This window comes from Paenarthrobacter sp. TE3676 (genome assembly GCF_056279165.1).
In genome coordinates this window covers 461,373-502,850 of sequence record NZ_JBWBQU010000004.1, presented here as the reverse complement: position 1 = coordinate 502,850, position 41,478 = coordinate 461,373, and the positions used below count along the sequence as shown (strand labels likewise).

General features: G+C 61.0%; 40 protein-coding genes, 7 tRNA genes and 1 riboswitch (1 of these 48 cut by a window edge). Of the genes, 36 read left to right on the top strand and 11 right to left on the bottom strand.

What is annotated here, in order from left to right:
- Positions 1–20: 20 nt before the first annotated feature.
- From ACZ881_RS12850 to ACZ881_RS12830, 5 genes are all read right to left on the bottom strand, one after another.
- Positions 21–95: transfer RNA gene (locus ACZ881_RS12850), tRNA-Val, on the bottom strand.
- Between the two features lie 23 nt (positions 96–118).
- Positions 119–191 (bottom strand) — tRNA-Gly (locus tag ACZ881_RS12845).
- A 57-nt stretch (positions 192–248) separates the two neighbouring features.
- Positions 249–323: transfer RNA gene (locus ACZ881_RS12840), tRNA-Val, on the bottom strand.
- A gap of 39 nt (positions 324–362) precedes the next feature.
- A tRNA-Cys gene (locus ACZ881_RS12835) sits at positions 363–433 on the bottom strand.
- A gap of 46 nt (positions 434–479) precedes the next feature.
- Positions 480–552 (bottom strand) — tRNA-Gly (locus ACZ881_RS12830).
- A gap of 248 nt (positions 553–800) precedes the next feature.
- Here ACZ881_RS12830 and ACZ881_RS12825 point away from each other — a divergent pair.
- The 16 genes from ACZ881_RS12825 to hisF all read left to right on the top strand — a co-directional run bounded on the left by ACZ881_RS12825 (position 801) and on the right by hisF (position 12,759).
- A tRNA-Val gene (locus ACZ881_RS12825) sits at positions 801–875 on the top strand.
- A 132-nt stretch (positions 876–1,007) separates the two neighbouring features.
- A complete protein-coding gene (locus tag ACZ881_RS12820; protein WP_476115973.1) occupies positions 1,008–1,193 on the top strand; it encodes a hypothetical protein in 186 nt (61 codons plus the stop codon).
- Positions 1,194–1,205: 12 nt separating this feature from the next.
- A complete protein-coding gene (locus tag ACZ881_RS12815; RefSeq protein WP_476115971.1) occupies positions 1,206–2,099 on the top strand; it encodes a cytochrome in 894 nt (297 codons plus the stop codon).
- Between the two features lie 50 nt (positions 2,100–2,149).
- Entirely contained in the window at positions 2,150–2,722 is a 573-nt protein-coding gene (gene def, locus ACZ881_RS12810) for a peptide deformylase (protein WP_178995478.1), read from the top strand.
- Complete coding sequence (gene fmt, locus ACZ881_RS12805; RefSeq protein WP_476115968.1) at positions 2,719–3,639, top strand: methionyl-tRNA formyltransferase; 921 nt, start codon at positions 2,719–2,721, stop codon at positions 3,637–3,639. The genes def and fmt overlap by 4 nt, the downstream gene beginning before the upstream one ends.
- The gene (locus ACZ881_RS12800; protein ID WP_476115966.1) at positions 3,636–5,204 is read left to right on the top strand and encodes an RsmB/NOP family class I SAM-dependent RNA methyltransferase; all 1,569 of its coding nucleotides are present in this window, start codon (positions 3,636–3,638) and stop codon (positions 5,202–5,204) included. The genes fmt and ACZ881_RS12800 overlap by 4 nt, the downstream gene beginning before the upstream one ends.
- Positions 5,205–5,263: 59 nt before the next feature.
- Positions 5,264–5,938, top strand: a complete 675-nt coding sequence (gene rpe / locus ACZ881_RS12795) for a ribulose-phosphate 3-epimerase (RefSeq protein ID WP_476115964.1) — start codon at positions 5,264–5,266, stop codon at positions 5,936–5,938.
- Between the two features lie 78 nt (positions 5,939–6,016).
- A riboswitch (FMN riboswitch) is annotated at positions 6,017–6,172 on the top strand.
- Between the two features lie 90 nt (positions 6,173–6,262).
- Positions 6,263–6,964 carry a nicotinamide riboside transporter PnuC gene (gene pnuC / locus ACZ881_RS12790; protein WP_474660363.1) on the top strand — a complete coding sequence of 234 codons (702 nt, stop codon included), beginning with the start codon at positions 6,263–6,265 and terminating at the stop codon, positions 6,962–6,964.
- Complete coding sequence (gene ribD, locus ACZ881_RS12785; RefSeq protein WP_476115961.1) at positions 6,961–8,100, top strand: bifunctional diaminohydroxyphosphoribosylaminopyrimidine deaminase/5-amino-6-(5-phosphoribosylamino)uracil reductase RibD; 1,140 nt, start codon at positions 6,961–6,963, stop codon at positions 8,098–8,100. Before pnuC ends, ribD begins: the two co-directional genes overlap by 4 nt.
- A complete protein-coding gene (locus tag ACZ881_RS12780) occupies positions 8,100–8,729 on the top strand; it encodes a riboflavin synthase (RefSeq protein ID WP_476115959.1) in 630 nt (209 codons plus the stop codon). The genes ribD and ACZ881_RS12780 overlap by 1 nt, the downstream gene beginning before the upstream one ends.
- Positions 8,726–9,421, top strand: a complete 696-nt coding sequence (gene ribB, locus ACZ881_RS12775; RefSeq protein ID WP_454810347.1) for a 3,4-dihydroxy-2-butanone-4-phosphate synthase — start codon at positions 8,726–8,728, stop codon at positions 9,419–9,421. Before ACZ881_RS12780 ends, ribB begins: the two co-directional genes overlap by 4 nt.
- Positions 9,418–10,122, top strand: a complete 705-nt coding sequence (gene ribA / locus ACZ881_RS12770) for a GTP cyclohydrolase II (protein ID WP_178995464.1) — start codon at positions 9,418–9,420, stop codon at positions 10,120–10,122. Before ribB ends, ribA begins: the two co-directional genes overlap by 4 nt.
- A 17-nt stretch (positions 10,123–10,139) precedes the next feature.
- Positions 10,140–10,625 carry a 6,7-dimethyl-8-ribityllumazine synthase gene (ribH, locus tag ACZ881_RS12765; protein WP_014921429.1) on the top strand — a complete coding sequence of 162 codons (486 nt, stop codon included), beginning with the start codon at positions 10,140–10,142 and terminating at the stop codon, positions 10,623–10,625.
- 105 nt (positions 10,626–10,730) lie between these two features.
- The gene (locus ACZ881_RS12760) at positions 10,731–10,994 is read left to right on the top strand and encodes a phosphoribosyl-ATP diphosphatase (protein ID WP_018778638.1); all 264 of its coding nucleotides are present in this window, start codon (positions 10,731–10,733) and stop codon (positions 10,992–10,994) included.
- Positions 10,995–11,078: 84 nt separating this feature from the next.
- Positions 11,079–11,939, top strand: a complete 861-nt coding sequence (gene hisG, locus ACZ881_RS12755) for an ATP phosphoribosyltransferase (protein ID WP_476115955.1) — start codon at positions 11,079–11,081, stop codon at positions 11,937–11,939.
- Between the two features lie 43 nt (positions 11,940–11,982).
- Positions 11,983–12,759, top strand: coding sequence for an imidazole glycerol phosphate synthase subunit HisF (gene hisF, locus ACZ881_RS12750; RefSeq protein WP_091466787.1), 777 nt, complete (start codon positions 11,983–11,985; stop codon positions 12,757–12,759).
- A gap of 71 nt (positions 12,760–12,830) precedes the next feature.
- On the opposite strand, the gene ACZ881_RS12745 is transcribed toward hisF, so the two are convergent.
- Positions 12,831–13,475, bottom strand: a complete 645-nt coding sequence (locus ACZ881_RS12745; protein ID WP_402937575.1) for a TIGR03085 family metal-binding protein — start codon at positions 13,473–13,475, stop codon at positions 12,831–12,833.
- 89 nt (positions 13,476–13,564) lie between these two features.
- Here ACZ881_RS12745 and hisI point away from each other — a divergent pair, with 89 nt between their 5' ends.
- The 11 genes from hisI (at position 13,565) to pyk (ending at position 28,801) form a co-directional block, all read left to right on the top strand.
- Entirely contained in the window at positions 13,565–13,981 is a 417-nt protein-coding gene (gene hisI / locus ACZ881_RS12740; RefSeq protein ID WP_017197407.1) for a phosphoribosyl-AMP cyclohydrolase, read from the top strand.
- Between the two features lie 58 nt (positions 13,982–14,039).
- Positions 14,040–15,623 carry an anthranilate synthase component I gene (locus ACZ881_RS12735; protein ID WP_476115953.1) on the top strand — a complete coding sequence of 528 codons (1,584 nt, stop codon included), beginning with the start codon at positions 14,040–14,042 and terminating at the stop codon, positions 15,621–15,623.
- Positions 15,620–16,225 carry a Trp biosynthesis-associated membrane protein gene (locus tag ACZ881_RS12730; protein WP_091466790.1) on the top strand — a complete coding sequence of 202 codons (606 nt, stop codon included), beginning with the start codon at positions 15,620–15,622 and terminating at the stop codon, positions 16,223–16,225. Before ACZ881_RS12735 ends, ACZ881_RS12730 begins: the two co-directional genes overlap by 4 nt.
- A 132-nt stretch (positions 16,226–16,357) precedes the next feature.
- Positions 16,358–16,630, top strand: a complete 273-nt coding sequence (locus ACZ881_RS12725; RefSeq protein ID WP_011774532.1) for an HGxxPAAW family protein — start codon at positions 16,358–16,360, stop codon at positions 16,628–16,630.
- Positions 16,631–16,632: 2 nt separating this feature from the next.
- The gene (trpC, locus tag ACZ881_RS12720) at positions 16,633–17,451 is read left to right on the top strand and encodes an indole-3-glycerol phosphate synthase TrpC (RefSeq protein WP_476115951.1); all 819 of its coding nucleotides are present in this window, start codon (positions 16,633–16,635) and stop codon (positions 17,449–17,451) included.
- Positions 17,452–17,565: 114 nt separating this feature from the next.
- Positions 17,566–18,942: a tryptophan synthase subunit beta gene (trpB, locus tag ACZ881_RS12715; protein ID WP_091466794.1), complete on the top strand. Its 1,377-nt coding sequence runs from the start codon at positions 17,566–17,568 to the stop codon at positions 18,940–18,942.
- Positions 18,942–19,754 (top strand): tryptophan synthase subunit alpha, encoded by an 813-nt coding sequence (gene trpA, locus ACZ881_RS12710; RefSeq protein ID WP_402937249.1) that lies wholly within the window; start codon positions 18,942–18,944, stop codon positions 19,752–19,754. The genes trpB and trpA overlap by 1 nt, the downstream gene beginning before the upstream one ends.
- 21 nt (positions 19,755–19,775) lie before the next feature.
- Complete coding sequence (gene lgt, locus ACZ881_RS12705; protein ID WP_476115947.1) at positions 19,776–20,930, top strand: prolipoprotein diacylglyceryl transferase; 1,155 nt, start codon at positions 19,776–19,778, stop codon at positions 20,928–20,930.
- A gap of 259 nt (positions 20,931–21,189) precedes the next feature.
- A complete protein-coding gene (gene gltB, locus ACZ881_RS12700) occupies positions 21,190–25,803 on the top strand; it encodes a glutamate synthase large subunit (RefSeq protein ID WP_476115945.1) in 4,614 nt (1,537 codons plus the stop codon).
- Positions 25,796–27,253: a glutamate synthase subunit beta gene (locus tag ACZ881_RS12695; protein ID WP_476115943.1), complete on the top strand. Its 1,458-nt coding sequence runs from the start codon at positions 25,796–25,798 to the stop codon at positions 27,251–27,253. Before gltB ends, ACZ881_RS12695 begins: the two co-directional genes overlap by 8 nt.
- A gap of 54 nt (positions 27,254–27,307) precedes the next feature.
- On the top strand, positions 27,308–28,801 hold the full coding sequence (gene pyk / locus ACZ881_RS12690; RefSeq protein ID WP_091466802.1) for a pyruvate kinase: 1,494 nt from the start codon (positions 27,308–27,310) through the stop codon (positions 28,799–28,801).
- A 133-nt stretch (positions 28,802–28,934) separates the two neighbouring features.
- Here the strand turns inward: pyk and ACZ881_RS12685 are convergent, their stop codons facing one another.
- The gene (locus ACZ881_RS12685) at positions 28,935–29,540 is read right to left on the bottom strand and encodes an ANTAR domain-containing response regulator (protein WP_011774540.1); all 606 of its coding nucleotides are present in this window, start codon (positions 29,538–29,540) and stop codon (positions 28,935–28,937) included.
- A gap of 196 nt (positions 29,541–29,736) precedes the next feature.
- Here ACZ881_RS12685 and ACZ881_RS12680 point away from each other — a divergent pair.
- Together ACZ881_RS12680 and ACZ881_RS12675 are read left to right on the top strand one after the other, a co-directional pair.
- Positions 29,737–29,818, top strand: a tRNA-Leu gene (locus tag ACZ881_RS12680).
- A gap of 134 nt (positions 29,819–29,952) precedes the next feature.
- Complete coding sequence (locus tag ACZ881_RS12675) at positions 29,953–31,035, top strand: tyrosine-type recombinase/integrase (protein WP_476115941.1); 1,083 nt, start codon at positions 29,953–29,955, stop codon at positions 31,033–31,035.
- 15 nt (positions 31,036–31,050) lie between these two features.
- On the opposite strand, the gene ACZ881_RS12670 is transcribed toward ACZ881_RS12675, so the two are convergent.
- Both ACZ881_RS12670 and ACZ881_RS12665 read right to left on the bottom strand, forming a co-directional pair.
- Complete coding sequence (locus tag ACZ881_RS12670; protein ID WP_476115939.1) at positions 31,051–31,317, bottom strand: hypothetical protein; 267 nt, start codon at positions 31,315–31,317, stop codon at positions 31,051–31,053.
- A gap of 606 nt (positions 31,318–31,923) precedes the next feature.
- The gene (locus ACZ881_RS12665) at positions 31,924–34,632 is read right to left on the bottom strand and encodes an ATP-binding protein (protein WP_476115936.1); all 2,709 of its coding nucleotides are present in this window, start codon (positions 34,630–34,632) and stop codon (positions 31,924–31,926) included.
- 439 nt (positions 34,633–35,071) lie between these two features.
- On the opposite strand from ACZ881_RS12665, the gene ACZ881_RS12660 reads away from it, so the two are divergent.
- The 4 genes from ACZ881_RS12660 to ACZ881_RS12645 all read left to right on the top strand — a co-directional run bounded on the left by ACZ881_RS12660 (position 35,072) and on the right by ACZ881_RS12645 (position 38,229).
- Positions 35,072–35,563, top strand: coding sequence for a hypothetical protein (locus ACZ881_RS12660; RefSeq protein WP_476115934.1), 492 nt, complete (start codon positions 35,072–35,074; stop codon positions 35,561–35,563).
- 80 nt (positions 35,564–35,643) lie between these two features.
- Positions 35,644–36,576, top strand: a complete 933-nt coding sequence (locus ACZ881_RS12655) for a hypothetical protein (RefSeq protein WP_476115932.1) — start codon at positions 35,644–35,646, stop codon at positions 36,574–36,576.
- Positions 36,573–37,028: a hypothetical protein gene (locus tag ACZ881_RS12650; RefSeq protein WP_476115930.1), complete on the top strand. Its 456-nt coding sequence runs from the start codon at positions 36,573–36,575 to the stop codon at positions 37,026–37,028. The genes ACZ881_RS12655 and ACZ881_RS12650 overlap by 4 nt, the downstream gene beginning before the upstream one ends.
- Before the next feature lie 10 nt (positions 37,029–37,038).
- Positions 37,039–38,229 carry an alpha/beta hydrolase family protein gene (locus ACZ881_RS12645; RefSeq protein WP_476115928.1) on the top strand — a complete coding sequence of 397 codons (1,191 nt, stop codon included), beginning with the start codon at positions 37,039–37,041 and terminating at the stop codon, positions 38,227–38,229.
- On the opposite strand, the gene ACZ881_RS12640 is transcribed toward ACZ881_RS12645, so the two are convergent.
- The gene (locus ACZ881_RS12640; RefSeq protein ID WP_476115926.1) at positions 38,198–38,464 is read right to left on the bottom strand and encodes a helix-turn-helix domain-containing protein; all 267 of its coding nucleotides are present in this window, start codon (positions 38,462–38,464) and stop codon (positions 38,198–38,200) included. The two genes, ACZ881_RS12645 and ACZ881_RS12640, sit on opposite strands and share 32 nt — an antisense overlap.
- 201 nt (positions 38,465–38,665) lie before the next feature.
- On the opposite strand from ACZ881_RS12640, the gene ACZ881_RS12635 reads away from it, so the two are divergent.
- Positions 38,666–39,169 carry a hypothetical protein gene (locus ACZ881_RS12635; RefSeq protein WP_476115924.1) on the top strand — a complete coding sequence of 168 codons (504 nt, stop codon included), beginning with the start codon at positions 38,666–38,668 and terminating at the stop codon, positions 39,167–39,169.
- Here the strand turns inward: ACZ881_RS12635 and ACZ881_RS12630 are convergent.
- On the bottom strand, positions 39,123–39,446 hold the full coding sequence (locus ACZ881_RS12630) for an ArsR/SmtB family transcription factor (RefSeq protein WP_274258199.1): 324 nt from the start codon (positions 39,444–39,446) through the stop codon (positions 39,123–39,125). The genes ACZ881_RS12635 and ACZ881_RS12630 overlap by 47 nt on opposite strands.
- 180 nt (positions 39,447–39,626) lie before the next feature.
- Here ACZ881_RS12630 and ACZ881_RS12625 point away from each other — a divergent pair, with 180 nt between their 5' ends.
- A complete protein-coding gene (locus ACZ881_RS12625) occupies positions 39,627–40,520 on the top strand; it encodes a hypothetical protein (RefSeq protein WP_476115921.1) in 894 nt (297 codons plus the stop codon).
- Positions 40,521–41,289: 769 nt separating this feature from the next.
- Positions 41,290–41,478, top strand: partial view of a C40 family peptidase gene (locus ACZ881_RS12620; protein ID WP_476115919.1) — the 5' end (the start) only. The gene runs 918 nt beyond the window's last position; only the first 189 of its 1,107 coding nucleotides appear in the window; the start codon lies at positions 41,290–41,292; its stop codon lies beyond the right edge, outside the window.

Here is a 41,478-nt window from a genome sequence, read left to right as displayed (position 1 = left end):
ACAAACAAGTTGCCTTGTTCTGGTGGGCGATACTGGGATCGAACCAGTGACCTCTTCCGTGTCAGGGAAGCGCGCTACCGCTGCGCCAATCGCCCGTTACCGGGTCCTTCAAAAGGAGAGCGGACGACGAGATTCGAACTCGCGACATCCACCTTGGCAAGGTGGTGCTCTACCAGCTGAGCTACGTCCGCACATGTTGCCTGCCGGGCTGATGCCTGGCGTTCAACAACAAACAAGTTGCCTTGTTCTGGTGGGCGATACTGGGATCGAACCAGTGACCTCTTCCGTGTCAGGGAAGCGCGCTACCGCTGCGCCAATCGCCCATGCATCCAGCCAACAGCTGGAAGACATGGTTTTCACCGAGGTGGGTACGGGATTCGAACCCGTGTATACGGCTTTGCAGGCCGCTGCCTCGCCTCTCGGCCAACCCACCGTGTAAGCAGGATTCCGAGGAATTCTTGCCTTGACAGTGCCTTGCGAGCGGACGACGAGATTCGAACTCGCGACATCCACCTTGGCAAGGTGGTGCTCTACCAGCTGAGCTACGTCCGCAGTGTCGTTTCGGCGGGCAGCCCTGCAGGCATTCCGTCGCTTTCCGACGAGTAAAAACTCTATAGGAGGTTCCTGCAAACTCCAAATCGGTAGCCTGCTTTTGATCGAGGAGCCCGCTGGATCCTTGTATTTACGGGGATTTCCGTAAGTTTCATGGCTGTAATTCCACTCTTGTAGTTCTAAGTGAGGCCGGGGGTCATGATCCGTTTTGCATTCCGGCACTGGTCCGTTAGTGTTTTCTATGCACCGGGCGATTGGCGCAGTGGTAGCGCGCTTCGTTCACACCGAAGAGGTCACTGGTTCGAACCCAGTATCGCCCACCACCTGTATGCAAATGGTTAAACCCCGTTTGGACTGATTGAGTCAGTCCGGACGGGGTTTTTCTCTGCAGCAGGCTTGTTTGGCGGATTGCAGGTTTCTGCGTCACGAACTGTGTGGACGCGACACACATCAGCATGCGCGAACAAGAAGACTCGGAATCACCTTCGGCCAAGGCCACTGCTACTGCCACCACGCAACCTGCCACGCCCTTCGCGGATCTTGCGCTGACAGCCCCGATCCTCGCCGGCAAGCTCGCCAGGCTGCCCCCTCAGCAGCTGGCGCTGATCTTCCCGCGGATGAATTCTGTCGGCCCTCTATGACACAGTCTTTGTATGACTGCTCCACTGCTTGCCCACGCTACTGACTACGGCCGGATGTACGCCCGATCCACAACTGAGCAATTTTCCGTACCGTCCATTACTACGGTGATCGGACAACAGGCGCACGCCTTGGACGGATGGTTCAGTTACATGGGGGCGAGCAGCCTGGCCGCGGATCCTGAGCTTCCTTCGATTCTCGGAAGCCCCGCGAAAATCCGTCAGGCTATCAACAAAGCTTCCAAAGCCGCGGAGGTTTACCGGGATGCGGCGGCCGCACGCGGTGACCGCGTCCACACTTACTGCGAACAGGTGGCGTTGCGGGCGATGGGCCGTCCGCACCGGATGCAGGAATGCAGGGACGACCTCGCGGCACATGGTGAACAGGCCTTTGCCGCCCGCTTTGACGAATGGTGGGAGCTCTACCGGGTGGAGCCATTGGCACCGGAGATCACTGTGTGGAACAAGACGGTGGGTTATGCCGGGACGTTGGACCTCGTTGCCCGGATCAACGGCCGAATCTGCCTGATTGACTACAAAACCAAGGGCACCACCAGGGACGGGACAGTCAAGGCCCTGGATGACAAAGTGGTCATGCAACTCGCGGCCGGTATGAAGGCCGAGGAAAGCCTGGTGGATCCTGTTGCAGGCGAATGGGAGCCGTGGAAATTCGGAGACAGCCCCATGCTGCTGGCGGTGGCCATCGGAGAGACCGAAGTCCGGCCGCAGCGGGCCAACCCTGACATCCTCAAGCACCATTGGTGGAAGTTCTGTGCCCTGCGGCGCGTTTGGGAGATGTCAGCGGACGTTGTCGCTGCAGGGCAGCCTTTGCTGCCTGTTGCTCCGCCGGTCTTTGCGTCAGCCGGGGCGGCACCGACACCGGCCTTGTCCTCAACTAAACTGGCTTAGGCTCCGCAACAACCGGAACCTGGTTTGACGATCGTGAGGACTGACAGCAGATGGCAATTTTGAGTATCCGAATCATCGGGGACCCGGTGCTGCGCACCGTAGCTGACCCCGTTACCGATTTCGGTCCGGAGCTCGCCAAGCTGGTAGCTGACATGACGGAAACCATGGAGGACGTTGAGGGCGCAGGTCTCGCCGCGCCGCAGGTGGGCGTCAGCCAGCGCGTGTTTACCTATCGCATCGGGGGAGTGGAAGGCCACATCATCAACCCGGTCCTGGAAAACAGTGAGGACTTCCAGCCGGACGAGGTGGAGGGTTGCCTTTCCATTCCCGGTCTGGGCTTCCCTGTGCGTCGCTTTCGGGCCACCCGGGCAACCGGAGTGGACCTGAACGGCAATCCGGTCTCGGTAGAGGCTGAGGGCATGCTGGCACGCTGTTTCCAACATGAGACAGATCACCTCGATGGGGTCCTGTACACAGACAGGCTGGAAGGCGATGACCGCAAGGCTGCCCTCCGGGCCATCCGGAACGCCAATTACCACGCGATTACCGAGCAAACCACGTCCAAGCGCGCCAACTCCGTAGGGTCCAGTTTTGGCGGCGGCAGCTTCGGGGCGCCCGAGTGAGGGTACTCTTCGCCGGAACGCCGGCTGTGGCTGTGCCGTCGTTGGACGCGCTGATTAAGGCCGGCTTCAATATCGTGGCGGTTCTTACCCGGCCGGATGCGCCCGTGGGCCGCAAACGTGTCCTGACTCCTTCGCCTGTGGCTGCACGGGCGATGGAACTCGGTATCGAGGTCATTCGCGCGGCAAAGGTGGACGCCGACACGACCGCCAGAATCGCGGAGTTCGCTCCCGACGTCGCCGCCATCGTTGCCTACGGCGGCATCGTTCCCAAAGCTGCCTTGGGTGTCCCGAGGCACGGCTGGGTCAATCTTCACTTCTCCCTACTTCCGGCATGGCGCGGTGCAGCCCCCGTGCAGCGTTCCATCATCGCGGGCGACGACGTCACCGGGGCCGTTACATTCCAGCTTGAAGAAGGCCTCGACACCGGGCCTGTATTCGGGACGCTGACCGAAACAGTTCGTCCTGCAGATACTGCGGGCGATCTCCTCGAGCGCCTGTCCATCAGCGGCGCGGTTCTGCTGAGCCAGACCCTTTCCGCTATTGACGCGGGTCAGGCCGCTCCGCAGCCTCAAAACGGGGAGATCTCCCTTGCGCCCAAACTGACACTCGACGATGGACGCTTGGACTGGCAGCAGCCGGCCCTTGCTTTGAACCGCCGTGCGCGCGGAGTTACTCCTGAACCCGGCGCATGGACAACCTTGGAAGGCCAGAGGGTCAAACTTGAACCAGTAGCTCTGCGTCCCGAGATCAAGGACCTTCCTCCGGGAAGCATCCGGGTGGAGGGCAAGTCGGTTCTGGTGGGTACAGGTTCCCACGCAGTGGAGCTTGGTCGGATCCAGCCGGCAGGTAAGAAAATGATGTCGTCGGCCGACTGGGCCCGCGGCTTGGCAACACCCGAGAGAGTGGTATTCGAATGAGCGAGTCCGGCCGCCGAGGCCCCAACAACAGCGGGAGCCGGGACGGCGGCGGGGCGGGAAACCGAGACTCGCAGGGCAACCGTGGAGCCCGTGGGGAGAGCAAGCGCAACGCCCAGGGCCGCGAGCGAAACAGGGGACCGCAGAGGGGCTTCACCAATAACGCTCCGTCGCAGCGCACCCGCCGCGCAGATCCAGCCCGATTGGTGGCTTTTGAAGTGCTCCGCGCGGTTGCTTCCGAAGATGCCTACGCAAACCTTATGCTGCCGGCGCGCATCCGGGAACACCGCCTCGACCGTCGGGATGCCGGCTTTGCCACTGAATTGAGCTACGGGGCCTTGCGCGGGCAGGGTACTTACGATGCCATTCTTGCCCGTTGCGTGGACCGCCCCTTGGAGCAACTGGATCCTGCAATTCTGGATGCCCTGCGAATCGGTGCGCACCAGCTGCTCTCCATGCGCGTTCCCGCCCATGCCGCGCTGGACCAGACCGTCGGCCTGGCACGCGCGGTTATCGGCGCCGGCCCGTCGGCCCTTATCAATGCGGTACTTCGCAAGGTCACTGCCCACAGCATGGCCGAGTGGCTTGAGACCCTGCTGGATGACGAATCCGACGAAACCAAAATCGCTGCCTTGCGCCATGCGCACCCTGAATGGATTGTCCGGGCATTACGCCAATCGTTGGTAAACCATGGTCGCCCCAAAACCGAAATCGACGCCCTCCTGGAGGCAGATAACGCCGCGCCGGTGGTCAACTTGGTGGCCTTGCCAGGACTGGGAAACCTCGACGAAGCTTTCGAGAATGGAGCCACCGCCGGTGAGCTGGTAGAAGATTCAGCTCTATCCGCTGGCGGAGACCTCGGCCGTTTCGAATCGGTCCGGCGCGGAACAACGCGTGTCCAGGACGTCGGATCACAACTTGTGGCTCGGGCTTTGGCCGGCGTCGAGCTGGGGGAGTCGCCTGCACAAGGTGAACGATGGTTGGACTTGTGCGCCGGCCCCGGAGGGAAGGCAGCGCTCTTAGCTGCCCTGGCCTACCGCGACGGCGCAACTCTCCTGGCCAACGAGCCTGCACCGCACCGGGCCAAACTTGTTCAGCAAGCGCTGTCGGCTGTTCCCGCTGAGGCCTGGACAGTGCGGACCGGTGATGGTCGTGAAGTGGGTGCAGAGCAGCCCGGAACTTTTGACCGTGTGCTCGTGGACGTACCTTGCAGTGGTCTTGGGGCCCTTCGACGTCGGCCCGAATCGCGGTGGCGCCGCTCGCCCAAGGACATTGGCGACCTGGGACCGCTGCAGCGGGACTTGTTGAAGTCCGCTCTTGATGCCGTCAAGCCCGGCGGCGTGGTGGCCTACGTGACGTGTTCGCCACATCCGGCCGAAACCACAGCTGTTGTTACTGACGTGCTGGCCAAGCGCGGGGACCTTGAACTCCTCGACGCCGGACAAGCGTTGGACGATGTCAGCCTTACCGGTAGCCTCGGCGCTGGTCACGAGCTCACAGCCCAGTTGTGGCCGCACGTTCACCAGACGGATGCCATGTTCATGGCGATCATCCGTAAGAAGCCGTAGCCACCAACCTTCAGACCATCACCGAGCTTTCGACTATCACTCCATTAGAGGGGGCTGCCTTGTCTCAGTGCTGTATCAACCCGAGCATCCTTTCAGCGGATTTCGTCAACCTTGAGGCGGAACTCCAACGGATCAGCAATGCGGATGCCGTCCACGTGGACGTCATGGACAATCACTTCGTGCCCAACCTGACGCTTGGACTGCCTGTGGTGCAGAGAATTCAAGCGGTCAGCCCGGTTCCGCTGGACGCGCATTTGATGATTTCCGACGCCGACCGCTGGGCACCTGCCTACGCGGATGCAGGTGTTGCTTCAGTGACGTTCCACGCCGAAGCTGCCATGGCGCCGGTCAAGCTGGCCCGCGAGCTACGGGCCCGCGGGTCCAAGGCAGGTATGGCCCTGCGCCCGGCAACGCCCGTGGAGCCCTACCTGGACATGCTTAGCGAGCTGGACATGTTGCTGATCATGACGGTGGAGCCCGGATTCGGCGGACAGTCATTCCTGGACATCACCTTGCCCAAGATCCGTCGTGCCCGGGCGGCAATCGACGGTTCGGGCATCGGCGTTGCCATCCAGGTGGATGGCGGCATCACTGAGGAGACCATTGTTCGGGCCGCTGAGGCAGGGGCCAACGTGTTCGTTGCGGGCTCGGCAGTTTATGGGCATCAGGACCCTGCGGAAGCGATCGACCGGCTCCGCGCTGCGGGCCAGGCTGCTTCAGCGACGAAAGCCTGACGACCGTCACCATATGTTACGAAGATGGCCCGGGAATAGCCCGGACATCTTGGTAGTTGTGGCAGAATAACAACACACATACGTGCTCCGGGGTCGGTGTAAGTCCGAACCGGCGGTTATAGTCCGCGACCCGCGAGCCATTGGATTCCAAGAAATTGGGCATCCGGTGGCGGACGGTTGAACTGGTGAAATTCCGGTACCGACAGTTAAAGTCTGGATGGGAGAAGCACGTACAGTCATGCCTTGGGCGTTCCTTTTGCGAACGCCCGGCATTGCGCTGTCGTACACCCCCGGAGTCATCGCGGCTTACTGGGAAGGAACGGCATGGACTTTCTGCGATGGCTCTTCGAAGCACAGATCCCCGTTGGAGGATCTGCTCTTGTCTTACGCGAAGTGCTTGGAAACATCTTTGGGCTCCTCAGCGCCCTCGGCGGTATGCGCCGCAAAGTCTGGGCTTGGCCAATCGGCATCGTCGGTAACATCCTCCTGCTCACGGTCTTCCTGGGCAACGTCTTCGGCGCAGCAGCGCCAGCCACCTTATGGGGACAGGCTGCACGCCAAATCATGTTCATCGCCGTCGCGATCTATGGCTGGTACCGGTGGCAGCAGGGCCGGCAATCCAGCACCCAAGGGCGCGCCATCGTCCCCGGTTGGGCCAGCAACAAGGTCCGCATCGCCCTGATTGGTGCGATGGTGGCCGGCACGGCAGCATTGACGCCCTTGTTCGACGCCCTTGGCTCCTACCCGCCCGTTTGGGCCGATGCTTGGACCTTCATGGGCTCCTTGCTGGCAACCTACGGTATGGCCCGCGGATGGACCGAGTTTTGGCTGATCTGGGTGGCCGTTGACATTGTGGGTGTGCCGCTGCTGTTCAGTGCTGGCTACTACGCCAGCGCGGTCATGTACCTGTTTTACGGCTTCTTCACCCTCGCAGGGTTCTTTGTATGGTGGCGGGCAGAAAAGCGTGAACGTGCCGTCCGCGCTGCCAGCCCGGCAGCTGCCGTTTCTGCGGGAGCGATCCTGTGAGCTTCGCCAACACGCCTTACACCGCTGCAGAAAGTGCCGCCATGGAGGCCGCATTGACCGCGGCCCTGGCGGGTCCCCGCGGAGCCAACCCGTTGGTCGGGGCGGTAATCCTCAGTCCTGAGGGCGAGCAACTGGCAACTGGTTATCACCGGGGAGCCGGAACGGCCCATGCTGAAGCGGACGCGATTTCCGAAGCCCGCAAGAAGGGTATGGACACCGTCGGAACCACCATGGTTGTCACACTGGAGCCCTGCAACCATGTGGGTCGCACCGGACCCTGCGCCCAAGCAATTATTGCCGCGGGAATCGCTAAGGTGATTTACGCCGTCGACGATCCCCATGACCCCGCCGCAGGCGGTGCGCGTACGCTCACGGCCGCCGGTGTTGAGGTCAGTTCGGGACTGGAAGGCGGAAAGGCGCTGGACCTGAACCGTGACTGGTTCGACGCCGTCGCGGCCAAGCGTCCGTTCGTCACCTTGCATATCGCCCAGACCCTGGACAGCCGCATCGCAGCGGTGGATGGCACCAGCCAGTGGATCTCCTGTCCGGAGTCGCTTGCCGACAACCATGGACTGCGCGGACTCATTGACGCGATCCTGGTGGGCACCGGGACCGTGCTGGTCGACGACCCGCGGCTCACGGCCCGAACCCCGGACGGCGAACTTTCACCTCATCAGCCAATACGAGCCGTCATGGGCCTGCGGGACGTCCCCGAAGACGCTGCGGTCCGCGGAACTGATGGGCGTTTCGTCCACCTGCCCACGCGGGATCCGGCGGAAGCCTTGGGCATGCTGTTCGAGCAGGGGGTCCGCCATCTCATGGTGGAAGGCGGCTCGTCGATTCTGAGCACGTTCCTCGCCGCAGACCTTGTGGACGAACTGATCGTCTATCTGGCTCCGACGCTGCTGGGATCCGGAACTCCGGCACTGAACGACCTCGGTATTACAACGCTGGCAGACGCCCAGCACTGGTCTTGGGACGAGGCCGGCGGTGGCTCTGTGCGCATCCTCGGCAATGACCTTCGGCTCCATCTGCGGTCCCCACGAGGGGCCGCCAGCACTATCAAGAATTCGGTTCCGCAGAAGACTTTGGCTTCACACAGTGAAGCTGCGGAATATGTCACGGGAGGACACTGATGTTTACGGGAATCGTTGCTGAGCAAGGCACTGTGCTGAGCATTGAGCACGACGGCGATACCAGCGCAACATTGAGGCTGAAAGCGCCCACCACCGCGGAGGGATTGCCCTTGGGCGGTTCCATCGCCGTCAACGGAGTTTGCCTGACAGCCACCCGGATCGACGGACAGGACTTCAGCGTGGATGTCATGGGGGAGACCCTGGTCCGGACGACCATCGGCGAGCTGGCGCAGGGAGATGCCGTGAACCTGGAACGCTGCGTTCCGGCCGGCGGGCGGCTGGACGGCCATGTTGTCCAGGGCCATGTGGACGGTGTGGGTGAATTGCTGGAACGCGAGCCGCTGGGAAACTGGGATCGGCTGCGGTTTGGAGTGCCGGCCCAGCTGGCACGCTACATCGCCGAAAAAGGTTCGATCGCCGTCGACGGTGTTTCGCTCACCGTGACCGCCGTCAGTCCTGCTGCCGAAACGGCACCGTGGTTTGAAGTGGGACTGATCCCCACCACGCTGGAAGAAACAGGCTTGGGGGCCAAAGCGGTGGGCGGCCGTGTGAACCTTGAAGTTGATGTTCTGGCCAAGTACACCGAACGGCTGCTGTCCTTCGCGCCCCGGCAGGGAGAAGTACGATGAGCGCTCCTGCGAAGACAACTCCGGCCGGCGAGCGGCGCACCGGTCTCGATCCTGTTGAATCCGCTATCGCGGCGATGGCCGCTGGGCAAGCCGTGATCGTGGTGGACAACGAAGATCGCGAGAACGAAGGAGACATTATCTTCGCAGCGGAACACGCCACTCCCGCCCTCATGGGCTGGACCATCCGGTATTCATCCGGCGTCATCTGTGTTCCGTTGGACGGAGAACGTGCGGACGCCCTGATCCTGCCGCCGATGGTGGAGATCAACGAGGACGCCAAGGGAACTGCCTACACGGTTTCCTGCGACGCCGCGATCGGAGTCAGCACCGGAATTTCAGCCACTGACCGCGCCTTGACGGCCCGGATTCTGGCAGATCCAAGCAGCACTCCGGCATCGATCACCCGCCCCGGGCATATTTTCCCGTTGCGGGCAGTTAACGGGGGAGTGCGTGAACGTCCAGGTCACACGGAAGCTGCCGTGGACCTGTGTCGTCTTGCCGGGCTGGCTCCGGTGGGTGTGATCGCAGAGTTGGTACATGACGACGGTGAAATGATGCGGCTGGACAGCCTGCGAGACTTTGCCGCTGAACATGGATGCCCCCTCATCTCGATCGAGGATCTGGTGTCGTATGTTGAGGCGGTAGAGTCCCAGTCGGCACATGTTTCACAGGAGGACGAGGAGAAGCGATGACCGCATCGACCACACGCAACAGCGACCACACCGGCCCCGCGCCGCACCCCGTCAGCGGTGGGCCGATTGTGCAGTTGCCTACGGCCTTTGGTGACTTCGTGGCACAGGCGTGGACGGACCTTGAGACCGGGCACGAGCACCTTGCCGTGAGTTCCCCGAACCCGCCCGCGGGGGGCCGCGCACCCTTGGTACGGCTGCATTCCGAGTGCCTTACCGGTGATGTGTTCGGTTCCTACCGCTGCGACTGCGGAGAACAGCTGGCTTTCGCCCTGGAACTCATCCACGCAGAGGGCGGAACCCTGCTCTACCTGCGCGGCCAGGAGGGCCGTGGCATCGGGCTGGCCAACAAGATCAAGGCCTACGCGCTGCAGGAAGCCGGCTTCGATACTGTTGAAGCCAATGAGCAGCTGGGTTTGCCGGTTGACGCGCGCTCCTACGCTGCGGCAGGTCAGATCCTGGCCGAGATGGGCCTCCACGAAGTCCGGTTGCTGAGCAACAACCCGGACAAGCAGCACCGCTTGGACAAGGCCGGGGTAACTGTTGTGGAGATGGTACCCACCGAAGTGCCGTCCCGTGAACAGAACCTGCGTTACCTACAGACCAAGAAGGACCGGATGGACCACCGGCTGACGCTCGATGTCGAGCCGGTCAGCAACGGCAAGACACCGGCACCCAACCCCTTTGACAACAACCAAGACTGATCGGATTCACAGCAAACATGAGCGGCCACGGCGCACCCACTATTGACCTCACCACCCTCAACCCCGAGGAAACCTCGCAGCTGAAGCTCGCCATTGTGGCGGCAAGCTGGCACACGCAGATCATGGACGGATTGGTTGACGGCGCCCTGCGCGCAGCCAAGGAAGCCGGCATCGCGGAACCCACGCTGCTGCGGGTTCCGGGCAGCTTTGAGCTTCCAGTTGCTGCGGCCAGGCTCGCGCCGCACTTTGACGCCGTCGTAGCACTTGGCGTGGTTATCCGCGGCGGAACGCCGCACTTCGACTACGTCTGCCAGGCCGCGACGTCGGGACTCACCGACGTCAGTGTCCGCACCGGCGTACCGGTCGGGTTCGGCGTCCTCACCTGTGACACCGAGCAGCAGGGCATCGACCGTGCAGGCCTTCCCGGTTCCAAGGAGGACAAGGGCCACGAAGCAGTGACCGCTGCCTTGGCCACGGCTGTGACACTCAAGCAGTTCAGCTAGAAGCATTGGCTCGAAGGGGATGTGGGTGTGTCTTCACTCACATCCCCTTCGTCATGCAACGCCCCAACAAGCGGTGGTCGCCCCCGAGCAAGTAGTCTGGAGGGCGTGAAGAATTTCGAGACGCTGTTCGCAGAACTGAGTGAGAAAGCAGCGACCCGCCCGGCAGGCTCGCGCACGGTTGCCGAACTGGACTCCGGAATCCACGGCATCGGCAAAAAGGTGGTCGAAGAGGCCGCCGAAGTCTGGATGGCCGCGGAGTACGAATCGGACGAAGCCGCTGCTGAGGAAATCTCCCAGTTGCTCTACCACCTGCAGGTCCTCATGCTCGCCAAGGGCCTCAGCCTGGAGGACGTTTACAAGCATCTCTAGCCACGCCACTCCGCCTGCCTTTTGCGGAGCCCCCTGCGTGGCCAAGGTGCCTGAAAACCTCCATTCCAAAAAGAAAGTCTCCCAATGCTCCGTGTAGCAGTCCCCAACAAGGGATCCCTGTCCGAAGCCGCCTCGGCAATGTTGTCCGAGGCTGGATACCGCCAGCGCCGCGACACCCGCGAACTGGTCATGGTTGATCCCGACAACGACATTGAGTTCTTCTTCCTGCGTCCCCGCGACATCGCTGTCTACGTAGGCCAGGGAACTCTGGACGTCGGCATCACTGGCCGCGACCTCTTGCTTGACGCCAAGGTGGAAGCCGAAGAGCTGCTTCCCCTGGGCTTCGCCCCGTCCACGTTCCGGTTTGCTGGTCCCGTAGGTGACTTCACCGGCGTCGAGCAGCTTGAAGGCAAGCGCCTGGCCACCAGCTATGACGGACTTCTGCGCGACTACCTCGCCGAGCGAGGCGTCAACGCCAAGGTGGTCCGCCTGGACGGAGCCGTGGAGTCTTCCGTGCGCCTCGGCGTGGCGGATGCCATTGCCGACGTCGTTGAAACAGGTAACACCCTCAAGGCTGCCGGTATGGAAATCTTTGGCGATCCCATCCTGAAGTCCGAGGCCGTGCTGATCCGCCGCTCCGGCTCCGGTGGCACCGCCAACGGAACGGCCAAGGAAATCGAGATCCTCATTCGTCGCCTCCAGGGCGTTCTTGTGGCACGACAGTACGTGCTGATGGACTACGACATCCGCAAGGACCTTGTGGAAGACGCAGCAGCCCTGACCCCTGGCTTGGAGTCACCCACGGTCTCGCCGCTTCGCGATTCCGAGTGGGTTGCCGTGCGGTCCATGGTTCCCAAGAAGGAAACCAACCGCATCATGGACGAGCTGTACGACCTTGGCGCGCGCGCCATCCTGGTCAGCAGCATCCACGCCTGCCGTATTTGAGCCGCGTAACAACAGCTGAGCACAAAGAACTGAGGAGCAGCACATGGCTGTAGCCGTACGCGTCATACCCTGCCTGGATGTCGACGCCGGCCGCGTCGTCAAGGGCGTCAACTTTGAAGGACTCCGCGACGCCGGTGACCCGGTGGAACTCGCCCACAGGTACGACAATGGCGGGGCCGACGAACTCACGTTCCTTGACGTCACAGCATCGTCCGGAAACCGTGAAACCACGTTCGACGTCGTCCGCCGTACAGCGGAGGAAGTCTTCATTCCCCTGACCGTGGGTGGAGGCGTCCGTGGTGTTGCCGAGGTGGACAAGCTCCTGCGCTTTGGGGCGGACAAGGCGTCCATCAATACCGCTGCCGTTGCCCGGCCCGACGTCATTGACGAAATCACCCGCCACTTCGGCTCGCAGGTGCTGGTGCTCTCCGTGGATGCGCGCCGTACACGCGAAGGCGACCAGCCGACGTCGTCCGGTTTCGAAGTGACCACCCACGGTGGCCGCACCGGGACCGGAATCGACGCCATTGCCTGGGCCAAGGAAGCAGCCGATCGGGGGGTGGGAGAAATCCTGCTCAACTCGATCGACGCTGACGGCACCAAGGACGGATTCGATCTCGAATTGATTCGCCTGGTTCGTGCCGCGGTGAACATTCCGATCATCGCTTCGGGTGGGGCAGGAGTGCCTGCGCACTTCCCGCCCGCCGTGGAGGCAGGCGCCGACGCAGTACTGGCGGCATCCGTGTTCCACTTCGGCCCGGACGACATGATTGCCCAGGTCAAGACGGCGATTCGAGACGCCGGCTTCGAAGTCCGTTAGCTTTCAGGCTTAACAGCAAGGGAGGGTCACCGTGCAGGTGACCCTCCCTTGCTGTTAAGCCCTATGGGTGGTTAGAGGCCAATGTCCGCGGACTGCAAAAGCGCGACGGCGTCCGGCTGGCCCTCGAAGGTGACGAGGGCCTGGCTGGTGCGGCCGTGGGCGTGCATGAGCAGTTCGCCAGGTTCGCCAACGATGGCAACGGAGACGGGGGCACGCTTGGCTACGTGGCGGGGGCCGGTGGGGCGCACAAGCACGATGCCGAGGTCCACGCCGCGGTACAGGAACGCGGCACGCTTGATCAGTTCGTCCCAAAGGGCGTCCGAATAGGCTTCGTCCAAGGCCCGGGGCGCCCAGCGGTCACCGGCGCGACGAATGTCCTCGGTGTGCACGAAATACTCAATGAGGTTTGATGTCTCATCCAGCGCCTTGATCTTCAAGGGGGAAAGGGCCGGCGGACCTGCACGGAACGTCTTGATGAGGTCCGCGTAGGCGTCCGAACTCTTCAGCTTGGCAGCGAGTTTGGACGTGGCTTTTTCGGATGCCTTGCCCAGGCTGGGGATCAGGAGCCCCAGGCCCACGGCGATCTTCCGTTCGCGCAGGTACAAGTGCGCGGCAAGATCCCGGGTCAACCACCCTTCGCAGAGCGTGGGGGAGTCAGGCCCGGCCGCCAGCAGGGTTTCGGCCAGTACTTCTCGGGAAGGATCGACGAAATGCATCACTTGTGAAACTAGCACGATCGGAGCACTCTTGCGCAGTGGAACCGCCGCAGAATCCTGCTCCCTCCGAAGGCACTAGACTTGATCTGATGTCAGAGCAGTCCGCCCCCAGCCCAACTCCTGCCGCGGAGCTTTCCAGCGACCCCGCGAGCCCCTTGCCGCAGGAGATCGCCAGCGCCCTCAAACGGGATTCTTCCGGCCTTGTCGCAGCGATCGTTCAGCAGCACGATACTAACGAGGTCCTCATGCTCGGCTGGATGGATGACGAGGCACTCAACCGCACCATGACGTCCGGCAGGGTCACGTTCTACTCCCGATCACGCCAGGAGTACTGGCGCAAGGGCGACACCTCCGGACACGTACAGTTCGTGAAGTCTGTCGCCCTTGATTGCGACGGCGATGCCCTCCTGATCCGCGTGGACCAGATCGGCGCAGCCTGCCACACCGGAACCCGGACCTGCTTCGATGGTCGCGACTTCACCGTCGTTACGGGCCACCGCGAATAAGGCACCCACCACTTTCCACTGACGCACCACCTCAGACAATAAGGCGGAGAACATAGCCATGCAGGACCTTGGAATCATCAGCCCGGGCCTGGAAGAGTTCCGCGAACTCGCCGTCCACAGCCGTGTCATCCCTGTCCGACTCAAGGTTTTGGCCGACGCCGAGACCCCCATCGGCCTGTACCGGAAGCTGGCCAAGGGGCAGCCGGGTACCTTCCTCCTGGAGTCCGCAGCGGTTGGCGGCGCCTGGTCCCGCTATTCCTTCATTGGTTCCAAATCCCGGGCAACGCTGACCACCAAGGACGGGGAAGCACACTGGATCGGTGAGCCGCCCGTCGGCGTGCCGGTTTCAGGCAACCCGGTGGAAGCTGTTCGAGACACCATTGCTGCGCTGCAGACTGACCGCTTCGACGGCCTGCCGCCGTTCACCTCCGGCTTGGTCGGCTTCCTTGGTTGGGAAGCCGTGCGGCACTGGGAGCGCCTGACGTCCCCGCCCGAGGACGACCTCCAGCTGCCGGAGATGGCACTGAACCTGGTCACCGACATGGCGGTGCACGACAATGTGGACGGTACCGTCCTCCTGATCGCCAATGCCATCAACTTTGATGACAGTTCCGAGCGTGTGGATGACGCCTGGCACGACGCCGTAGCCCGGGTGAAGGGGTTGCTGGACCAGATCAGCACTCCTGTTGCCCAGCCGGTTTCCGTGCTGGAAACTGCAGCCTTGGACTTCGCCTCCAGCGTGCAGGAACGCTGGGATGAAGCCAAGTACTTGGAGGCCATTGATCGCGGCAAGGAAGCCATTGTTGACGGGGAGGTTTTCCAGGTAGTGATCTCCCGGCGCTTCGAAATGGAGTGCGCTGCCGACCCCCTGGATGTCTACCGCGTCCTGCGCAATACCAACCCAAGCCCGTACATGTACCTCTTCAGCCTGCAGGATGCGGACGGCCGCGAGTACTCGATCGTTGGTTCATCACCCGAAGCACTGGTGACGGTGACCGGTGAGGAAGTCATCACCCACCCGATCGCCGGTTCACGCCCCCGCGGTAAGACTGTTGAAGCCGACAAGGCCCTGGCTACTGAACTGCTGGCCGATCAGAAAGAGCGCGCCGAGCACCTGATGCTGGTTGATCTTTCGCGCAACGACCTCTCAAAGGTATGCGTAGCCGGAACGGTTGACGTCACGCAGTTCATGGAAGTGGAGCGGTTCAGCCACATCATGCACCTTGTGTCTACTGTGGTTGGCGAGCTAGCCCCCCATGCCAAGGCCTACGACGTCCTCAAAGCGACCTTCCCGGCCGGTACGTTGTCCGGAGCGCCCAAGCCCAGGGCGCTGAGGCTCCTGGACGAACTCGAACCCCACCGGCGCGGAATCTACGGTGGAGTGGTTGGCTACCTGGACTTTGCCGGCGACATGGATATGGCCATTGCGATTCGGTCCGCACTTCTCCGTGACGGCCGCGCTTACGTGCAGGCCGGCGGTGGCATCGTGGCTGATTCCCACAAGCCTTCCGAGGCGTTGGAGACCGTGAACAAGGCCGCAGCGCCGCTAAGGGCAGTCCACACAGCAGGGTCGCTGCAGAACATCGCCGCGGACACCGTGCGGAACGCGGACGCTTCCGACGACGGGACTCCCGCCTCATGAGCACGGCAGCATCAGCTCCTTCCGTCAGGCAGTCGCCGCGCTGGGCGCGGAAATCCACGATTGTCCTTGCCACCACCATTCTTGCGTTGGCTGTTTTCGGAGCCACGACGCAGACCTGGATCGAGGTGCGCCTGGACCCCACGGGTGCTTCGAACAGCGACCTCCATGTCCAGGGAAGCAAAGCCGCCACAGCAGTCACGGCGCTGGCCGTCGTCGCTCTGGCCGGCGGTTTGGCCGCATCCATTGCCGGAAAGATCGCCCGCTGGATCATCGCTGTGCTCATCACGTTGTCTGCTGCGGGGATCGTCCTCGCGGCTGTCACCGTGATACTTGATCCGCTGGGAGCCGCACAAGGTTCCATTGCTGCGGCCACGGGAGTCTCGGGCGGGCAAGCCGACGCAGCAGTAACTGCGTTCCCTGTGGTTGCCATCGTTGCCGGTTGCCTCCTGGCGGTCTGCGCAATTGTCTTGCCGCTGGCCGGACGCCACTGGACCTCACGGACCAAGTACGACGCCGCGGCGAGGATAAAGAAGAGCGGCAGCGAACCCGTGGACGAGATCGACAGTTGGGACAGCCTCTCGCGCGGTGAAGACCCGACGTAGGCACTCACAGCGGACTTTTATGCAGGTCCGGTGCAACAAAGCCGACACTGGCCGTCCTGACGTCCGGCGATGTCCCGGCCGTCGTCAATAAATGGCAGAATGTAAGCAGTATTCATCCTGAGGAGATTTCACATGAGCAAAACCACAGTGTCCAACAACCAAGCGGAATCCACCATGGCCAGCCACGCTGACGCCATCGGCCATGGAAACAGCCCGGCTGCCTGGACGTGCGTACTTGTGATGCTGGTCGGTGCCCTGATTTCCTCCATCGCGTTCGTCATCGCCAGCACCCCCATCTTCGTCGGCGGACTGGTTGTCATGGTTATCGGCCTGATCGTGGGCTTCGTCATGCGTAAGGCAGGCTACGGAGTTGGCGGCAGCAAGCTGCAGAACAACGGCCACTAATCGTGACCGTTCTTGATGACATCATTGTTGGAGTCAAGGAGGACATGGAGGCCCGCCGAGGCCTCGTGTCCCTCGCGGAACTGAAGGAGCGCGCCGCAAACGCTGCTCCCGCTCGTGATGCCTGGGTGGCCCTTGGCGGCCCGTCATCCATCCGCAACGACCTCAAAGTCATCGCTGAAATCAAGCGCCGCAGCCCCTCCAAGGGTGACTTGGCCTCCATCGCCGATCCCGCGTCGCTCGCTGTGCAGTATTCCGACGGCGGGGCTTCCGTCATCAGCGTCCTCACCGAACAGCGCCGGTTCGGCGGCTCGCTGGCGGACCTTGATGCGGTGCGCGCCGCCGTCGAAACTCCGTTGTTGCGCAAGGACTTCACCGTTGACGAGTACCAGATTTGGGAGGCCCGTGCCCACGGAGCCGACCTCATCCTGCTGATCGTAGCGGCACTGTCCGACTCCGAGCTTGCCGACTTCAGTGCGCTGAGCCACGAGCTCGGGATGAACGTGCTGGTGGAAACGCACACCGAGGAAGAGATCGAGCGCGCGGTTGCGGCACAGGCCAAAATCATCGGCATCAATGTCCGCAACCTCAAGACGCTCGACGTCGACCGCTCCGTTTTCGGATCTTTGGCCGGTTTGATTCCGGCTGAGTCCGTCATCGTGGCGGAATCCGGCGTCAGGGGTCCCGAGGACGTCTCGCACTATGCCGCGGGTGGCGCTAACGCCATCCTGGTGGGGGAGGCGCTGGTCAGCGACTCCACACCGCGCGAACGCATCACTGAATTCAAGGCAGCTGGAGCTGCCGCCATCGCCGTCAGGAACTGAGGCAGTAACTGAATCACGGCGAATAGTTGCAGGGCAGCCCGGGCATAAGCCTGCGGCTGCCTTGTGGCACGTGGAACTACCCAATGAACTAACTGGAACAGGACGGTGAGACTGATGGTCGACGCGCCAACAGCCGGCTCAGAAGAGAATGCGGCGGACGCGTTCCTGCAAGGTGGCCCTTCGCTGCGGAACGCATCGGGACCCTACTTTGGCAGCTATGGCGGACGCTGGATGCCCGAGTCGCTCATCGCCGCCCTTGACGAGGTCCAGGATACTTTTGAGAAGGCCAAAGCTGATCCCGAGTTCATCGCGCAGCTGAAGGACCTCAACAAGAACTACTCCGGCAGGCCTTCCTTGCTGACCGAAGCCAAGCGCTTCTCAGAGCACGCCGGGGGAGCACGTATTTTCCTCAAGCGCGAGGACCTCAACCACACTGGCTCCCACAAGATCAACAACGTGCTGGGCCAGGCACTCCTCGCGAAGCGCATGGGCAAGACCCGCGTTATCGCCGAGACCGGTGCCGGTCAGCATGGCGTTGCGAGTGCCACGGCCGCAGCCCTGCTGGGCCTCGAGTGCGTTGTCTACATGGGTGCTGAGGATTGCCGTCGGCAGGCCTTGAACGTGGCCCGCATGCAGCTGCTCGGCGCCACGGTGGTTCCGGTGACCAACGGTTCCCAGACCCTCAAGGACGCCATCAACGATGCCCTCCGGGATTGGGTCTCCAACGTGGAGCACACCCACTACCTTCTGGGCACTGCAGCCGGTGCGCACCCCTTCCCCGCCATGGTCCGCTACTTCCACGAAGTCATCGGCGAAGAAGCGCGCAGCCAGATCCTGGAGCAAACCGGCAAGCTCCCTGACGCCATTGCTGCATGTATCGGTGGCGGCTCCAACGCCATTGGTTTGTTCCACGCTTTCCTTGATGACGCTTCCGTGAAGATTTACGGCTTTGAAGCCGGCGGCGAGGGTGTAGAGACGGGCCGCCACGCTGCAGCCATCTCCCTGGGCCGTCCAGGCGTACTCCACGGTGCCCGTTCGTACCTCATGCAGGACGAAGACGGCCAGACCATCGAATCCCACTCCATTTCGGCCGGCTTGGACTACCCCAGCGTTGGTCCGGAACACTCGTACCTGGCCGACATCGGGCGTGTGACCTACGAGGCCGTGACTGACACCGAGGCCATGGATGCGTTCAGCCTGCTGTGCCGGACCGAAGGCATCATCCCCGCCATTGAGTCCTCCCACGCCCTGGCCGGCGCCATCAAGATTGGCAAGCGGCTCACCGAAGGCAAGGACACGCCGTCGGACGTGACGGTGATTGTCAACCTGTCCGGACGTGGAGACAAGGACGTGGAAACTGCCGCTGCCTGGTTCAACATGTTGGACGAGGAAGGGCATGTCAAGGGCACTACGCTCTCCACACGCAAGCCCAAAGGGCCGGCCGAGCGCACGTCCGAAGCAGCCGTGGACGTCAACGAGGACCAGAACTGATGACTGAAGAATTCGCCAGCAAATCCGCCGTCGCCATTGATCGTGCCAAAGCAGAAGGCCGCGCCGCCCTGGTGGGCTACCTTCCCGCGGGCTACCCGACGGTCCAGGAAAGCATCGAGGCCGGCATAGCCTTGGCCCGCAACGGTGCCGACCTCATCGAAATCGGCATTCCGTACTCCGATCCCGTGATGGACGGACCTGTCATCCAGGCCGCCACCACTGAAGCGATCTCCAACGGATTCCGCGTGGCCAACGTCTTTGACGTGGTTGCCGGCATTACCGCCGCTACTGATGCGGCAGTTCTGGTCATGACGTACTGGAACCCTGTCATGCGCATGGGCGTGGACGAGTTTGCCCGCCGCCTGGCCGAAGCCGGGGGTGCAGGGCTCATCACCCCGGACCTGGTCCCGGACGAGGCTCATGAGTGGTTCGAAGCTTCAGATAAGTACGGCTTGGACCGCGTGTTCCTTGTGGCGCCGTCGTCCACCCCTGAGCGACTGGACATGACGGTCAAGGCAAGCCGCGGATTCGTCTACGCTGTCTCGATCATGGGTGTCACCGGAACACGCACCTCCGTCAGCAGCAGTGCTGAAGATGTGGTGGCCCGCGCCCATGCGGCCGGCGCCGAGCGCGTTTGCGTCGGATTGGGCGTCTCCAACCCGGACCACGTCCGCGAGATCGCCGCCTACGCGGACGGCGTGATCGTCGGCACCGCTTTGGTGGCGGCCCTCCGCGATGGCGGCGTGGACGCCGTCGGACAACTCACCAAGAACCTCAGCGCCGGCTTGGGCCGCGCAGCTGCAGAAGCCTAGGAAAAGGAAACAGCGAAGCGAATGCAGACCGTCCTCCACGCTGCGGCAATGGTCCCCCTGAGTATCCCGAGCCCGTCGTGGTCCGGTTTCGACATTCCGCTGCCGTGGGGGACGTTGCGCATCCACGCTTACGCCCTCTGCATCCTTGCGGGCATCATCGTGGGCTTGTGGTTGACCTCCACCCGTTGGAAGCGCCGCGGGACGCCCGAAGGCAGCCTGTGGGACATTGCCATCTGGGCTATTCCGTTCGGCATCATCGGTGGCCGCCTCTATCACGTGTTCTCTTCACCGGATGCGTACTTCGGCCCGGGTTTTGACGGCACGGGGGACCTTTCCCTGATACCTCAGATCCAACGTGGCGGCCTGGGCATTTGGGGTGCCGTCATCTTAGGTGCGGTAGGTGCCTGGATCGGCTGCCGCCGGGCCGGCGTCAAGTTGACTGCCTTCCTCGACGCCGCTGCTCCTGGATTGTTGCTGGCACAGGCCATTGGCCGCTTGGGGAACTGGTTCAACCAGGAACTCTTCGGTGCACCCACCACCTTGCCCTGGGGACTTGAAATCGATCCCGCGAATGCCAACTTCCCGCCCGATATGGCTGCGGGTACGCTCTTCCACCCGACGTTCCTGTACGAGATGCTGTGGAACCTCGTTGGCGTCGCCATCCTGCTGCTCCTGGACAAGAAGTTCAACTTCCGTTGGGGCAGGCTCTTCTGGCTGTACGCGGTGTACTACACCTTGGGCCGTGTGTGGATTGAGGCGCTGCGCATTGACGATGCCGAACAGATCAGTCTTTTTGGCATCACCACCAGGCTCAATGTGTGGACCAGCATCTTCGTCTTTATTGCCGCGCTGGCGATCTTCTTCATCCTTGGCAGGCGGGGCCGTCCGGTGCCCGACACTCCTTATTTGCCGGGCCGGGAGCCGGAAAAGAAGGCGGAAAAAGACCCTGCGACGGTGACCAGCGTCACCAGTCATGATGTGGACGCATCTGTCTCAGATACTGGTTCGCGTGGTAATCTCCCAGATAACCAAAGCGATCCGGGCCACGTTGACGAGCCGCAGGAATCAGCAGGGGACAGGGAGAAGGACAGCATGTCCGGCACCGGTTCCACATCTGCTGCTACTGCCGCGAGGAAGGCCCCCGGATCCACGCCGAAGGCAGACGACACCAAGTAGTCGCGTTCGGTAAAGGGGCAACAGAGTCACCGCTCGTAGGGCCCAGTCCACAGCGTCGTGGCACCCCGGAAACCGGATCGCAGCATACCGATGTTCACTGGTCAAGCCGGGGCCAGAGGTCTGCGTAACTGTTCGTTGCGCTGGATCGGCTGGCCTACAATTCCAATTACTAGCGCTTTGTTGTGCCCGTCACAGGGCAGGCAAGGTGGGGCCAACGTTGTCCCTTCCATACGCACGATTCCGAGGAAGGACGTCTCCCATGACCCATCTTCATAACCCCGGGTGGTCCGAAAATATCGAACCTCAGGGTGCCATGTCTCCATTCAAGCGCTTTGCCGCGCTTCCGAAGGCTCAGGGTCTTTACAACCCTGACAAGGAGAAGGACGCCTGCGGCCTGGCTATTATTGCCACGCTCCGCGGGGAACCGGGATACGACATCGTGGAAGCGGCATTGACCGCCCTCCGCAATCTCGAACACCGCGGCGCCGTGGGCGCCGATGAAGGTACCGGCGACGGTGCGGGCCTGCTCATGCAGGTTCCCGACGAGTTCTTCCGGGCCGTCACCGAATTCGAACTGCCAGCCCCGGGCCAGTACGTGGTGGGCACCGCCTTCCTTCCCGCTGAGTCCCGTGAAGCCGAGACTGCGAAGGCCGGCATTGAAGCACTTGCTGCTGACGAGGGCCTGACGGTTCTCGGCTGGCGTGAGGTTCCCGTGGTCGCCGACCTCGTAGGCGCCATGGCACGGGCCTGTATGCCGTACTTCTCTCAGCCGTTCTTTGCCTCCGCCACCGGTGAGCAGCTTGAGCACAACGAGCTGGACTCCCGCGCCTGGCGTATCCGCAAGCGTGCCCAGAACAAGTTCGGCGTGTACTTCCCGTCCCTGTCCTCGCGCACCATTGTGTACAAGGGCATGCTGACCACCGCCCAGCTGGAGCCGTTCTACCCGGACCTTTCGGATAAGCGCTTCAAGACGAAGCTCGCTATCGTCCACTCGCGCTTCTCCACCAACACGTTCCCGTCATGGCCGTTGGCGCAGCCTTTCCGCACCATCGCCCACAACGGTGAGATCAACACGGTCAAGGGCAACCGCAACTGGATGCGTGCCCGCCAGTCCCAGCTGGCCAGCCCGCTGCTGGGCTCGGTCCCCGAAGAGCTGTACCCGATCTGCACCCCTGGTGCCTCGGACTCCGCTTCCTTCGACGAGGTAGCCGAGCTCCTCTGGCTGTCCGGCCGCCCCATCACGCACTCCATCATGATGATGATTCCGGAAGCGTGGGAGAACCACGCCACCATGGATCCCGCCCGCCGTGCGTTTTACGAGTACCACTCACTGCTCATGGAGCCGTGGGATGGCCCGGCCGCTGTCTCCTTCACCGACGGCAACCTCGTCGGCGCAACGCTGGACCGCAACGGCCTGCGCCCGGGACGGTACTGGATCACCGAAGACGGCCTCATCATCTTCGCCTCCGAAGTTGGCGTGATCGAGGTGGAGCCTTCCAACGTGGTCAAGAAGGGACGTGTTGCTCCCGGCAAGATGTTCCTGGTGGACACTGAGTCCGGACGCATCATCGACGACACCGAGGTCAAGGCCGAGGTCGCTGCAGCAAACCCCTGGGCCGAGTGGCTCAAGGACAACCTGATCGACATCAACGAGCTCCCCGAGCGCGAGCACGTTGTTCACACGGCTGCCTCCGTGAACATCCGTCAGCGCACCTTTGGTTACACCACCGAAGAGCTGAAGATCCTGCTCGGCCCGATGGCCCGTACCGGCGCTGAGCCCTTGGGCGCCATGGGTTCGGACACTCCTGTTGCTGTGCTCTCCAAGCGTCCGCGCCTGTTGTTCGACTACTTCGTGCAGTCCTTTGCCCAGGTCACCAACCCGCCGCTTGATGCCATCCGCGAAGAGCTGGTCACCTCACTGAAGTGCGCCATCGGTCCCAACGGCAACCTGTTGGATGGCAAGCAGGTCCGCCAGCCGCAGATCTCCCTGCCGTTCCCCGTGATCAACAACGACCAGCTCGCCAAGATCGCGAACATTGAAAGCCCCGACGGCGACCGCATCGCCATGAAGGTCCGTGGCCTTTACCGCCCAGAGGGTGGAGAGGCGGCACTCCGTGCACGCCTGACCGAGATCTGCGAGCAGGTCTCCGGTGCAATCAACCGTGGCGTGCAGTACGTTGTGCTGTCCGACCGTGACTCCAACGCGCAGTGGGCTCCGATTCCTTCGCTCCTGCTGGTCAGCGCAGTCCACCACCACCTGCTCCGCAGCGCCAACCGCACCAAGACCGCACTCGTGGTTGAGGCCGGCGACGTCCGCGAGACTCACCACGTGGCGGTACTCATTGGTTACGGTGCATCTGCCGTCAACCCGTACCTGGCCATGGAATCGGTTGAACAGCTGATCTCCAACGGCGACGTCACAGGCGTCACTGCCGAAGACGGCGTCTACAACCTCATCAAGGGCCTCGGCAAGGGTGTCCTGAAGATCATGTCCAAGATGGGCATCTCCACTGTGGCTTCCTATACGGGCGCCCAGACTTTCGAAGCTTTGGGCCTGTCCCAGGAGCTCGTGGACGAATTCTTCTCCGGCACGCACTCCCAGCTGGGCGGCGTCGGCCTGGACGTCATCGCCGCGGAAGTTTCGGCACGCCACCAGATGGCGTACCCGGAAGGCGGCATCGAGCACCCGCACCAGCCGTTGCTCGGAGGCGGCGAGTACCAGTGGCGACGCGACGGCGAACCGCACCTCTTCAACCCGGAGACGGTCTTCCGCCTGCAGCACGCCACCCGCGAACGCCGCTACGACATCTTCAAGTCCTACACCAAGGGCATTGACGATCAGTCCGAGAACCTGATGACCCTTCGCGGGCTCCTTAAGTTCAAGGACGGTGTCCGTCCGGCTGTTCCGCTCGAGGAAGTGGAGCCTGTCTCCAGCATCGTGAAGCGTTTCTCCACGGGTGCAATGAGCTACGGCTCCATCTCGAAGGAAGCCCACGAGACCCTGGCAATTGCCATGAACCGTCTGGGTGCCAAGTCCAACACCGGTGAAGGTGGCGAGGACGTGGATCGCCTGCTGGACCCGGAACGCCGCTCTGCCATCAAACAGATCGCTTCCGGCCGTTTCGGCGTCACCAGCCTGTACCTGACCAACGCCGATGACATCCAGATCAAGATGGCGCAGGGTGCCAAGCCCGGCGAAGGTGGCCAGCTGATGGCCCAGAAGGTCTACCCCTGGGTAGCCCGGACGCGTCACTCCACCCCCGGCGTCGGACTCATTTCACCGCCCCCGCACCACGACATCTACTCGATCGAAGACCTCGCGCAGCTCATCTACGATGCCAAGCGCGCCAACCCTTCAGCCCGGGTCCACGTGAAGCTGGTGTCGGAAGTCGGGATCGGCACGGTGGCGTCCGGCGTCACCAAGGCCAAGGCCGACGTCGTGCTTGTTTCAGGTCACGACGGCGGTACCGGCGCCTCGCCGCTGAACTCGCTGAAGCACGCGGGTGTGCCCTGGGAACTTGGCCTCGCCGAGACCCAGCAGACCCTCATGCTCAACGGTCTCCGTGACCGCGTGGTGGTTCAGGTTGACGGTCAGCTCAAGACTGGACGCGACGTTGTCATTGCTGCCCTGCTGGGTGGCGAGGAATACGGCTTCGCGACTGCACCGCTGGTTGTTTCCGGCTGCATCATGATGCGTGTTTGCCACCTGGACACCTGCCCTGTGGGTGTCGCCACGCAGAACCCCGAGCTCCGCTCCCGGTTCAACGGCAAGCCCGAATTCGTGGTCAACTTCTTCGAGTTCCTCGCAGAAGAAGTCCGCGAAATCCTGGCCGAGCTCGGATTCCGCAGCCTGGAAGAGGCAATCGGCCACGCCGAAGTCCTGGACACCCGCGAAGCGATCAACCACTGGAAAGCCGAAGGGCTGGACCTCGATCCCATCCTGCATGGGCTCGAGTTCGACGACGACGTGCCGTTGCGCAACATGACCGGCCAGAACCACGAGCTGGACAAGCACTTTGACCAGCGGCTGATCACCATGGCGCAGGAAGCACTCAGCGACCGCATGCCCGTCAAGATCACCCTGGACGTCATCAACACGGACCGTTCCGTGGGTACGATGCTCGGCCACGTGGTGACCAAGACGTTCAGCACCGATGTGCTGGCGACCGATACGATCGATGTGACGCTGAACGGTACTGCCGGCCAGTCCCTCGGGGCTTTCCTGCCTGCCGGTATCACGCTGCGCATGTTCGGCGACTCCAACGACTACGTCGGCAAGGGCCTCTCCGGTGGACGGATCATCGTTCGCCCGGACCGCACCAACGTGTTCCAGGCGGAGCGCAACGTCATTGCCGGCAACGTGATCGGCTATGGCGCCACCAGCGGTGAAATGTTCCTGCGTGGCCAGGTTGGCGAACGCTTCCTGGTCCGTAACTCCGGTGCGACCGCCGTCGTCGAAGGTATTGGCGATCACGGTTGCGAATACATGACCGGTGGCCAGACACTGATCATCGGCCGTACCGGCCGCAACTTCGGTGCCGGCATGTCCGGTGGTACTGCCTACGTACTGGACCTGCAGCCTGAGCGCGTCAACAAGATGGCCCTCGATACCGGTGAACTCCAGCTCCTGGAGCTCGACGCCGAGGACCGTGACATCGTTCACGGCCTGCTGACCAAGCACGTCGAGGAAACCGAATCCGTCCTGGCCGGCCGTCTGCTCGAGAACTTCGACGACACCGCCGCCCGCATCACCAAAGTACTGCCGCGCGACTACGCCGCAGTCCTGCAAACCCGTCTCGACGCCATCGAAGAGGGCCTTGACCCCGATGGCGAAGAAGTATGGTCTCGAATCCTGGAGGTAACCGGTGGCTGATCCACGCGGATTTCTGAAAGTCCGGCAGCGCGAGACGCAGCCACGCCGTCCCGTTCCCGTCCGCATCATGGACTGGAAAGAAGTTTACGAAGCCCAGGAAAGGGGCGTCCTTAAGAGCCAGGCGGGACGCTGCATGGACTGCGGCGTACCGTTCTGCCACCAGGGTTGCCCGCTGGGTAACCTCATTCCCGAGTGGAACGACCTCGTGTGGCGGGATAAGGGTGAAGAAGCTATTGAGCGCCTTCACGCCACGAACAACTTCCCGGAGTTCACCGGCCGTCTTTGCCCTGCACCCTGTGAAGCGTCCTGCGTGCTGGGGATCAACCAGCCTGCCGTGACCATCAAGCAGGTTGAGGTTTCGATCATCGACCAGGCCTTCGACAACGACTGGGTCCAGCCCCTTCCTCCCACACGCCTCACCGGCAAGACGGTGGCTGTGGTTGGTTCCGGTCCTGCCGGCTTGGCCGTGGCACAGCAGCTGACCCGAGTGGGCCACACCGTTGCTGTGTACGAGCGAGACGACAAGATCGGCGGCCTGCTCCGCTACGGTATCCCCGACTTCAAAATGGAGAAGGAACAGGTTGACCGTCGCCTGGAGCAGATGAAGGCCGAAGGCACGCGCTTCCGGACCGGCGTCGCTGTGGGTACCGATGTGACCTGGGAGCAGCTACGACGCCGTTACGACGCCGTTGTTGTCGCCACCGGCGCCACCGTCCCGCGTGACCTGCCCATCCCGGGCCGTGACCTTGAGGGTGTCCACTTCGCCATGGATTACCTTGTTCCGTCCAACCGCAAGGTGGCGGGGGAGAACCCCGAGAACCACATCGATGCGCGCGGCAAGCACGTTGTCATCCTTGGTGGTGGCGATACCGGTGCTGACTGCATCGGCACCGCCCACCGCCACCAGGCTGCCTCGGTGACCACGCTCGCGATCGGCAAGCAGCCGCCCGCCGAACGCGCCACCCACCAGCCGTGGCCAACGTTCCCCACCCTTTTCGAGGTCGCCAGCGCCCACGAAGAAGGCGGCGAACGTACCTACCTTGCATCAACCGTTGAGTTCGTTGGAGAAAACGGCAAGCTCACCGGCGTTAAAGTTGCTGAAACCGAGTTCGTGGACGGCAAACGCCTGCCCAAGGCCGGTACAGAACGAATCATTCCAGCTGATCTTGTGTTCTTGAGCCTGGGCTTTACCGGTGCTGAGCCGGCAGGTATCACGGAGCAGGTCAGTGCAGAATTCGACGGTCGGGGCAACGTTGCCCGCGACGGCTACTACATGACGAACACTGAGGGAGTGTTTGTTGCCGGTGATGCCGGACGTGGCCAGTCACTGATTGTGTGGGCCATTGCGGAAGGCCGTGCGTGCGCGGCTGCAGTGGACAGGTTCCTGATGGGAAGCACCATCCTCCCGGCACCGGTCGCCCCCACCGACCGGGCGATAGCGGTCTTATAGCGCCGGCAGGAACACTTCTTTTACTCAATCAGCATGACTACTTAGGGTAGGTATATGAGACGCGCGAAAATTGTGGCAACTTTCGGCCCGGCAATCTCCAGCTTCGAGAACACCCTCGCGGTGCTGGAGGCCGGCGTTGACGTTGCTCGCATGAACATGAGCCACGGCGACTACTCCGTGCATGACAACACCTACGAAAACGTCCGCAAGGCTGCCGCCCAGCTGGGCAAGCCCGTGGCCATCATGGCCGACCTCCAGGGACCCAAAATCCGCTTGGGTCGGTTTGTTGACGGCCCGCACGAGCTGGCTGTGGGCGACACTTTCACCATCACCACCGAAGACGTCCCGGGCACCAAGGACATCTGCTCCACCACGTTGAAGAGCCTCACCGAAGACGTCAACGTGGGCGACGCCCTGCTCATTGACGACGGCAAGGTGGCTCTGCGGGCCCTCGAGGTTGACGACGTCAAGGTTGTCACCACTGTCACGGTTGGTGGCAAGGTGTCCAACAACAAGGGCATCAACCTGCCCGGTGTTGCCGTCAACGTCCCCGCATTGAGCGAAAAGGATGAGGATGACCTTCGCTGGGCCCTCAAGCGCGGCGCCGACCTCATTGCCCTCTCGTTCGTGCGTGATGCCTCTGACATCAAGCGCGTCCACGAGATCATGGATGAAGAAGGCCGCCGTGTGCCGGTGATCGCCAAGATCGAAAAGCCGCAGGCCGTGGAGCAGCTCCACGAAATCATCGACGCCTTCGATGCCATCATGGTTGCCCGTGGCGACCTCGGTGTTGAACTGCCGCTCGAAGAGGTGCCGATCGTCCAGAAGCGCGCCATTGAACTGGCACGCCGTTGGGCCAAGCCGGTCATCGTGGCAACCCAGGTCCTGGAATCCATGATCGATAACCCGCGTCCGACGCGCGCCGAGGCTTCCGACTGCGCCAATGCAGTCCTCGACGGCGCCGATGCAGTCATGCTCTCCGGCGAGACCTCGGTGGGCCAGTACCCCATCGAAACCGTCAAGGTCATGGCCCGGATCATCGAATCCACCGAGGTTCACGGTCTTGAGCGCGTCCCCCCGCTGGGAACCAAGCCCAAGACCCGCGGTGGCGCCATCACCCGTGCCGCCGTCGAAATCGCCGACCAGCTGGACGCAAAGTACATCTGTACTTTCACCCAGTCCGGCGACTCGGCACGACGCCTCTCGCGCCTGCGCCCGGTCAAGCCGGTCTTCGCGTTCACACCGGTTGAGCACGTCTGGAACCAGCTGGCCCTCACCTGGGGCATCCAGCCGGTGCTGGTTCCCTCCGTGGGCCACACCGACGAGATGACTGCACAGGTGGACAAGAGCCTGCTGGAAATGGATCTCGTGGACGAAGGCGACCTGGTTGTCATCGCTGCTGGTTCCCCTCCAGGACAGGCCGGTTCCACGAACTCGCTGAAGGTCCACAAGGTAGGCGACCTCGCCGACACCTCCAAGACCGACGACGGTTCACGCAAGGAACCCGTTGGCCCGTGGCCGGAAAAGAAGTCCAAGGCCAAGAGCTAGTTCTTCAGTTTTCGTTTTGCGAAGTGGGTCCCGCCGTGCGGCGGGGCCCACTTTGTTTTGTGGTGATGACGACGGCGGCCGCCCACCTCGCGTGAGGTGAGCGGCCGCCGTCGTGCGTTTACTGCTTGGGGCGTTAGTTGACCTGGTTGATGATGGTTTCGGCAACCTCACGCATGCTGAGGCGGCGGTCCATGGAGGTCTTCTGGATCCAGCGGAAAGCTTCCGGCTCCGTCAGGCCCATCTTGGTGGTCAGGAGGCTCTTGGCGCGCTCTACAAGCTTGCGTGTGGCGAACTGCTCCTGGAGATCGGAAACCTCGTTCTCAAGCGCCTTAATCTCCTCATGACGGGAGAGGGCGATCTCGATGGCCGGGATGAGGTCCGCGGGGGAGAACGGCTTGACGACGTACGCCATGGCGCCGGCGTCGCGTGCGCGCTCCACCAGTTCCTTCTGGCTGAAAGCGGTCAGCAGCACAACAGGTGCAATGCGTGCCTTGACGATCTTCTCAGCTGCCGAAATGCCGTCCATGACGGGCATCTTCACGTCCATGAGGACAAGGTCAGGCTTGAGTTCCTCGGCCAACTGAACGGCCTTCTCGCCGTTGTCTGCCTCTCCTACGACGTCGTATCCCTCGCCCTTCAAAATCTCGATAATGTCCAGGCGGATGAGGGTCTCATCCTCGGCTACGACAACGCGTCGGGCCGGCTGGGCTGTGGACGTGGACTCCGTCTGTTCGGTCACGGGATCTCCTTGAAAAGGTTCGGCGGGTTCATGTCCATCTTAGTGTGGACTCTTTGATGGCTGGTTTTTGTTGCATCAGCGCGCCCGGTTCTTTGAATCAGCCTATCTGCATGTATAGTAATTTCGCGTGCTGGGAAAGGATCGCGTTGCTCACAGACACGAGCAGTCAGCGAGAATTAACTTCCCGGTAATCCGCGCCCGAGTGGCGGAATTGGCAGACGCGCTGCACTCAAAATGCAGTATCGAAAGGTGTGTGGGTTCGAGTCCCACCTCGGGCACAGTAATGTCGCAGGTCAGGGGCCTATATGGCCCCTGACTGTTGACAAAACCCCCAAATCTGTTGACACGGAACTAGCATTTTTATGTGGCTAGTATCCGGAAACGCGTCAAAAAGGACGGCTCTTCGTCCTTCATGGTGGTCTGGCGCGACCCCAAGATCCGGAAGCAGCAGGGCATCACTGTCGACTCCGCGCATGAGGCTGAAACGCTCAAGCGGTTGCTCGATGCGAACGGTCAATCCTTCGAGATCGCCCAGCAGGCACTTCTGGACAACAGGGCGAAGATACCCACGGTTGGGGAAGTCATCCAGGAGCACATCGACCTCCTGATCCGGCCGTCGAGCGGGACCGTCAAGACGTATCAGACGATGCTTGATCTCCATGTGCAAAAGGTCATCGGCCACGTGCCTGTCGACAAGCTGGACTACCGGATGATCGCCTACTGGGTGAAGTCCATGATGGCCAAGGGACGCTCACCGAAGACGATCAAGAATGTCCACGGGCTGATCTCGGCGTCGATGAACACCGCAGAGATGCTCGGCTACATCACGCGCAATCCGTGCCGGGGCGTGCAACTGCCGAGCGTTGAGAAGGCCGACGATGAAATGATGTTTCTCACCCACGCGGAGTTCGGGTTGATCATGGACGGGATGGGGGAGCGGTACCGGGACTTCACCAACTTCCTGGTCATGACCGGAACACGCTTTGGGGAGGCCACGGCACTAACCGTCGCGGATATCGATTTGTTGGGCAAACCGGCAACAGCTCGGATCAACAAAGCGTGGAAGCGGGACGGGCAGAACCAGTTCTACATCGGCCCGACGAAGACCGGCGCGGGCAAGAGGACTATCGGGTTGAATCCGGCGCTGGTTGAACTGCTGATCCCCCTGGTGGCTGGGCGTCCGAGCAGCGATCTGCTGTTCACTACGCCAAAGGGCGAGCGGATTGTCCATAAACTGTTCTGGCACCACTACTGGATGCCGGCGGTCAAGGCTGCGCAAGAACGCGGCTTGCGTAAGAGCCCGCGCATTCACGATCTACGGCATACGCATGCCTCGTGGCTGATTCAGGACGGTGTTCCCATCTTCACGATCTCGCGTCGGTTAGGGCACGCGTCAACCCGGACCACAGAGGGCGTTTATGGGCACCTCATGCCGGAAGCTCTGCAGGCTGGGGCGGATGCGACGGAGCGCTCGGTGTCGGCATTTATGCGGTGAAGCGATTCTGGTCCGTCAGGAGACGAGTCGATTGCGGGCACGTGTGCCGATAAGTCTGGCGCTGGTTGTGTTGGCGCCGTGCGTCGATGATGTCGGGTGGGACGTTGGCAAGATCTCGCTGAGCCTGGCTATTTCGGCGATGTGCTCAGACGTGAAGACGATCTTTCCCTTGCCCCAGCACGCGTGCGGGAACCGACCGCTCGCCGCACCGTCGCGCAGCCAACCTTCACTGCAGCGCATGAAGGCCGCTGCCTCGGCAGGTTCGAAGAATTCTAGGTCCATTTCAATCCAATCCTGCTTTACGACTCTGGTACTTCATTTGGCTGGCCCTCGCTAAGTACATGACGGCAAGAAGCGGATGGACTGTTCAACGGCGCATCTGGGCAGGTGAACGCCAACCCTAATTGGTCTCCAACCGACGCCTTGCTAATCACTTGTCGTCCACCAAAGTGAAAGGCCAAGTGCAGCGACTAGAGGACCTCTTTTCCTTATTGTCAGCGCATCCGTAGGCAATTTGGGCAATACTGGCTGCGGCCGAAACCAACAGCGAAGCGGTGTGTCCCTTATGTGAAGTCCTGCACTGGTCGATTAGTAGTGGAGCGAGGAACTGCAGGGCGTACACATGTGCAGGATCGCCGTGGGTTCCGCCGGCGCGCCACTGCTGACGTTCTGAAAAGCCTATGGCAACCGCCTGGCCCCAGATTCGGATCCGGGGCCAGGCGGTGAAATGCCGAGGGCCTCGAAGGACCAGTGGCGTAGTCGGTGATACTGGGGTAAGTTTCACCTGTTTTTCAGGCTGACTACGTCCATTTTTCTGCGACGGAGATTCCCAGCAGGGCGTCGGGTCCTTCACACATCATGTGGCCCCGCCACTGTTAGACCCCGATATCAGCGTTTTGTCAGTGACTTATAGAATCGCCAGTCTCCGTTTCCGTTGTTGTCATATTGGAAGCACCTGCGCATAGCGTCGATGGCGTTGAGAACGCCGATCAAAGATGGTGCCGAGAACGACGACGCGCCGGAAGTGCCGTAGTGGCTGACCCAATTCGCGATGATAGAGGGCGCATGCCGAGTCTTAAGGTCGGTTATCTGCTGAGCTGAGAGAATAATCTGGCTGGCCGCTTCGTGGATCTTTACCGCGTAAACAATGGCATCAAGGCAACTGCTTACCATCTTTTGATGATCATTCACGGCAAGGTCCAAGGGGACCGGAACCTGCACCTTCTTTATGATTTGCTGAAGTACAAACTCAAGGTACTGGCGAATAAGGCCTGAACCCTCCTGGATTTGTCCCGCAAGCAAGAAGCGTTCGGCTTCGGTCCTCAGTCGGTCCGGATTCTGTCCGTGGGCTGTCACTGGCGTCAGGGGTGGCCACCCCTGCAGTTTCTGATGCTTCCAGCCGGGCTCCGCGTCGAGTCGGTCAAAATATTTTTCTAGTGCCACGTCGTGACTGAAAAGGATGAACTGGAGGCCGTCCGAACGAAGCGGCACCTGGAACTTGGTTCTGATCTGCTCCATGAGGTGGTACTGGTGACCGGAGTCGAAGCTCGAGGTTGCATCATCCAGCACTATGAAACGCGGCGTATTCGTGTGGGTAACTGCAGCCGAGAGGAATACGGAGATTGCTAGAGCATTCCTGTAACTTTCCGAAAGTAGTGCGCGAGCAGAAACGTTCTGCGCACCGTGGAAACTCGAGAGTTCAACAGTCATGTTTTCGTCAGTTCCGGGCCGTGCCAACTCTGGAACTATATCGCCTGCGGACATAACTTCCGCAAACATTTGCTGGTATTCGGAGCGTAGTTTTACTAGAGTTCTGTTCGAAAGTTCTGATTCGGCCGTCGAGAAGATCGCATGGGCCTGTCCTATGAAAGTCTTCCAGCGCTCGAACTTGGAGAGTGTCGATGACGTCGTTACGAGTTTCGCTTTTGCACTGACGTACTCGTTAAGAGCGCGACCAGCCGCTTGTGCGGAAGAAATCTGAGCGGTAAGTGTGACCAATGAAGGCGGAATCTTCTGTTGAAGATTGGCTATCGACCCTTCCACCTCATCTCTCTTAGATTTGAGTCGCGTCTCAAGAAGGGAGAGTCGCTTCTGTGCGCGTTTCAGGACAAGTTCAGTAACAGTTCCTTCAGCGGCAGTCTGACTGAGGACAGAGTTCTCCATTTCTTCCCCCGACACGTTCAAGACAGGCAATCCCTCAAGAAGGGCCAGTCGCTTAAACAATGAGCTGTCAAGTATGAGCCGCTGTAGCGTCTCTCTACTGGAATTCACCTGCCTGAAGCTGGCGAGGGCTTCTTCTACCGTCTTGGAGATGGGATCCTCCAGTGAACTGTCACAAAGGGGGCAAGTGTGCGTGTCCCAAGTTGTATCAGTCTTAAGGAAGTGATCGGCAGCGGTGTTGAGCCTGTGTACGTGTTCGCCCTTCGACCGCCCTACGAGGTCTTCGTGCGCCGCTACGGCGGCACAGAGTGGTTGTATATCTATCTCTTCGCTTGAATCGGCGTCTTTTACGTTAGATAGGACCAATTGTTGTTCGACCAGTGTCTCCAGCTGCTTTCGCTCTGAACCACCCTCAGCCCCGATAATTGTCTCCCGAAGTCGAGCGAAGTCAACATCATCCAAGTCTTTGCCTTGCAGTTCTGCATTAAGGAGAGGAACTCTTCGGAGCGAGTTGAGGAGTGTGTCTCCCCACTCGTTAAACTTTGAAACATCGGCAATCTGCAATCCTGTAACTTCGGTATATAGGCGACTAAACCTATCAAGAGAACTACCGACTCCCTGCTGCGCAGTAGCCTTTTGAGCGTCAATCTCAGCAATGGAGAAATCATTCCGGAATGTTTGGGTATTCTCGACTGTCCGGAGCATTCGTCTAAACTGCGCGTAATCCGACAGTCCTAGCAGTGAGGAGAATGAACGCCCGCGGTTTAGTGAAGTATCTTCAATGAAGCGCGTGAATGTCGAATAGTCCAGGAGTGTGAAATCCTGATTGAGAGAATCTAGAAGACCTTTTGGATCTGGATGGTTGGTCGCGCTCTGTATGGTCCTCTGGCCAGATGATGATCGCTTGACTTCAATCTCGACATCAGGCGTGCCATTGTCAGGTTTGAGCTTTAGCCTGATAGTTGCTTCGCGGGTTGAATGAAAAAGATTGGATAGGTAGCTGTCCGAATTTTCACTTGCCTGCATATTGGCAAGCCTCGGCACCTTACCGTGAATGGCATATTGTAGCGCCTCAAATATCGAGCTTTTTCCGGTTCCGTTAGGAGCAAATACTGAGTTCACTGAGTTTGGGTCAAACTTTAGGACAAGTGGAGCTCCTTCATTCCTTATCCCTCGGAATCCCTCGACAGATAGTTCGGAGAGGAAATACCTAGGCCCCCGTGCCGGGGATGCAGGGATTGGGCTCGATGAATTGTCACTTGCCTCGGCGTGATCTGTTGCGCAGCCGGCGTGCTCCTGCTTGCCTGGTTTCGGATCCTCTAACTTTAGGACTGCATCTTTGATAAGCGCATTGAAGGTTGGTCTGATGCTTCTTCGATTCTCCTCTGTTGTGACACCTTGCAGGAGTGGGATGTAATCCCTCAAGATCTGAGCCATTGGAGCATCAATCGATTCCAAATGTTTCAGATATGGCAGTAGATCCTCCGATAGTCCGGATCCACTAAAAACTACGTCAGGCAAAAGATTCCCCGTCCCCATGAACGCTGCGAGTTGCAGTGTGGTTAGTCAACTCGTTCGACGATACTAGGCAACGCGGGATTCGACCGACGGCACTCCGAAGGTGGCCTTCTCCGGTCAGCGGGCGGGTGCAGAGCGGAACGTTGTTGCTGTGTTCGGGTGGGCTTGCGCGGGGCTCGCCGCCGCGGTATTCCGAGGTGAGTGCCAGAAGGTCCTTGCAAACCGGTTAATCGGAAATCTGCTCTGGACATGTCCAGAGCCGGGACGTTCAATAGACTTTAGGGTTCGCGATAGGCTAGTGCCGCCATCAGCGCTGAATCACCACGAACCGAGGATGAATGCATCACCGGGGATGCTCATGAACAGCAATTCATATCCTTCAGGACGATCGTCGGCGGAACGTGCGGCGATGGCCTTCGATTCCTTGATGCTGCCGGCTCATCTGAGCTTGGATCGTCTGGTCAAGGTGGTCGAAGGGGTCCGGCGCCGTCCTATTGAAATCGAAACTGCAGGCTTCCTAAATGGCGGCTCAGTGTGCGGCCTATGGCTTTCAACAGACGAAGTCGAAGTCATCCTTCATGCAGTCAGCCCGTCGGGGCTGCACCGGCAACAGTTTGTACTTCACGAGCTGGGGCACATGGTCTTGCGACACGACGAGCTCGTCGTTCCCGTGGACTATGTGGGAGCTCTTTTCCCGAACCTCCCGGCGGGGCTGGTCCGACGTGTCTTGGCGCGTACGAGCTTCAGCGATGAATTGGAGGCGGCTGCGGAATCCCTCGCGGACCTCTTCGCCGCAGCGATTAGGAACAGTGCGAGGGAGCCGAGGTCCTTCGAAAGGGTGTTCGGATGATCCAGGTTTCAGCCGCGGTGTTGATTTGGCTGCTGGTCGTTTGTCTATTGCCCGGTGTACGCAGACGGAGAGACCACAGCGTGCTGACTGCGGCCATCACGATCGCGCTGGCACTCACGCTGAACATCGACCCGGTCTACTCGAGTCTTGACGCGGGGTTCGGTAGCCGGAACTACGTGGACCTTATGGCCAATGTCTCAATGGTCGTAGGCATCTACTTCCTCTCAAAGGCAATCATCCGGGCAGCGACCCCCGACGAAATGGGAGGGCGGCGAGACACGCCTGGATTAGTTGTCTTAGGCATCGTGATTGTGGGGCTTGCATTCAGCTTCAGCTTCATCTCCACGCAAATAAGCTCAACGCGTTTCATGCTGGATTACGGGGATCAGTTCCCGGCTGCTGTGTACTCAGCAATCCAGTTCGTATACATCGGCTACGTGGTCAGTGTTACTGGAGTCACGTGCTTTCGGTTCCGTGCTGACATGTTCAGGGCTCATTACCGCCTAGCATTCACGTTCATTGGAATTGGCTGCGTGCTTGCTGTGGTGCTTGTTTCGCTGGTGCTGATCATGAACACCCTGCATCTGCAGGGGCGGCTCGAGGCGATGCGCGCTGTGTCGCCTGCCTATGACGCGACCGTAGTTGGAGCTATGGCCTTTCTTTGTGTGGGCCTAGCCATACCTCCCGTTGCTCGCCGTGTACTACGCCACAAAGAATCTGGAACCGAAGATGAGCTGGTACGTGGCTTGGAGGGCGTCTGGGAAAAGACGGCCGGGATGCGGCAAGACGTTCGCCTCCAGCTGGGCACTGAATTCCTACCTCAGGACGAACCGGGCCGAAGGCTCCATAGGATGCTCGTGGAAGTGCAGGACGCTCTTTTGGTGGAACCAGGATTAGCGAGCTCCTTGGATATTCGTGACTTAATGGTCTTAAGTGCTGCCGAGAACTATCTAGCTGGACCACTTGACCATCGATCTGCGGTTCGGAAACGAAGAGGGGAACGGGCGCTATGACGGAAGATGGTGCCGGCGGCTCCGAGGCACCGCAGACGCGACTTGCCCGGAAGCTAAACCTGCTTCTCGATCTCTACGAAGCCGGTGGCGCAGAGACTTTGACCTACCCGGAGATCAGCAAGCGCATGAGCCAGTGCGGGACGCCTCTGTCACGGTCCCGATGGGCGTACATGCGCAGCGGAGACAGTTCCATGGCTACTGATGCCGCCTTGCTGCGGAATCTGTCTGAGTTCTTCGGGGTGGATCCAGACTTCCTACTCGACGATCTAGGCGAGGTACCGAGTCTGGTCGAAGCCCAGCTGGAGCTTCTCCGCACTCTTCGTGAGACCCGGGTGCGCAATTTCGCAGCCCGTCAGCTGCAGGGGATCTCTCCGGAAACCTTGGAGAGGCTCCGCCGGGTCATCGACGACCGAAGGAACCAGGACGGAGTGCATGGTGCCGGTGATTTCTAGGCGTGCGGCCATGGCTGTCGGACTGACGACGGTATCGGTCGCGATGCTGGCCAGCCTTGCTGGCGCGGCCTATTTTGCACGCCAGGTAGTCGTGCCGCAATACCGTCGGCGCGAGGATCTCTGCGTTCGATCCGTGGGCACGCGTGATGATGGGCGACTCCTCATCGAACTTCCGGCGACCAAACACACCACGGCTCCTGGACGGTACAGCTTATGGTTTGGCGATGGGATAGGCCATGCCTGCCTGGGACCCGTCGTTGAAGCCAGCCCGGACCGAGGATCGGTGACCCGTGTGGTGGAGCGCGTGGACTCCGGAGGCCTCAAACAAGCAGCCGCAGGCATCTGGAGTGGATATGTGTACTCTGAGCCGCATCAACTTGGCCTGCCTTACCGGAACGTTGAGATTGCAGTCGAAAGTGGTGTCGCTCCGGCCTGGAGGTTCGACCCACTGGAAGCTGCCAACGCAACTGGAACCTGGGCGATCCACGTCCACGGAATGGGCGGGAGGAGAGCGGGGACGCTGCGCGGCATACCGGTCTCGCGACGGCTGGGACTGACCTCGCTGGTTGTCTCGTTTCGAAACGACGGTGACGCCCCGCCGTCGTCCGATGGGCGGTACCGACTTGGGGAAACCGAGTGGCGGGACGTCGAAGCCGCCATAAGCTACGCCGCAGCGGAAGGCGCTACACGCATTGTGATCTTCGGATGGTCGTTGGGCGCAGCCATCGCCTTACAAACGGCAACCTCGTCAGTACATGCTCCGCGAATAATCGGTATGGTTCTCGACGCGCCCGTCTTCGACTGGCGGACAACCTTGCGTGCGAATGCACAGACTGCCGGCTTGCCGGGGCCAGTGGTCCGACTGGGCTTCACCGTCCTGCAAAGCAAGGCCCTTCGGTGGGTAACTGGCCTTGCCGAACCGATCAATCTTGATGCCATGGATTGGCTAGCGCGGGCGGCGGAACTGAAGCAACCGATCCTCGTCCTCCATGGAAAGAAGGACGACACCACGCCATTCGAAGCGTCCAAGCAGGCTGCCACCCTCCGGCCGGACTTCGTCAGATTGGTGGCGTTCGAATCGGAGGGCCACTCTTTGGAATGGAATGCAGATCCCGACAAGTGGGAGCAATCCGTTGAGGACTGGTTTCGCGGCCTCGCCTTGCCTGACGCTAATCCAAAGCGAGCGGTGGCGCAGGCGTAGGCGGCGACTGTACTGAGTACTGGACTGCCAGATCGTTGAGTTGGCTCTCGATGATTGACGAACGGGCGGAGAAGCCCTCGCCGTCTAAATTTTGAACGAGGCCGGCTGACTCGAGTATGAGGAGATGACGCCGAATTGTGGCCCTGGATGTCCGGAGCTCTGAGGCCAAGACCGTAGGGGTGGTCGGTCCACTCCCAATCAAGAAGCGAAGTATCTGAGTGCGTGTTCGGTTCATCAAGATGGATGTCGGCATGCAAACCACGGCTCAAAGTTCGAAAGTTGATTGCTGTAGACGGGTCTACAGCAATCAGGATACGCCCCCGAGTGGTCCACGCAACAGATTCGAGCCGCAATTGATTGTTTCGGTATGGCGCTCGCGGAATACTGATGGCGAAGGAGCTACATCCCTAGGCGGTAGACGATCGAAAGGTGGAGCATGCCAGCGACAGACGCAAGCCGTAACGGTGAGCTACCGCAGGCAACGCTCGCGCGCCGGTTGAATCTCTTGCTCGACGTCGTTGTTGCCGAGAGGGGTTCGCCGGTCACCTTTAGGGAAATTGAGGCCGGCCTCCAGGCTCGAGGCGTCAAGATTTCGCGGGCCCGCTGGTTCTACATGAAGGACGGAACGGGCCGCCTGGTCAGCGATCCACAGTTGCTCACCGCCATTTGCGAGATGTTCGACGTCGATCCCTCCTATCTTCTGAACGGCGTCGAGGGGGATATTCCAGAACGGATCGACTCGCAGCTGGAGTTCGTGAAGTCTTTGAGAGCGGCTCGGGTGAAGACCTTTGCCGTCAGGACCTTGGGGGATGTCTCGCCGGAAACGTTGCGTGCTATCTCCGAATATCTGAATAAGGACATCGATCTCCACCCGCATGGTGAGAGGGCGGCGGCTACTCCTCCAGGACATACCGAAGGTGAGCGTCCAGCAACTCCTTGATGCGCGTGGGATTGGCTGAGTAGCGAGGGGAACGGCCGTGGCGCCGGCCGGCGGGAACATCGACGACGATGGCCCCAACCTGTTCCAAGGCAACCAGATGCTTGGCGACACTGGGCTCTCCGGCGCTCACGGAATCCACGATGTCGCCGCGCGTGGCAGGGCCGAACGTCGTGAGGAACCTCAGTATCTCGTTTCTGGCCCTGTTGCCGAACGTGGCCACAGCTGCCTCGACATCGGGCGACCAAGCGTCGTCGTGAGGCTGCGTAATCCGTGGCATGGCTCAATTCTTACCGAACAACATGAAAAAAGTAAGAAGCGCACTCTTGACGATACTTAAAGTATCTTCGACAATACTTTTTAGATGCTTCGATTATTGGTTCGGTTCAGCCGGCCATGACCACGTCGCTGCAGTGCGGCGAACGTCTGTGAACTCTAGCTATTTGAAGCGGTGAGGGCGATGAGCCTGAACGACAACGTTGAGCAAGCCGAAGAACTACAGTCAGGGCCCGGGGCGGTGGAAATCTCCCTAACGCGTCCACCCGATCCGACATTGTTGGTATCTGTTGACCAGATGATGGGAGCCGTAGAAGGGGTGCGGCGATACGTTGTCTCCCACCTTGCCCATATCGGGCGTGCATGCGATGTCGACGACGTTCTGCAGGATATTCGTGTGGCGGTCTGGGATGGAGTGGCCCGGGGGCACTACCGCCAACTTCCTGGAGTCCCGTTTGAGGCTTGGGTGCAGGGCGTGACATCCAATATCTGTGCCGCCCATGCTCGTCGCGAGCTCAACCACAAGACCCTGCCTCTATTGCTCGACCCCACGGGTGAGGAGGTTGCTGGATCCTGGGGACAGGTATCAGCCATCCTCATTGCACAGGACAATCCCGAAACTCAGGAGATTATCGACCACGAGTGGGCGGTCATGGTTCTTCAGTTGACTCGCGAAGCCGTGTCAGCCCCGACGTGGCGTATGGCCGTTGAGAGCCTCACCGCACCCAGGCAGTACGCCCTCCCAACCCAGCATGACCGCCGTCGTTGGAACGCAGTCACCGCGGTACGGCAGACCGCGAAGACCGTCAGCCTGGCTCTGGACATCGCGCCTGGCAGCATTAGCGATATCGGTCAGCTCTGTCAGCGGGCCGTTGAATGCCTGCCAAGTGCCCTGCTGCGCGCCGTCGCCAAGACGATCGTTCTTCCCGAGATTCATGGGCCGGAACGGCAAGCCGCGATTGCCCGCTTGGCGCGGGAGCTGGGGGTCTCTGATCGCTATGTTGCCGTGCAGATCGGCACTGCGCGGCGTCTTTACCAAACCGCCTGGCGGATAGTGCGCACGGCGGCCTCTTTCTGATCCTCGGGGGCTACTCTTCCGCAGTTGACGACTAGCGCCTCTGGAGGTCGTGAACCATGAGCATTCGAAGGGCAAATGCGGTTCGGCCGCGCTTATGTCGATGGGTCCTTGGACTAACGGTCCTTCTGGTTGTCGTCGGCTCATTGGCGCTGCTAATCGCGTTGCCTTCCAAAGGGCCGGCAATGGGTGCGCCGGATTCTCCCGTAGCTTCGGCACCAGCACCGAGTGCGTCAACTGCCTCGCCACGCCCCACAATTCGCCCCTCGGGAACGACGAAGCCGTCGGTTGTTCCGCCTGCACCTAGGCCAACGGACTTTCGCGCAGTTGCTTCCGCCACTGCCGAGGCTATCTACACCTGGGACACGAGGACCTCGTCTTATTCAGAGGTGTATGGTCGGATGCGCGATTTATGGGTTTTGCTTCCGGATGGTTCCAATCCATGGTCCGTTTTGGTTCAGGAGTTTGAGGCTACGGGTGTAAACGCTGGTTCCTTTGCGACTCTGACGGGCGAGGGCGCATTCCGTGAAGCGAAGTCGGAGTCACTGACGTGTGACGAGCAACTGGTCAAGGTACGCGAACGACCTGCGCCATGGCCGGGGCTGCATGTCTGCACTGTGCAACTTTCTGTCGAGGACCACACTTCAGCGAGTACCAACCCTTACTTCGCACCCGTCAGCGTCATGGTCAATTGTCCTCCAGCACCGACAGCACCTGCAGATCGTTGCGTGATGGTCGCCTTCTATGCGTCATCCAACCGAATCGTTTACTGATGCCCTATCCCGGACTTGCTGCCGTTCTCGTGCGACGGCGCACCCTTTACAGGCTACTCGGAGCGTTCGTGGCCGTTGTCGCGCTCGCATTTGCTGTCGTCGCCAGTGCGGTCGCCGTTGTCTTGGCGGGGGATCGTTCGACGGCGGCCGTCGCCTGTGTCTCTGGCGCTGATGTTGGTACGGTTAGC

Coding starts and splice junctions, on each gene's coding strand:
- ACZ881_RS12820 (WP_476115973.1), top strand. CDS start 1,008: ATGCGCGAACAAGAAGACTCGGAATCACCTTCGGCCAAGGCCACTGCT.
- ACZ881_RS12815 (WP_476115971.1), top strand. CDS start 1,206: ATGACTGCTCCACTGCTTGCCCACGCTACTGACTACGGCCGGATGTAC.
- def (WP_178995478.1), top strand. CDS start 2,150: ATGGCAATTTTGAGTATCCGAATCATCGGGGACCCGGTGCTGCGCACC.
- ACZ881_RS12800 (WP_476115966.1), top strand. CDS start 3,636: ATGAGCGAGTCCGGCCGCCGAGGCCCCAACAACAGCGGGAGCCGGGAC.
- pnuC (WP_474660363.1), top strand. CDS start 6,263: ATGGACTTTCTGCGATGGCTCTTCGAAGCACAGATCCCCGTTGGAGGA.
- ACZ881_RS12780 (WP_476115959.1), top strand. CDS start 8,100: ATGTTTACGGGAATCGTTGCTGAGCAAGGCACTGTGCTGAGCATTGAG.
- ribB (WP_454810347.1), top strand. CDS start 8,726: ATGAGCGCTCCTGCGAAGACAACTCCGGCCGGCGAGCGGCGCACCGGT.
- ribA (WP_178995464.1), top strand. CDS start 9,418: ATGACCGCATCGACCACACGCAACAGCGACCACACCGGCCCCGCGCCG.
- ribH (WP_014921429.1), top strand. CDS start 10,140: ATGAGCGGCCACGGCGCACCCACTATTGACCTCACCACCCTCAACCCC.
- hisG (WP_476115955.1), top strand. CDS start 11,079: ATGCTCCGTGTAGCAGTCCCCAACAAGGGATCCCTGTCCGAAGCCGCC.
- hisF (WP_091466787.1), top strand. CDS start 11,983: ATGGCTGTAGCCGTACGCGTCATACCCTGCCTGGATGTCGACGCCGGC.
- ACZ881_RS12745 (WP_402937575.1), bottom strand. CDS start 13,475: ATGCATTTCGTCGATCCTTCCCGAGAAGTACTGGCCGAAACCCTGCTG.
- hisI (WP_017197407.1), top strand. CDS start 13,565: ATGTCAGAGCAGTCCGCCCCCAGCCCAACTCCTGCCGCGGAGCTTTCC.
- ACZ881_RS12735 (WP_476115953.1), top strand. CDS start 14,040: ATGCAGGACCTTGGAATCATCAGCCCGGGCCTGGAAGAGTTCCGCGAA.
- ACZ881_RS12730 (WP_091466790.1), top strand. CDS start 15,620: ATGAGCACGGCAGCATCAGCTCCTTCCGTCAGGCAGTCGCCGCGCTGG.
- ACZ881_RS12725 (WP_011774532.1), top strand. CDS start 16,358: ATGAGCAAAACCACAGTGTCCAACAACCAAGCGGAATCCACCATGGCC.
- trpB (WP_091466794.1), top strand. CDS start 17,566: ATGGTCGACGCGCCAACAGCCGGCTCAGAAGAGAATGCGGCGGACGCG.
- trpA (WP_402937249.1), top strand. CDS start 18,942: ATGACTGAAGAATTCGCCAGCAAATCCGCCGTCGCCATTGATCGTGCC.
- lgt (WP_476115947.1), top strand. CDS start 19,776: ATGCAGACCGTCCTCCACGCTGCGGCAATGGTCCCCCTGAGTATCCCG.
- gltB (WP_476115945.1), top strand. CDS start 21,190: ATGACCCATCTTCATAACCCCGGGTGGTCCGAAAATATCGAACCTCAG.
- pyk (WP_091466802.1), top strand. CDS start 27,308: ATGAGACGCGCGAAAATTGTGGCAACTTTCGGCCCGGCAATCTCCAGC.
- ACZ881_RS12675 (WP_476115941.1), top strand. CDS start 29,953: ATGGTGGTCTGGCGCGACCCCAAGATCCGGAAGCAGCAGGGCATCACT.
- ACZ881_RS12670 (WP_476115939.1), bottom strand. CDS start 31,317: ATGGACCTAGAATTCTTCGAACCTGCCGAGGCAGCGGCCTTCATGCGC.
- ACZ881_RS12665 (WP_476115936.1), bottom strand. CDS start 34,632: ATGGCTCAGATCTTGAGGGATTACATCCCACTCCTGCAAGGTGTCACA.
- ACZ881_RS12660 (WP_476115934.1), top strand. CDS start 35,072: ATGAACAGCAATTCATATCCTTCAGGACGATCGTCGGCGGAACGTGCG.
- ACZ881_RS12650 (WP_476115930.1), top strand. CDS start 36,573: ATGACGGAAGATGGTGCCGGCGGCTCCGAGGCACCGCAGACGCGACTT.
- ACZ881_RS12645 (WP_476115928.1), top strand. CDS start 37,039: ATGGCTGTCGGACTGACGACGGTATCGGTCGCGATGCTGGCCAGCCTT.
- ACZ881_RS12640 (WP_476115926.1), bottom strand. CDS start 38,464: ATGAACCGAACACGCACTCAGATACTTCGCTTCTTGATTGGGAGTGGA.
- ACZ881_RS12635 (WP_476115924.1), top strand. CDS start 38,666: ATGCCAGCGACAGACGCAAGCCGTAACGGTGAGCTACCGCAGGCAACG.
- ACZ881_RS12630 (WP_274258199.1), bottom strand. CDS start 39,446: ATGCCACGGATTACGCAGCCTCACGACGACGCTTGGTCGCCCGATGTC.
- ACZ881_RS12625 (WP_476115921.1), top strand. CDS start 39,627: ATGAGCCTGAACGACAACGTTGAGCAAGCCGAAGAACTACAGTCAGGG.